Annotated in this window: 56 protein-coding genes, 1 pseudogene and 1 riboswitch (2 of these 58 only partly in view); of the genes and pseudogenes, 33 read left to right on the plus strand and 24 right to left on the minus strand. The window is 70.2% G+C overall.

What is annotated here, in order from left to right:
• The 6 genes from folE to dacB form a co-directional block, all read right to left on the minus strand.
• Positions 1-118, minus strand: partial view of a GTP cyclohydrolase I FolE gene (gene folE, locus ABT304_RS05355; protein WP_201451186.1) — the 5' portion only. It extends 521 nt beyond the left edge of the window; only the first 118 of its 639 coding nucleotides appear in the window; the start codon lies at positions 116-118; its stop codon lies beyond the left edge, outside the window.
• Positions 119-128: 10 nt separating this feature from the next.
• Positions 129-2,192, minus strand: a complete 2,064-nt coding sequence (ftsH, locus tag ABT304_RS05360) for an ATP-dependent zinc metalloprotease FtsH (RefSeq protein WP_350713665.1) — start codon at positions 2,190-2,192, stop codon at positions 129-131.
• 151 nt (positions 2,193-2,343) lie between these two features.
• Positions 2,344-2,895, minus strand: coding sequence for a hypoxanthine phosphoribosyltransferase (hpt, locus tag ABT304_RS05365; RefSeq protein WP_350713666.1), 552 nt, complete (start codon positions 2,893-2,895; stop codon positions 2,344-2,346).
• 10 nt (positions 2,896-2,905) lie between these two features.
• On the minus strand, positions 2,906-3,889 hold the full coding sequence (gene tilS, locus ABT304_RS05370) for a tRNA lysidine(34) synthetase TilS (protein WP_350713667.1): 984 nt from the start codon (positions 3,887-3,889) through the stop codon (positions 2,906-2,908).
• On the minus strand, positions 3,886-4,935 hold the full coding sequence (locus ABT304_RS05375; protein ID WP_350713668.1) for an Rv3626c family coenzyme F420 biosynthesis-associated protein: 1,050 nt from the start codon (positions 4,933-4,935) through the stop codon (positions 3,886-3,888). The genes tilS and ABT304_RS05375 overlap by 4 nt, the downstream gene beginning before the upstream one ends.
• A gap of 38 nt (positions 4,936-4,973) precedes the next feature.
• A complete protein-coding gene (gene dacB, locus ABT304_RS05380; protein ID WP_350713669.1) occupies positions 4,974-6,353 on the minus strand; it encodes a D-alanyl-D-alanine carboxypeptidase/D-alanyl-D-alanine endopeptidase in 1,380 nt (459 codons plus the stop codon).
• Between the two features lie 86 nt (positions 6,354-6,439).
• Here dacB and ABT304_RS05385 point away from each other — a divergent pair, with 86 nt between their 5' ends.
• Positions 6,440-6,931, plus strand: coding sequence for an inorganic diphosphatase (locus tag ABT304_RS05385; protein ID WP_160026373.1), 492 nt, complete (start codon positions 6,440-6,442; stop codon positions 6,929-6,931).
• 64 nt (positions 6,932-6,995) lie between these two features.
• Here ABT304_RS05385 and ABT304_RS05390 read toward each other — a convergent pair whose 3' ends face one another.
• From ABT304_RS05390 to ABT304_RS05415, 6 genes are all read right to left on the minus strand, one after another.
• Positions 6,996-7,547 carry an AAA family ATPase gene (locus tag ABT304_RS05390; protein WP_350713670.1) on the minus strand — a complete coding sequence of 184 codons (552 nt, stop codon included), beginning with the start codon at positions 7,545-7,547 and terminating at the stop codon, positions 6,996-6,998.
• Between the two features lie 226 nt (positions 7,548-7,773).
• Complete coding sequence (locus ABT304_RS05395) at positions 7,774-9,687, minus strand: acyl-CoA dehydrogenase family protein (protein ID WP_350713671.1); 1,914 nt, start codon at positions 9,685-9,687, stop codon at positions 7,774-7,776.
• Positions 9,688-9,718: 31 nt separating this feature from the next.
• Complete coding sequence (locus tag ABT304_RS05400) at positions 9,719-10,786, minus strand: phosphatase PAP2 family protein (RefSeq protein WP_160026369.1); 1,068 nt, start codon at positions 10,784-10,786, stop codon at positions 9,719-9,721.
• 11 nt (positions 10,787-10,797) lie between these two features.
• Positions 10,798-11,844, minus strand: a complete 1,047-nt coding sequence (locus ABT304_RS05405) for an ABC transporter ATP-binding protein (protein ID WP_350713672.1) — start codon at positions 11,842-11,844, stop codon at positions 10,798-10,800.
• A gap of 132 nt (positions 11,845-11,976) precedes the next feature.
• A complete protein-coding gene (locus ABT304_RS05410) occupies positions 11,977-13,635 on the minus strand; it encodes an ABC transporter permease (RefSeq protein WP_350713673.1) in 1,659 nt (552 codons plus the stop codon).
• A complete protein-coding gene (locus tag ABT304_RS05415) occupies positions 13,632-14,693 on the minus strand; it encodes a thiamine ABC transporter substrate-binding protein (RefSeq protein ID WP_350713674.1) in 1,062 nt (353 codons plus the stop codon). The genes ABT304_RS05410 and ABT304_RS05415 overlap by 4 nt, the downstream gene beginning before the upstream one ends.
• Positions 14,690-14,798: riboswitch (TPP riboswitch) on the minus strand. It overlaps the preceding gene by 4 nt.
• A 30-nt stretch (positions 14,799-14,828) precedes the next feature.
• Between ABT304_RS05415 and ABT304_RS05420 the strand changes: the two genes are divergently transcribed.
• The gene (locus ABT304_RS05420) at positions 14,829-15,260 is read left to right on the plus strand and encodes a GNAT family N-acetyltransferase (protein ID WP_350713675.1); all 432 of its coding nucleotides are present in this window, start codon (positions 14,829-14,831) and stop codon (positions 15,258-15,260) included.
• Here the strand turns inward: ABT304_RS05420 and ABT304_RS05425 are convergent.
• Genes ABT304_RS05425 through ABT304_RS05435 form a run of 3 tightly spaced genes read right to left on the minus strand, consistent with a single transcriptional unit; the run spans position 15,250 to position 17,065 of the window.
• Positions 15,250-16,302, minus strand: coding sequence for an MBL fold metallo-hydrolase (locus tag ABT304_RS05425; protein WP_350713676.1), 1,053 nt, complete (start codon positions 16,300-16,302; stop codon positions 15,250-15,252). The two genes, ABT304_RS05420 and ABT304_RS05425, sit on opposite strands and share 11 nt — an antisense overlap.
• Positions 16,299-16,712, minus strand: coding sequence for a hypothetical protein (locus tag ABT304_RS05430; RefSeq protein ID WP_160026365.1), 414 nt, complete (start codon positions 16,710-16,712; stop codon positions 16,299-16,301). The genes ABT304_RS05425 and ABT304_RS05430 overlap by 4 nt, the downstream gene beginning before the upstream one ends.
• Positions 16,709-17,065, minus strand: a complete 357-nt coding sequence (locus ABT304_RS05435) for a hypothetical protein (RefSeq protein WP_350713677.1) — start codon at positions 17,063-17,065, stop codon at positions 16,709-16,711. The genes ABT304_RS05430 and ABT304_RS05435 overlap by 4 nt, the downstream gene beginning before the upstream one ends.
• A 16-nt stretch (positions 17,066-17,081) precedes the next feature.
• Here ABT304_RS05435 and ABT304_RS05440 point away from each other — a divergent pair, with 16 nt between their 5' ends.
• Together ABT304_RS05440 and ABT304_RS05445 are read left to right on the plus strand one after the other, a co-directional pair.
• On the plus strand, positions 17,082-17,867 hold the full coding sequence (locus ABT304_RS05440) for a putative protein N(5)-glutamine methyltransferase (protein WP_350713678.1): 786 nt from the start codon (positions 17,082-17,084) through the stop codon (positions 17,865-17,867).
• Positions 17,868-18,063: 196 nt separating this feature from the next.
• On the plus strand, positions 18,064-18,762 hold the full coding sequence (locus tag ABT304_RS05445; RefSeq protein ID WP_350713679.1) for a YwaF family protein: 699 nt from the start codon (positions 18,064-18,066) through the stop codon (positions 18,760-18,762).
• Here the strand turns inward: ABT304_RS05445 and cds1 are convergent.
• Positions 18,726-19,826 carry an L-cysteine desulfhydrase Cds1 gene (cds1, locus tag ABT304_RS05450; RefSeq protein ID WP_350713680.1) on the minus strand — a complete coding sequence of 367 codons (1,101 nt, stop codon included), beginning with the start codon at positions 19,824-19,826 and terminating at the stop codon, positions 18,726-18,728. The genes ABT304_RS05445 and cds1 overlap by 37 nt on opposite strands.
• A 162-nt stretch (positions 19,827-19,988) precedes the next feature.
• Here cds1 and ABT304_RS05455 point away from each other — a divergent pair, with 162 nt between their 5' ends.
• Positions 19,989-21,452: a malate:quinone oxidoreductase gene (locus ABT304_RS05455; protein ID WP_350713681.1), complete on the plus strand. Its 1,464-nt coding sequence runs from the start codon at positions 19,989-19,991 to the stop codon at positions 21,450-21,452.
• A 114-nt stretch (positions 21,453-21,566) separates the two neighbouring features.
• Here ABT304_RS05455 and ABT304_RS05460 read toward each other — a convergent pair whose 3' ends face one another.
• Entirely contained in the window at positions 21,567-22,916 is a 1,350-nt protein-coding gene (locus ABT304_RS05460) for an FAD/NAD(P)-binding protein (RefSeq protein WP_350713682.1), read from the minus strand.
• Positions 22,917-23,025: 109 nt separating this feature from the next.
• Between ABT304_RS05460 and ABT304_RS05465 the strand changes: the two genes are divergently transcribed.
• From ABT304_RS05465 to ABT304_RS05485, 5 genes are all read left to right on the plus strand, one after another.
• The gene (locus tag ABT304_RS05465) at positions 23,026-23,610 is read left to right on the plus strand and encodes an ArsR/SmtB family transcription factor (protein ID WP_350713683.1); all 585 of its coding nucleotides are present in this window, start codon (positions 23,026-23,028) and stop codon (positions 23,608-23,610) included.
• Positions 23,611-23,613: 3 nt separating this feature from the next.
• The gene (locus ABT304_RS05470; RefSeq protein ID WP_350713684.1) at positions 23,614-24,849 is read left to right on the plus strand and encodes an MFS transporter; all 1,236 of its coding nucleotides are present in this window, start codon (positions 23,614-23,616) and stop codon (positions 24,847-24,849) included.
• Positions 24,850-25,057: 208 nt separating this feature from the next.
• Positions 25,058-26,392, plus strand: a complete 1,335-nt coding sequence (locus tag ABT304_RS05475) for an HNH endonuclease signature motif containing protein (protein ID WP_350713685.1) — start codon at positions 25,058-25,060, stop codon at positions 26,390-26,392.
• Between the two features lie 50 nt (positions 26,393-26,442).
• Positions 26,443-26,823, plus strand: a complete 381-nt coding sequence (locus ABT304_RS05480; RefSeq protein WP_350713686.1) for a hypothetical protein — start codon at positions 26,443-26,445, stop codon at positions 26,821-26,823.
• Entirely contained in the window at positions 26,820-27,257 is a 438-nt protein-coding gene (locus tag ABT304_RS05485) for a MarR family winged helix-turn-helix transcriptional regulator (protein ID WP_350713687.1), read from the plus strand. The genes ABT304_RS05480 and ABT304_RS05485 overlap by 4 nt, the downstream gene beginning before the upstream one ends.
• A gap of 37 nt (positions 27,258-27,294) precedes the next feature.
• Here ABT304_RS05485 and ABT304_RS05490 read toward each other — a convergent pair whose 3' ends face one another.
• On the minus strand, positions 27,295-27,672 hold the full coding sequence (locus ABT304_RS05490; RefSeq protein ID WP_350713688.1) for a hypothetical protein: 378 nt from the start codon (positions 27,670-27,672) through the stop codon (positions 27,295-27,297).
• 171 nt (positions 27,673-27,843) lie between these two features.
• Between ABT304_RS05490 and ABT304_RS05495 the strand changes: the two genes are divergently transcribed.
• Positions 27,844-28,842: a hypothetical protein gene (locus ABT304_RS05495; RefSeq protein ID WP_350713689.1), complete on the plus strand. Its 999-nt coding sequence runs from the start codon at positions 27,844-27,846 to the stop codon at positions 28,840-28,842.
• Between the two features lie 12 nt (positions 28,843-28,854).
• Here ABT304_RS05495 and ABT304_RS05500 read toward each other — a convergent pair whose 3' ends face one another.
• Positions 28,855-29,568 carry an HNH endonuclease family protein gene (locus tag ABT304_RS05500; protein ID WP_350713690.1) on the minus strand — a complete coding sequence of 238 codons (714 nt, stop codon included), beginning with the start codon at positions 29,566-29,568 and terminating at the stop codon, positions 28,855-28,857.
• 117 nt (positions 29,569-29,685) lie between these two features.
• Between ABT304_RS05500 and ABT304_RS05505 the strand changes: the two genes are divergently transcribed.
• On the plus strand, positions 29,686-30,501 hold the full coding sequence (locus ABT304_RS05505; protein ID WP_160026351.1) for an S-methyl-5'-thioadenosine phosphorylase: 816 nt from the start codon (positions 29,686-29,688) through the stop codon (positions 30,499-30,501).
• Positions 30,498-31,544: an NAD-dependent epimerase/dehydratase family protein gene (locus ABT304_RS05510; RefSeq protein WP_350713691.1), complete on the plus strand. Its 1,047-nt coding sequence runs from the start codon at positions 30,498-30,500 to the stop codon at positions 31,542-31,544. Before ABT304_RS05505 ends, ABT304_RS05510 begins: the two co-directional genes overlap by 4 nt.
• 143 nt (positions 31,545-31,687) lie before the next feature.
• Here ABT304_RS05510 and ABT304_RS05515 read toward each other — a convergent pair whose 3' ends face one another.
• Positions 31,688-33,019, minus strand: a complete 1,332-nt coding sequence (locus tag ABT304_RS05515) for a hypothetical protein (RefSeq protein WP_350713692.1) — start codon at positions 33,017-33,019, stop codon at positions 31,688-31,690.
• Positions 33,020-33,131: 112 nt separating this feature from the next.
• On the opposite strand from ABT304_RS05515, the gene ABT304_RS05520 reads away from it, so the two are divergent.
• From ABT304_RS05520 to ABT304_RS05550, 7 genes are all read left to right on the plus strand, one after another.
• Entirely contained in the window at positions 33,132-33,824 is a 693-nt protein-coding gene (locus ABT304_RS05520) for a glycosyltransferase family 2 protein (RefSeq protein ID WP_350713693.1), read from the plus strand.
• Complete coding sequence (locus tag ABT304_RS05525; protein WP_350713694.1) at positions 33,821-34,480, plus strand: TIGR04282 family arsenosugar biosynthesis glycosyltransferase; 660 nt, start codon at positions 33,821-33,823, stop codon at positions 34,478-34,480. The genes ABT304_RS05520 and ABT304_RS05525 overlap by 4 nt, the downstream gene beginning before the upstream one ends.
• A complete protein-coding gene (locus tag ABT304_RS05530) occupies positions 34,477-35,169 on the plus strand; it encodes a methyltransferase domain-containing protein (protein ID WP_350713695.1) in 693 nt (230 codons plus the stop codon). Before ABT304_RS05525 ends, ABT304_RS05530 begins: the two co-directional genes overlap by 4 nt.
• On the plus strand, positions 35,166-36,308 hold the full coding sequence (locus ABT304_RS05535) for a molybdopterin-dependent oxidoreductase (protein ID WP_350713696.1): 1,143 nt from the start codon (positions 35,166-35,168) through the stop codon (positions 36,306-36,308). Before ABT304_RS05530 ends, ABT304_RS05535 begins: the two co-directional genes overlap by 4 nt.
• Positions 36,309-36,316: 8 nt before the next feature.
• Entirely contained in the window at positions 36,317-36,745 is a 429-nt protein-coding gene (locus ABT304_RS05540; protein WP_350713697.1) for a hypothetical protein, read from the plus strand.
• Between the two features lie 4 nt (positions 36,746-36,749).
• On the plus strand, positions 36,750-37,436 hold the full coding sequence (locus tag ABT304_RS05545) for a response regulator transcription factor (protein ID WP_350713698.1): 687 nt from the start codon (positions 36,750-36,752) through the stop codon (positions 37,434-37,436).
• A gap of 79 nt (positions 37,437-37,515) precedes the next feature.
• Complete coding sequence (locus ABT304_RS05550; protein ID WP_350713699.1) at positions 37,516-38,667, plus strand: sensor histidine kinase; 1,152 nt, start codon at positions 37,516-37,518, stop codon at positions 38,665-38,667.
• Between the two features lie 10 nt (positions 38,668-38,677).
• Here the strand turns inward: ABT304_RS05550 and ABT304_RS05555 are convergent, their stop codons facing one another.
• Positions 38,678-39,271, minus strand: coding sequence for a PadR family transcriptional regulator (locus tag ABT304_RS05555; protein ID WP_350713700.1), 594 nt, complete (start codon positions 39,269-39,271; stop codon positions 38,678-38,680).
• A gap of 116 nt (positions 39,272-39,387) precedes the next feature.
• Between ABT304_RS05555 and ABT304_RS05560 the strand changes: the two genes are divergently transcribed.
• The 7 genes from ABT304_RS05560 (at position 39,388) to ABT304_RS05590 (ending at position 46,524) form a co-directional block, all read left to right on the plus strand.
• Positions 39,388-40,491, plus strand: coding sequence for an aromatic ring-hydroxylating dioxygenase subunit alpha (locus ABT304_RS05560; RefSeq protein ID WP_350713701.1), 1,104 nt, complete (start codon positions 39,388-39,390; stop codon positions 40,489-40,491).
• Positions 40,492-40,501: 10 nt separating this feature from the next.
• Positions 40,502-41,515 (plus strand): PDR/VanB family oxidoreductase, encoded by a 1,014-nt coding sequence (locus tag ABT304_RS05565; protein WP_350713702.1) that lies wholly within the window; start codon positions 40,502-40,504, stop codon positions 41,513-41,515.
• A gap of 25 nt (positions 41,516-41,540) precedes the next feature.
• Entirely contained in the window at positions 41,541-42,878 is a 1,338-nt protein-coding gene (locus tag ABT304_RS05570; protein WP_350713703.1) for an MFS transporter, read from the plus strand.
• A gap of 102 nt (positions 42,879-42,980) precedes the next feature.
• Complete coding sequence (locus tag ABT304_RS05575; protein ID WP_350713704.1) at positions 42,981-43,658, plus strand: hypothetical protein; 678 nt, start codon at positions 42,981-42,983, stop codon at positions 43,656-43,658.
• A 72-nt stretch (positions 43,659-43,730) separates the two neighbouring features.
• Positions 43,731-44,312: a superoxide dismutase family protein gene (locus tag ABT304_RS05580; RefSeq protein ID WP_350713705.1), complete on the plus strand. Its 582-nt coding sequence runs from the start codon at positions 43,731-43,733 to the stop codon at positions 44,310-44,312.
• A 144-nt stretch (positions 44,313-44,456) separates the two neighbouring features.
• Positions 44,457-44,945, plus strand: coding sequence for a nucleoside deaminase (locus ABT304_RS05585; protein WP_350713706.1), 489 nt, complete (start codon positions 44,457-44,459; stop codon positions 44,943-44,945).
• A gap of 46 nt (positions 44,946-44,991) precedes the next feature.
• A complete protein-coding gene (locus ABT304_RS05590) occupies positions 44,992-46,524 on the plus strand; it encodes a PucR family transcriptional regulator (RefSeq protein WP_350713707.1) in 1,533 nt (510 codons plus the stop codon).
• Between the two features lie 12 nt (positions 46,525-46,536).
• On the opposite strand, the gene ABT304_RS05595 is transcribed toward ABT304_RS05590, so the two are convergent.
• A complete protein-coding gene (locus tag ABT304_RS05595) occupies positions 46,537-47,943 on the minus strand; it encodes an NAD(P)/FAD-dependent oxidoreductase (RefSeq protein WP_350713708.1) in 1,407 nt (468 codons plus the stop codon).
• On the opposite strand from ABT304_RS05595, the gene ABT304_RS05600 reads away from it, so the two are divergent.
• The 4 genes from ABT304_RS05600 to ABT304_RS05615 all read left to right on the plus strand — a co-directional run bounded on the left by ABT304_RS05600 (position 47,936) and on the right by ABT304_RS05615 (position 53,618).
• On the plus strand, positions 47,936-48,541 hold the full coding sequence (locus ABT304_RS05600) for a TetR/AcrR family transcriptional regulator (protein ID WP_160026332.1): 606 nt from the start codon (positions 47,936-47,938) through the stop codon (positions 48,539-48,541). The two genes, ABT304_RS05595 and ABT304_RS05600, sit on opposite strands and share 8 nt — an antisense overlap.
• 98 nt (positions 48,542-48,639) lie before the next feature.
• Positions 48,640-50,232 (plus strand): MDR family MFS transporter, encoded by a 1,593-nt coding sequence (locus ABT304_RS05605; RefSeq protein WP_350713709.1) that lies wholly within the window; start codon positions 48,640-48,642, stop codon positions 50,230-50,232.
• A 92-nt stretch (positions 50,233-50,324) separates the two neighbouring features.
• Positions 50,325-52,718, plus strand: a complete 2,394-nt coding sequence (locus ABT304_RS05610) for a DUF6351 family protein (protein WP_350713710.1) — start codon at positions 50,325-50,327, stop codon at positions 52,716-52,718.
• 42 nt (positions 52,719-52,760) lie between these two features.
• On the plus strand, positions 52,761-53,618 hold the full coding sequence (locus tag ABT304_RS05615) for an alpha/beta hydrolase (RefSeq protein WP_350713711.1): 858 nt from the start codon (positions 52,761-52,763) through the stop codon (positions 53,616-53,618).
• A gap of 20 nt (positions 53,619-53,638) precedes the next feature.
• Here ABT304_RS05615 and ABT304_RS05620 read toward each other — a convergent pair whose 3' ends face one another.
• Entirely contained in the window at positions 53,639-54,373 is a 735-nt protein-coding gene (locus ABT304_RS05620; protein WP_350713712.1) for an SDR family oxidoreductase, read from the minus strand.
• A gap of 195 nt (positions 54,374-54,568) precedes the next feature.
• On the opposite strand from ABT304_RS05620, the gene ABT304_RS05625 reads away from it, so the two are divergent.
• Positions 54,569-55,021 (plus strand): hypothetical protein, encoded by a 453-nt coding sequence (locus ABT304_RS05625; protein ID WP_350713713.1) that lies wholly within the window; start codon positions 54,569-54,571, stop codon positions 55,019-55,021.
• A gap of 66 nt (positions 55,022-55,087) precedes the next feature.
• Here ABT304_RS05625 and ABT304_RS05630 read toward each other — a convergent pair.
• A pseudogene (locus ABT304_RS05630) lies at positions 55,088-55,408 on the minus strand (Scr1 family TA system antitoxin-like transcriptional regulator); the annotation flags it as partial.
• A 370-nt stretch (positions 55,409-55,778) separates the two neighbouring features.
• Between ABT304_RS05630 and ABT304_RS05635 the strand changes: the two are divergent.
• Positions 55,779-56,132: the start of a Fic family protein gene (locus ABT304_RS05635; RefSeq protein WP_350713714.1), read on the plus strand. The gene runs 840 nt beyond the window's last position; only the first 354 of its 1,194 coding nucleotides appear in the window; it begins with the start codon at positions 55,779-55,781; the stop codon falls past the right edge of the window.

Genomic DNA, 56,132 nt, shown 5'->3' on the forward strand with positions numbered 1-56,132 from the left:
TCGCGTAGAGCAGCTCACGCACGGCCGCCTCGGCCCGCTTCTGGTCGAACACCGGTACGTCCGCCACGTCCCGCTCGGGGACATGGACGGGCGCTACGTCATCGAAGTTGTCGGACATGTCTTCAGTATCAGGCGGGCGGGGTGCCCTCGGGCGAGCCGGCCTCGGTCGGCTTGGCGAGGTCGACACCGTTGGCGGACTGGGCCCCGGCCTGGGCGCCGGACTGCTTCCCGGCGGCTCGGATCGCCTTGGCGAGGTTCTCCTTGTCGCGCTCGACGATCCACCGCGGAATCTCGACCGCCGGGCGGTCGGAGGGGCGGCGGGTGTCGGAGCCGGTCCAGGCCGGACGCGGGTCGCGGCGACGCAGCGGCTCGAAGATCTCGGCGACCTCGTGCTTGGAGAGCGTCTCCTTCTCGAGGAGCTGCAGCACCAGGTTGTCGAGGACGTCCCGGTTCTCCTCGAGGATGTCGAAGGCCTCCTGGTGCGCGGTGGCGAGGAGCTTCTTGGTCTCGTCGTCGACGACGGCGGCGACCTCCTCGGAGTAGTTGCGCTGGTGACCGATGTCGCGGCCCAGGAACGGCTCCCCGTTGGACTCACCCAGCTTGATCGCACCGAGGCGCTCGGTCATACCGAACTGGGTGACCATCGCGCGGGCGAGGTTGGTCGCCTTCTCGATGTCGTTGCCGGCACCCGTGGTCGGGTCGTGGAAGATGAGCTCCTCCGCGGCACGGCCACCGAGCATGTAGGAGAGCTTGTTGAGCATCGAGGACCGGGTCTGCGAGTACTGGTCGTCGTCGGGCATGACCAGGTTGTAGCCCAGCGCCTTGCCGCGCGGCAGGATCGTGATCTTCTGGACCACGTCCGGGCCCGGAAGGGCAGCGGCGACCAGCGCGTGGCCACCCTCGTGGTAGGCGGTGATGAGCTTCTCCTGCTCGCTCATCAGACGCGTGCGCTTCTGCGGGCCGGCGATGACTCGGTCGATGGCCTCGTCGAGCGCCTTGTTGGTGATCAGCTTCTGGTCGCTGCGAGCGGTCAGCAGCGCGGCCTCGTTGAGCACGTTGGCCAGGTCGGCACCGGAGAACCCGGGGGTCCGGCGGGCGACCGAGTCGAGGTCGATGTCGCCGGCCAGCGGCTTGCCGCGGGCGTGGACCTGCAGGATCTTCTCGCGACCGGCGAGGTCGGGAGCGTCCACCTGGATCTGGCGGTCGAAGCGGCCCGGGCGCAGCAGCGCCGGGTCGAGCACGTCGGGACGGTTGGTCGCCGCGATCAGGATGACCCCGCCGCGTACGTCGAAGCCGTCCATCTCCACGAGGAGCTGGTTGAGCGTCTGCTCGCGCTCGTCGTGGCCACCGCCCATGCCGGCACCACGGTGACGACCGACGGCGTCGATCTCGTCGATGAAGACGATGGCGGGAGCGTTCTCCTTGGCCTGCTCGAACAGGTCGCGGACACGGCTCGCACCGACACCGACGAACATCTCGACGAAGTCCGAACCGGAGATCGAGTAGAACGGCACGCCGGCCTCGCCCGCGACGGCTCGCGCGAGCAGGGTCTTACCGGTGCCTGGCTGGCCGTAGAGCAGCACGCCCTTGGGGATCTTGGCGCCGACGGCCTGGAACTTCGCGGGCTCCTGCAGGAACTCCTTGATCTCCTGGAGCTCCTCGACCGCCTCGTCAGCACCGGCGACGTCGGCGAACGTCGTCTTGGGCATGTCCTTGGTGATCAGCTTCGCCTTGGACTTGGCGAACTGCATGACCCCGCGACCGCCACCGCCCTGGACCGAGTTCATCAGGAACAGGAACAGGACGATGATCAGCACGAACGGAAGCAGGAAGCTCAGGATCGAGCCGAGCACGGAGGGCTTGGCCACCTCGGAGTTGAACTCCTTGAGGTTGTCACCCTCGGCCTCGGTCTTGCGCACCATCTCGATGAGCGCTTCCTGGTCGCCGTCGACCCACGAGGTGGTGACCTCCGCGCTGCCCTTGCGGGCGTCCTTGGTCAGGGTCGCCTTGATCTCCTGGTCGCCGTCGACGAACGTGATCTCCTTGACCTGGTCGTTCTGGATGTACTCGGTCAGCTCGCTGGTGGTGATCTCGTCACCGCCGTTGCGAGGGGCCAGGTACTGCAGCGCCAGGATCACACCGAGCACTGCCACGATGATCCACAGCCAGGGACCTTTGAATATGCGCTTCACAGGCTTCTTTCAACCGTTTACGGGGTCAGACACGCACGCAGGGCAGCGTGCACGTCATTTAGAACGACGGTACACGCCAAATCGTGCCCACCCCATCTGCACGGTTCCGCTGTTGGCGTAACAGCAGGCGCTCGCCGGCTCTGTTCCAGCCTCAGCTGTAGATGTGCGGCGCGAGGGTCGAGATGTCGCGCAGGTTGCGGTACTTCTCGTTGAAGTCGAGGCCGTAGCCGACCACGAACTCGTCGGGGATGTCCCAGCCGACGTACTTCACGTCGACCGGCATGCTGACCGCCTCGGGCTTGCGGAGCAGGGTGGCGATCTCGATGCTCGCCGGGCCGCGGCTGCTGAGGTTGGAGGTCAGCCAGGTCAGGGTCAGGCCGGAGTCGATGATCTCGTCCACGACGAGCACGTGCTTGCCGGTGACGTCGGTGTCGAGGTCCTTCAGGATCCTCACCACACCGGACGACTTGGTGCCGGAGCCGTAGGAGGAGACGGCCATCCAGTCCATCTCGACGTGGCGGTTCAGGGCGCGCGCGAGGTCGGCCATGATCATCACCGCGCCGCGCAGGACGCCGACGATCAGCAGCTCCTCGCCCTCGTAGTCCTTCTCGATCCGGCGGGCCAGCTCTTCGACCTTGGCCTGGATCTCGTCGTGGGTGAACAGGGTCTTCACGAGGTCGTCGCCGACGTACTCGGTGTCCATGTCCGTCACTCTAAGCGCTCGGTGTGAACGGTCCCGATTCGAAGACGATCCGACCGTCCGTACGCCTCGCGCGCAGGTGTCCTGGAAGGTCGATCCAACGCTGGCCGCGCCAGCCGGTGACCAGCTCGTCGACGGCCTTGACGTGCTCACGGGTCAGCTCCGCCGGCGGGCTGCCGGCGTCGATCGCCGCGATCCGGAGGACTCTGGTGCGGACGGCGGACGGATACCCGGCGAGGGTCTCGACCGGGAGGGATCCGCCGAGCTCGCGGTGCATCGCCTCGGCGATGTCGTCGATGAAGTCGGCGTCCTCGCGCAGCTGCTCGGCCGTTCTCGCCAGGGCCTCGGTGACGCCCGGGCCGAGGTCCTCCTCGAGCGTGGGCAGGACCCGGTGGCGGATGCGCGCGCGGGTGTAGGCGAAGTCGCGGTTGTGCGGGTCCTGCCAGACGTCGAGGCCCTCGATCTGGCAGGCGGTCTCGGTGTCGATCCTGGTCGTCGCCAGGAGCGGACGGCGATAGCGGTCGAAGCTGGCGCGCATCCCGGAGAGGCTGCGCGCGCCCGAGCCCCGGGTCAGGCCCAGCAGCACGGTCTCGGCCTGGTCGTCGCGGGTGTGCCCGAGCAGGATCACGCTCGCGCCGAGGCGCTCGGCGAGCTGGTCGAGGACCGCGTAGCGGGCCTGCCGCGCCGCGGCCTCGGGACCCTCACCGTCGGCCTTGACCTCCACCGTCGCGGTCACGGTCTCGTCGACGCCCATCTCGGCGAGCTGACCCACGACCTTCGCGGCCTGTGCCTGGCTGCCGTCCTGCAGCCCGTGGTCGACGGTCGCGCCGATGATGTGCAGGCCGAGCTTGTGGCCCTCGAAGACCGCGGCCGAGGCCAGCGCCAGCGAGTCCGCTCCCCCGGAGCAGGCCACCATCACCTTCTCGCCCGGCTCGAGCCGCTCGAGCGTCGCGCGGACCGGACGGCGTACCGCTGCGAGGGAGGGGTGCAGGCTCACAGGACCCGGGTCACCCAGGTGTCCGGCTCGACGATCTCGGCCTTCGACGGGAGGTTCTCGGGGCCGGCGAAGACGGCGTTGAACTCGTCCATGCCGACCCGGTCGACCACGTGGCGTACGAACTTCGCGCCGTCGCGGTACTGGGCCATCTTGGCCTCCAGCCCGAGCAGGCGGCGCAGCAGGCGGTCGAGGACGCCGATGCCCTGGCGGCGCTTGTTGAAGGCCTTGCGGATCGTGGTGACGCTCGGGATCACGCCGGGGCCGACGTCGTCCATGACCACGTCGGCGTGGCCCTCGAGCAGCGACATCATCCCGGTGACCCGGTCGATGATCTCCTTCTGCTCGGGCTTGGCGAACGCGTCCACGATGCTGCCGTTGCCCTTGAGCGCCTCGGTGACGCGCTGCAGCCCGCCGTCGAAGAGCGAGGCCGGGTCCATCGCTTCGGAGAGGCCCTCGATCTGGGCGAAGAGGTGGTCGCGCATCCACGAGCTGGCGGTGAACTGGACCCGGTGGGTTTCCTCGTGGAGGCAGACCCACAGCCGGAAGTCGGTCGGGTCCAGGCCGAGCTCGCGCTCGACGTGGACGGCGTTCGGCGCGACCAGCAGCAGCCGGCCCGACGGCCCGTAGAACGGGTCGAACTGGCCGAGGATCTTCGAGGACATGAAACCGAGCAGGCCGCCGACCTCGGCCGCGCTGATCTTGGAGCCGACTGCCTGGGTGAGGGCGCCCGGGGTGCGCTTCGCGGTGATCCGGTCGACGACCGGCGAGATCACGTGGGCGAAGGTGTCGGCGTTGGCCTGGATCCAGCCCCTTCTGTCCACCACCAGGACCGGCGCCGTGTCACGCGGCGCGTCCAGACCGGTGAAGGCGCGTACGAACTCGGTCGCCTTGGCGGCGTCCGCGCGCAGCTCCTCGACGGCGTGCTGGGCCTCGCTGCGCGAGACGATCGGGCCATCTCCACCGACCGTCGCACCGAGGCGTACGGCCAGGTCCCAGTCGACCATGGTCGCTCCGGACGGGGCGGGGTCCTCAGCACGATGGGTCATGCGTACGACCGTAGCCGACCGGACCTATGCAGGCGGCCCTAAGCCGAGCATCGACACGTCGCGACCGCCGTGATCGCGTCGTCGAGGGCGTCGCGTACGTCCAGGGTCTGCTCGGGCTTGAACCCGTCGGCCATGAGTACGACGACGAACGGCGTGCCGCGGGCGTCGATCGCTATGCCGGAGAGCCCGGAGACGCCGGTGAGGGTGCCGGTCTTCGCCCTGACGCGGCCGCGACCCGGCTCGGCGTCGAAGTTGAACCGCCGCGAGAGCGAGCCGACCCAGCCTGCGACCGGAAGGCCGGTCATCGCCGGGGCGAGCTCGGGGCGGTTGGGGCTGGCGGCGGTCTGGAGCGTGCTCACCAGCAGCGTCGGCGGGATCTGGTTCTGCCGGGAGAGGCCGGAGCCGTCGCGGAGGACCAGTCCGGTGGTGTCGATGCCGAGCTCCTTCAGGGTGGCCGTGATCGCCGCGGTGGAGCCGTCGAACGTCGGGGTTCCCGCGGCGAGGCCGACCTGGCGGGCGAGCACCTCGGCGAGCTGGTTGTCGCTGTGCTGCAGGGTGTATTCGACGATCTCGCGCAGGGTGTCGCCCTGACGTACGGCGAGCTGGGTGCCGGCCTTCGTCCCCCGCGCGGGCTTGCCGTTCACCTTGATCCCGTGCTTGACCAGGGCCTTCTTGAACTGCTCGGCGGCCTGCACGGACGGATCTCGGCTGTAGCCGGTCGACTGGGAGCCGCCGTGGTCGACCAGCAGCGCGGTGATCCCACCGACCTCCTCACCCAGATAGGTGCGTCGCCAGGTGGGGCTCAGGGTCGGGCCGCCGAAGAGGGTGTCGTCGAAGGCGAGGGTCACCGACTTGGTGGTGCCGAGCTCCCGCGCCGTCTCCGCAGCGAGCTCGTCGAGGTCGCTGGTGGTGAGAGATGCGTCACCTCCGCCGACGAGGGTGACGGTGCTCCCCTGGAGCGTGGTGCTGGTCTCGAAGCGGCGCTCCGGGCCGTACGCCTCCAGCACCGCCACGCTGGTCAGCACCTTCGTGACGCTCGCCGGGGTCGCGGCCCCGCTGCCGTGGGTCACCAGCGGTGCGCCCTCGAGCGGCGCGATCGCCGCCTTGAGGTGCTTGCCGAGCCGCTTGTCGCCGACCATCTCCCGCATCACCTGCTCCAGCGCGGCCTGATCAGGCTTTCCCGGAGCTCTGGTCTGCTGGCCCGCGACCGCTGCTGGACTGACCGCGGCGATGCTCAGCGCGGCCGGCGGAGGCGTCGGCGCGACGTTGCCGCGCGCATAGCGGACCCACCCCAAGGCGTACGCCGCAGCCGCGACTCCCACCAGCAGCGCGAGCACCAGCGGCAGCACGACCACGAGCTTTCCGCGGCTCTCCTCGGGCTCCTCTGATGGCCACTTCGGCGGGGTGTCGGGCTCCACGGATATCCTCCTCGATGCCGGATCCGACGCAGATCGGTGTCAGACTGTCCGGCATTCCGTTTTTGGGTTTGTCTGGAGGCAGAGAAGTGACGCAGGAGTTCGACGTACTGATCGAGGTCCCCAAGGGATCCCGCAACAAGTACGAGGTGGACCACGAGTCGAACCGGCTTCGACTCGACCGCGTGCTGTTCACCTCCATGATGTACCCCGCAGACTACGGCTACATCGAGGACACCCTCGGTGGGGATGGTGACCCGCTCGACGCGCTGGTGCTCACCCCCTACCCGCTCTTCCCAGGTGTGCTGGTCGAGGCCCGGGCTGTCGCGATGTACGTCATGGAGGACGAGCAGGGCCAGGACGAGAAGGTCCTCTGCGTCCCCTGCGACCCCCGCTTCGACCACATCCAGGACCTCGCGGATGTCGACGAGTGGACGCTCAACGAGATCAAGCACTTCTTCGAGCACTACAAGGACCTCGAGCCCGGCAAGTCCGTCAAGGGCTCCGACTGGGTCGGCAAGGCTGCTGCGGAGTCGGAGATCGCCGCGTCCATCGACCGGTTCAAGAACACCGCTCACTGAGGTTTGTCGCCTGCTGACCGAGGAACTCGGTCCGGGCGCGCGAATGTTGACCGAGGTAACTCGGTCAGCATTCAGCCAGCGCGGCGCGCAAGGAGTCGTACGTCGCGTCCACCTCGCCCGCGACAGTCGGGACGACCTTCGTCGCGGGGCGTTGGGCCACCAGGTCGGCGAGCTTGGCAGCGTACGCACGGAGGTGCTCGTCGCCACCGGACTCCGCCACGATCTCTCTCACGATCGGATGCCAGGGGTCGCTGCCGTCATCGCGTCCGTGAAAACGGCGTAGCGCGTCGCTTTCGACGGTCTCGAGCATGACCTCGACGAACTCGGCGCCGACGTCGTGCGCCGCCCTCTCGAAACGTTGCAGCTCACTGACTCTGGCGAACAGCTGTGGAAGCACGACGTCGCCGGACTCGCTGAGGTAACCACGGATCAGCCCCAGCGCCGCTGGCCGGATCCGTGCACCGGCACCGATGAAGTCCTCTCTCCACCCGCTGACGAAGGTGCGCAACAGATCGATGTCGCAGACCAGCGTGCCGCGGTGGTCGGCCGCGAAGCGCCTGGCGAGCGTCGACTTTCCTACCCCGGGCATTCCGTTGATGAGGATCAGCCTGGCCACGTGGCAAGTCAACCACCCGTCGTTGTTCAGCTGGCGACCCGCATGCGGGACTCGAAGCGGGCCAGCGTCCGCTGCGGAGTGTCCAGGTCGACCCAGATGACGCGCACGCACCCGTAGCCGGTGATCTCTCGGATCTCGTCCTCGCGTCGCTTCTCCTCGAACAGCGCGTCGCTGGGCGACTGGCCGGGCCTGAGCAGCTTTCCGTACTTGACCTTGCCGCCCCGCCTCAGCCGAGCAGGTCCTTCGACCGCAGCAGCTCCTCCGGCACACCGAAGCCGTCGACGAGCAGCCGCGCGTCCGGGCGCAGCTGGCGGCAGAGGCGGTTGACCTCGGCGGTGATGGCCTTGGAGCGCTCGGATGAGAGGCGGCCGTGCTCCATGAACCAGGCGCGGTCGGCCTCGATGACCGAGAGGGCGCTGAGGTCGCAGAGGAGGTCCATCAGGTCGCGTACGGGACCCTCGGGGAGCACCCGGACCTTCTCCCGGAACGCCTCGTGGATCAGCCGCTCGACGTGCGCGTGAGCGACCCCGATGACGTGGTCCTGCACCATCGAGAACACCTCGCCCGGAGAGCGCCCGGCCTTGACCCCGGACTGGAGCCGCCGGGCGACGCCGGCGAGCATGTGCTCCTCACGGAAGCGCAGCATCGCCAGGTGGTAGTCGGAGTCGAGGATGTCCGGCTCGCGCTCCCCGGCGATCGGTACGACGTCGCGGACCCGCTCGAGCAGCTTGTGCACGGCGGTGCGCTCCAGGACCGTCTCGACGGCGAGACCGGCCACGAAGCGTACGAGATCGAGCTGGTCCATCTCCTCGAACTCGCTGGAGTAGCCGGTGAGCAGCCCCTTGGCGACCAGCTGCAGCAGCACCGTGTTGTCGCCCTCGAAGGTCGTGAAGACGTCGGTGTCGGCCTTCAGGGCCGCGAACCGGTTGGCGGCCAGGTAGCCCGCCCCGCCGCATGCCTCGCGGCACTCCTGGATCGTCCGGGTCGCGTGCCAGGTCGCCAGGGCTTTCGTGCCGGCGGCTCGCGACTCGAGCTCGCGCCGGGCGTGCTCGGAGGTCGTCACGCCGGAGAAGACGTCGTGCAGGTCGTCGCGTACGACCTCCTGCGCGAAGCGCAGCGCATAGGTCCGCGCGACCAGCGGCAGCAGGCGCCGCTGATGCTGGCCGTAGTCGAGGAGCAGCGACTCCTCGGCGTCCGCCGACGCCTCGAACTGCCGGCGCCGCAGCGCGTAGCGGACGGCGATCGTCAGCGCGACCTCCGAGGCCCGGATCGCGGCGCCGCCGACCGAGACGCGTCCCTGCACGAGCGTGCCGAGCATGGTGAAGAAGCGCCGTCCGGCCGACTCGATCTCGGAGACGTACTCGCCGGCCTCGGTGACGTCCGCGAAGCGGTTCAGGAGAGACGTACGCGGCACCCGCACGCCCGTGAACCACAGCCGTCCGTTGTCGACGCCGTTGAGCCCCATCTTGGGTCCGTCGTCCGCGATCCTGACCCCGGGCGCGGGCTCCCCGTCGACCCGGATCGGCACCACGAACGCGTGCACCCCGCGCTCCTCGCCGCCGACCACGAGCTGGGCGAAGACGACGGCGAGCTCACCATGGGCCGCGGCGTTACCGATGTAGTCCTTGTACGCGTCCTCCCGGGTCGTCTCGATGACGAACTCCCGCGCATCCGGGTCGTAGGTGGCCACGGTCGCCACCGCGGCCACGTTGGACCCGTGGCCGTGCTCGGTCATCGCGAAGCAGCCGAGCAGGCGCCCGGAGACGATGTCGGCGAGGTAGCGGTCGTGGTGGCGGGCCGTCCCCAGCTGGAGGATGGCCCCGCCGAAGAGCCCGAACTGCACCCCGGACTTCACCAGCAGCGACAGGTCGCCGCCGGCCATCTCCTCGAAGGCGGCGATGGAGGCGCCGACGTCACCGCCCCCGCCGTACTCCTTCGGGAACCCGAGCCCGGTCAGACCGGTCGCGGAGACGTCGAGGAGCACCTCCCGTACGCGTTCGCGATACTCGGGCCGGGACAGTTCCTCGACCTCGTCGAGGAAGTCGGCGCGCTCGATCAGGGACTTGCGTACGTCCTCCCGGACTCCCGCGTATCGCCCGTCGAGAAGTGCGGTCAGTGAGGCTGCATCGATGGCGGTCACACCGCCACCTTAAGCCGAGACGGGTCCCGGATCAGGTCAGCTCGTGGGCGACCTTCGCCTCTCGTTCGGCGATCTCGTCGGACTCCGGGACGAGCCGTCGCACACCCTTGCGCTGGAACTTCTGGCCGGCCGCGAGGCCACCGAAGTAGTAGGCGACGAGCGCGATCATGCAGCCCGCGATGTCGTCGGCGAGGTAGTGCCAGCCGAAGTAGACGGTCGCCACGACGGTGATCCCGAAGTTGATCCAGCCGGCCCAGCGGGCGATCTTGTTGTCGATCGTGGCGTGGATCATCAGCGCCACCAGCAGGGTGATGCCGCAGTGCAGCGAGGCGAAGCCACCGACCGACTGCACCACGTTGGCGTCGACGTCGAAGAGGACGTGCTGCCGGGTGAAGACCAGCGACTCCATGAGTGTGCTCGCCGGTGTCTCGGGCAGGTCGGCGTAGAGATAGGGGTACTGCAGGCCCGGCCCGACCGTCGGCAGGCAGTAGTAGGAGACCGTGCCGAGGATCCAGGCGATGCACTGCGAGGCGACGAACCAGTAGCCGTAGGCCAGGTTGCGCGACCAGACCAGCCACGCGGCGACCGCGAACGGCACCAGCGGCAGGAACCACATGTAGATGTAGGAGAGGAACCAGGCCACCCAGCCGGTGCCGAGGAGGTCGTGGAGCAGGATCGCCGGGTCGGCACCGAAGAGCACCGCCTTGTCGATCAGGTGCAGCTCGTGGTCGAACTCATAGGTCTCCGGCACCACGAACGGCAGGAACGACTTGAGGTTCCGGTAGCAGACGTAGACCAGGTAGAAGCAGACGATGCCCAACGCCACGAGCGTCAGCCGCTCACGGGTCCAGTGGGTGCGGACCCGCTCCTTGAAGATCGGGCCCATGTCCTTCCACTTGAACTTGGACTTCCACAGCGTACGTGGCACGAGGTCGACGAGGAGGGCAGCTCCGACGAGGAGGGGAAGGCGGAGCCAGGACGGTCCGAGGAAGCCCTCCGGGTCGAGCATGCGCTTGTCGACGATCTGCGCGGTAACGACTGCGATCAGGCCGAAGATCAGCGCGCTACTGACGAGGAAGATCTGAGCGCGACGATACATAGCCGCTAAGTTTAAATGGCGGGTGGCTGCTCTGCCGATTCCTGGGCGCACGATTCCTGGGCGCACGATTCGGGGACAACAGATTCCGGAACGGCCAGCCGGTTCGGCTCCACCCGTAGCCTGACCGACTCCCCCGGCGCCGGCGCCGAGTCGGCGACGGCATCGACCTCACCGACCTCGTCGAGACGTACGACGAGCCGGTGCTGCTCCGGCGTGGCCCTGGCCGAGACCACGGTGCCGGTGAGCGGGCCGGCCGGATCGGCGACGAAGGCCGAGCGGCGGAGCGCGACCGCTCCGGCCGGTGCCAGCCCGGCGGCCTTCAGGACCGTGTACGCCGCCGGCCCCTCGAGCACGCGGGCGTACCCCAGGAACAGGGCGGCCCAGGTGTCCGTCGGCCTCGCCCACACCTCCCGCAGGGTCCCCGCCTGCACCAGGTGACCGTCGCGCAGGAGCGCGATCCGATCGGCGACCGCGAAGGCCTCCTCCTGGTCGTGGGTGACCATCAGCGCGGTGGTGCCCGCCTCGTGCAGGATCCGTCGCAGGTCGCCCGCGAGCCGTTCCCGCAGCCCGGCGTCGAGCGCGGAGAGCGGCTCGTCGAGGAGCAGCAGCCGCGGTTCGACGGCGAGCGCACGCGCGAGCGCGACCCGCTGCCGCTCGCCGCCGCTCAGTGTGCCCGGCAGTCGGTCCTGGTAGCCGCCCAGGCCGACGAGCTCGAGCAGGTCGGCGACCCTCCTCGTACGGTCGGCGGCCGGGATCCGGCGCAACCGCATCGCGTAGGCGACGTTGTTCGCGACGCTGAGGTGCGAGAACAGCTGCCCGTCCTGGAACATCAGCGCGAAGCCACGCTTGTGCGTCGGCACCCCGCGCAGCGGGCGCCCGTCCCAGCTGATCTCCCCCGTCGCCGGCTCCAGTCCGGCCACGGCCCGCAGCAGCGTCGACTTCCCCGACCCCGACGGCCCGAGCAGCGCCAGCACCTCGCCGTCCGCCAGCTCCAGGCTGACGTCCGTGACGGCAGCCTTCCCGTCGTACGCCACCGACACCTCACGCAGCGACAGCATCGCAACCTCGATCCTGCCGAGGCGTCAACCCCGTCGGCCGAGGCGTCACGTACGTCGGCCGAGAGGGCACAGCCGTGACGTCTCGGCCGACGCGAGTGACGTCTCGGCCGACGGGGGTGACTTCTCGACGGTTCACAGTGCTCCGATCGAAGGGACGCGGAGACGCTCGACGAGGAGCATCACGACGGCGGTGGCGGCGGCGAGGACGCATGCGGCGGCGAGGGCCATGCCGTAGTTGTCCGAGCCCGGGCGGGACAGCAACCGGAGGATGACGACAGGGAGGGTGGGGCGCTCCTCGCGGACGAGGAAGGAGGTCGCGCCGAACTCCCCCAGCGACGCCGCGAAGGCGAACCCGGAGGAGGCGAGGAGCGGCTTCCAGATGGCGGGTACGTCCACGGTCATGACCGCGCGCAACGGCCCGGCCCCGAGTCCGGCGGCGGCCTGCCGGAGACGGTCGTCGACCGACCCCAGGACCGGCACCAACGTCCTCGCAACCAGGGGCAACGCGACCAGCGCCTGCGCCAGCGGCACCAGCCACGGCTCGTCGCGGAAGTCGAGCGGGTCCGACCCGAGAGTCAGGTAGAGCCCGAGCCCCAGCGTGACGGCGCTGACCCCGAGCGGCACCATGAACAGCCCGTCCAGGACGGAACGTACCCGCCGCTCGGCCACCGAACGGGACCGACGCGTCACCGCGAACGCCACCAGCAGCCCGAGGGTCAGTGCTACCAACGATGCCTGCACCGCGACCGCCAGCGAGGTCATCAGCGCGGTCGTGGCCGGCACCGGCAGCGGAGGGTCGAACCCGGGAGTCTGCAGGGCCGTGTAGTTCCGGAGACTCCACCGGTCATCGTCTCGCAGCGATCCGAGCAGCAGGGCGAGCAGCGGCCCGGCGACCAGCAGGACCAGCACCGACGTCGACAACAGGGCCGGGATGTCGCGCAGCGAGACCCGCCGCCGGCGTACGACGACCCGGGACTGCGCGGGATCCGGGACCGATCGCAGTCGGCCGGCCACGACCAGCAGCCCGATGACGACCACCAGCTGGAGAACCGACAGCACCGCGGCACCGGGAAGGTCGAACAGGGTGAAGGTCAGCTTGTAGATCTCGGTCTCGATGCTGTTGTAGCGCACCCCGCCGAGGGTGAGCACGATCCCGAACGCGGTCGCGCAGAAGAGGAAGACGACCGACGCCGCCGAGACGATCGCGGGACGCAGCGCCGGCAGGGTGATCGTCAACAGGACCCGAGAAGGCGAGGCGCCCAGCGCGGCAGCGGCCTCCCCGGGACGCGGGTCGAGCGACTCCCAGGCCGCCCCGACCGCCCGGATCACCACCGAGGCGTTGAAGAAGACCAGCCCGAGGATGATCGCGGTCGGCGTCCCGTCGAGCCCCAGCCCGGCCAACAGCCCGGCCTCGCCGATGAGCTCACGGAAGGCGACCCCGACGACGACGGTGGGGAGCACGAACGGCACCAGCAGCCCCGCCCGGATGAACCGCTGCATCGGAAAGCTCAGCCGATAGAGCGCGTACGCAGCCGGCAGCCCGAGCGCGACGCTCAGCACCGTCGCCAGCCCCGAGGACCACAGCGTGAACCAGAGCGCCCGCTGGATCTCCGGGCGCCCCACGATCCTGGACACGACCGACGGATCGAAGGATCCCTCGAAGAACAGGCCGCGCTGCACCATCCCGGTGACCGGCAGGACGAAGAAGACCGCCAGCACGGCCACCGGGAGAGCGGCGAGCGCGACCAGGGTCCCGATTCGCCGGATCACAGCACGACGGGTGGAGCTCACTGCGCGATCGTGTCACTCCAGGTCGCCAGCCACGCTTCCCGGTTCTCGTCGATCTCCTCGGGCTCGACGGAGAGCGGCGAGGTGGGCTGCTGGGCGAACTTCGCCCAGTCGGCGGGCAGCTCGACGCCGGAGGAGACGGGGAAGACGTACATGCTCTCCGGCAGTGCCCCCTGCACGCTGTCGGAGAGCATGAAGTCGATCAGCGCCTTGGCGCCCTCGGGGTGGTCGGCGCCCTCGAGCACGCCGGCGTACTCGACCTGTCGGAAGCAGGTGTCCAGCAGCGCCTTGGTCGTCGTCTTGCCGTCCTTGACGGTGAAGGCCGGCGAGGAGTCGTACGACACGACGATCGGTCGCGTCCCCTTGCCGCCGCCCTGGGTGAAGTCGGAGTAGTAGGCCTGGTCCCAGCCGTCGACGACCTTGGTGCCGTTGTCCATCAGCTTGCCCCAGTAGTCGGCCCAGCCGTCCTCGCCGTACTCGGCCACGGTCGCCAGCAGGAACGCCATGCCCGGCGTCGACGTCGCCGCGCCGGGGGTCACGAAGAGATCCTTGTACGCAGGCTCGGCCAGGTCGTCGAGCGTCTCCGGCGGCGTCAGCTTCTTGGCCGCGAACCACTCGGTGTCGATGTTGACGCACACGCTGCCGTTGTCGACCGGGGTGAGGAAGTGCTTCTCGTCGCCCGGGAGGTTGAACTCGTCGACCCCGGCCGGGACCGTCTCCGGCGTGTAGGCCTCCAGCGCGCCCTGGTCGATCGCGCGGCTGGCGAAGGTGTTGTCGACGCCGAAGACCGCGTCACCGTCGGGGTTGCCGGTGTCCATGGCGATCTTGGTGGTCAGCTCGCCACCGTCGCCCGCGTGCCGGATCTCGGCGGTGTAGCCGGTCTTTTCGGTGAACTCGGCCAGCACCTCCTTCGGCAGCGTGAAGCTGTCGTGGGTCAGCAGCACGACGGTCTTGTCGTCGGAGCCGCTCGAGGGCTCGGCGTCCGGCTCGGCAGGGCTGCCCCCGCACGCGGACAGCAGCAGAGCCGAGATAGCAGTGGCAGCGATGGCAGGCGTACGCATGCGCATTTCTGACTCCCTTCGCCGGTATCAACCGGAGCAGGTTCGGAGGGTCTGCGGCGCTGTTCGCCGCACTCTCAGGCCTCCCGGCCTCCCCTGTCTGTTCCCGGCAACACTACTGCTTGCCAGAATCGACCCATGACCGACGTCGCCATCTCGTCCTTCGACGACCTCTCCCCGACGACCGCGTACGCCCTGTGGCGGCTGCGCCAGGACGTCTTCATCGTCGAGCAGGACTGCCCGTACCCCGATCTGGACGGCCGCGACCTCGAGCCCGGAACGCGTCACGTGGTGCTGAGCGACGGCGGCCAGCTCGCCGGCACCGCCCGCATCCTCGACGACGGCGACGTGTGGCGGATCGGCCGCGTCGTCCTCGCCCCCTCCCACCGCGGGAAAGGCCTCTCCGACGTCATCATGAGAGCCGCCATCGAGGCCGTCCCCCACCGCGACATCGTCCTCGACGCTCAGACGCCGCTGGCCGGCTGGTACGCCAAGCTCGGGTTCGTCAAGGACGGCGAGGAGTTCCTCGAGGACGGCATCCCCCACACCCCGATGCGCCTCACCCGCTGACGGGGGCGAACAGCACGCTGGTCTCGGTCTCCTCACGAGTGGCCTGACCGCGGGCGGCCAACAGCTCGAGGTGGGCCTTGGTCTCCATGACCGCGAGGCCGGCGTTGAAGTAGTCGAGTTCGGCGAAGGCACGCTCGTGGCGGGTCCAGCCGAGGTCGTTGGCGACCTCGAGCGCAGAGCGCCTCCCTGCCTGCAGGGACGCCAGCGACTGGGCGAGGCGGGACTCGTGATGGGCCAGGAGCTCGTCGACGCGGGCGTGCGACGACGAGGCGACGGGGCCGTGGGCGGGGAGAAGGCGCAGGTCGGGGAGGGTGCGGACCTTGGTCAGCGACGCCATGAAGTCGCCCAGCGGGTCGATGACCGGCACCGGCTCGAACCCGATCGACGGCGTGATCGTGGGCAGCACGTGGTCGCCGGCGAACAGGACCGAGCCGGCCAGGTCGGCGTAGACGTAGTGGCCCTGGGTGTGACCAGGGGTGTGCACGGCATCGAGGTCGCGGCCGGCCACGTCGAGGCGTACGTCGCCTTCCAACCACCGAGAAGGCATCCGCCAGTGGGACAGATCGGGTGCCGGCGGCGGGTTGGCCGCCCACTTCGCGGCCAGCTCGTGCGCACCGGCGTGGGCGAGCAGCCGATCGGTCGAGACCCAGCCGTCGAGGTCGCCGTTGGTGAGCTCGAGGGTCGGCCGGTCGCCGGCGCCGAGCAGCACGTCCGCGCCGAACTCCTGACCGAGCACCGAGGCGAGCGTGTAGTGGTCACGGTGCACGTGGGTGACGAGGAAGCGCCGGATGTCACCGAACTCGAAGCCGAGCCTCTTCAGGCCGTTCTCCAGCGCAGAGCGGCCCTCGGTGATCGCCCAGCCGCCATCGACCAGCGAGAGCCCGTCGTCTCCCTCGAGGACGTAGATGTTGACCGCCTTGAGCCCGTCCATCGGCAGCGGCAGCGGGATCCGGTGTACGCCGTCGGCGACCGTCCACGCTCCCGGAGCGGACCAGTGCTCCCCCGAGTCAGGCGAGATGGCGGTGGCTGTCGACTGACTCATCGGTCTCCTTCGGGTCGACCTCTCCAGAGCCAGAGCAGACCCAGGATCGGCAACAGGGCGGGAACGAATCCGTATCCGCTCCCGAACTTCGACCATACCGAGTCGTCCGGGAACCAGGACGGCACGGCCAAGGACAGGACACCGACCACGATGACACCGGCCAGCTCGATCCACAGCATGATCTTCGCGAAGCCCGCCGACCCGTTGGCGGCTCGGCGGATCGCGAACCAGCCCGCGACGTACGTCGCCGCGGCCACCACCGAGAGCGAGTAGGCGATCGGGGCCTCGTCGAAGTCGGTGAAGACCTGCACCAGCGACCGGGCGCCCGCGGCGAGCACGAAGATCGCGTAGACGGTCAGCAGCACCAGGTGCGGACCGGAACGAGTCTTGGCAGGTGAGGTCGCGGTCACCGGACCATCATGACGCGTACGGCCACGACGCCCGTCGCCAGGGCCGCCGCCGCGATCACGCCCGAGGACCAGGTCGAGCGGTCCGTACGCATCGTCTGCAGCGCCAGCGGCATCAGGCACACCAGCGCGCCGAGGTAGCCCAGGAAGGTCGACAGCGACTCCGGCTTGCGTCCGCCCGACCAGGCCGCCAGCGCGCCGATCGCGAGCACGACCGCCAGGAGCTCCAGCATCCACGCCACCTGGTCCAGCCACTTCGGCCGGGGCGCCTTCAGCACCACGCCGAGCGCGGCCGCGATCGTCACGAACGCGGCATACCCGGCCACGATAAATCCGATCAGGGTCACGGCGTCCACGTGCCAATCTTCTCCAATGACCTCTGCCTCCCGTGGCCCAGCCCCCGATCCTGGGCTCGTCGCCCGTCTCCGCGCCGCCGGCTGCGTCTTCGCCGAGGACGAGGCCGCGCTGCTCGAGTCCGCCCCGGTCTCCGCCCAGGAGCGGGAGGAGATGGTCGTACGCCGCGTGGCCGGCGAGCCGCTGGAGCTCATCCTGGGCTGGGCAGAGTTCTGCGGGCTCCGGATCCGGGTCGCGCCGGGGGTGTTCGTGCCCCGGCAGCGCTCGGCGCTGATGGTGGACCTCGCCGTAGGGTCGGCCGGGCGAGGCGCGATCCGCAGGGTTCTCGACCTCGGCTGCGGGACCGGAGCGCTGGGCGCCGCCATCGCGGCACGTCTCCCGGACGCGGAGGTCTGGGCCACCGACATCGACCCGGCGGCAGTCGAGTGCGCTCGGCAGAATCTGCCCCCGAGCCAGGTGCTCCTCGGCGACCTCTACGACCCGCTCCCCCACGACCTCGAGCTCGACGTGATCGTGGCCAACGCCCCGTACGTGCCCAGCGACCAGATCCGCAACATGCCGCCCGAGGCGCGCGACCACGAGCACCACGTGGCCCTCGACGGCGGCGCGGACGGACTCGACGTGCAGCGCCGCGTGATCGAGCAGGCTCCGAAGCATCTGGCCCCCGGCGGCGTACTCGTCATCGAGTCCGGCCAGGAGCAGGCGCCGGTCACCGCGAGCCTGATGCGGGAGCAGGGGCTGGTCGCGGAGATCCATCACGACGAGGACCTCTACGCGACCGCGGTGACGGGGACGATGGCCTGAAAGACGATGGCCTGAAAAGCGAGGCGTCCCTCTGATTGCACACCACCCCCGCAGTGTGCATTCAGAGGGACCGCCACCTTGAAAGTTCGTCCACCCCCCACCGGCGGACGACCTTCTCGCCGGTGAAACGGGCCAGCCGCGGAACCATGACGCGAGTTGGGAAGAATTTTTTCGAGAATCCCGTCAGACTTCCGTCATGCAGGCTTACGGTCTGGCGCACCTGGTGCCGTTGTCCCTGCTCACAGCAGGGATCGTGGCCGTCGTCTGGCTGGGCAGGCGGCAGCGGGCCGACCCGGAGCCGTCGAGATTCTCACGAGGGTTCGCGCTCGCGATCCCGCTGACGACGATCCCGCTGCAGGCCCACGAATGGGTCACCGACTTCGATCTCTTCATCGATCTGCCGATCCACCTGTGCGACCTGGCGTGGGTCGCGGCGGCGTTCGCGCTGTGGACCCACCATCCCTACCCGATCGCGCTGACGTGCTTCTGGGGCCTCACGCTGACCACGCAAGGCGTCTTCACCCCGGACGTGATGGACTTCCCGGACGTCAGCTACTTCACCTTCTGGGGCCAGCACCTGATGATCGTGACCGCCGCGGTCTACCTGGTCTTCGGGCTCAAGCTGCTACCCCGGTGGCGCGACTACGGCTGGGCGGTCGCGACCACCGCGGCATGGGCCGCGGTGGCGTACGTCCTCAACCTCGCCCTCGACGCCAACTACGGCTACCTGCGCTACAAGCCGGAGTCGGGCTCGATGCTCGACCTGCTGGGGCCGTGGCCGGTCTACGTCCTCAACGAGATCCTGATCGTCGCCGGCGTGTGGGCGCTGGTCACGCTGGGACTGCGGATCTGGGCCCGTCAGGACGGGTCGACGAGGACGCCGGTGCGCTCGTAGTCGGCGAGAGCCGAGGCGTACGGCGCCAGGTCGATGCCCTTCTCGCTCACCCAGCCGTCGTCGTAGTAGGACGAGCGGTAGCGCTCCCCGGAGTCGCACAGCAGCGAGACGACGCTGCCCTCGGTGCCGGCCTCGGACATCTCGCGTACGACACCCAGCGATGCCCACACGTTGGTGCCCGTCGAGGGGCCGACCGAGCGGCCCATCCGGGCCGAGAGCCAGCGCATCGTCGCGATCGACGCCGCGTCGGGGACCTGGACCATGTCGTCGACGACCCCGCCGACGAAGGACGGCTCGACCCGCGGCCGGCCGATCCCCTCGATGCGCGACGGCATGCCGGTGGCGTAGTCGGAGGTGTCCGTCTCCCAGCCGCCGTAGAAGGCGGAGTTCTCCGGGTCGGCGACCATCAGCTTGGTGGGGTGACGGCGGTAGTGGAGGTAGCGGCCGATCGTCGCCGAGGTGCCGCCGGTGCCGGCCGAGACGACGATCCACGTCGGCACCGGGTGTCGCTCCTGCGACATCTGGTCGAAGATCGACTCGGCGATGTTGTTGTTGCCACGCCAGTCGGTCGCCCGCTCGGCGTAGGTGAACTGGTCCATGTAGTGGCCGCCGCACTCGCGGGCGAGGCGCTCGGCCTCGGCGTACATGTCGGGTGCGCGGTCGACGAAGTGGCAGCGGCCGCCGTGCCACTCGATCAGGCGCACCTTCTCCTCCGAGGTCGAGCGCGGCATGACCGCGACGAACGGCAGCCCGAGGAGCCCGGCGAAGTAGGCCTCCGAGACCGCGGTGGATCCCGAGGAGGCCTCGACCACCGTCGAGCCCTCGTGGAGCCAGCCGTTGCAGACCGCGTAGAGGAACAGCGACCGGGCGAGGCGGTGCTTCAGCGAGCCGGTGGGATGAACCGACTCGTCCTTCAGGTAGAGGTCGACACCGCTGCTCGCACCCTCGCGGACCGGGAGCGGAACGACGTGCAGATGGGTGTCGGCCGAGCGCTGCGCGTCGGCCTCGACGCGGCGTACGGCTTCGTCGATCCAGGCGCGATGAGAGTCAGAGAGGCGAGGCACCGGCCGAGCGTAACTCCACCCTGATCTGTCCCCAGCATGTGCGGTGAGCCACAATGACAGACCGAAACACGATCGGGTCCGGGCAGTGAAGTTGCCCACAAGTTAGACCGATCTAAGGACCCCGATTAACCATTGCGGCCCCAAAAGCGAGACAAAAGACCTGTGGACGAACCTCTTGACGTAGTGCTGATCGGCGGCGGCATCATGAGCGCCACCCTGGGCGTGCTCCTCCAGGAGCTCGAGCCCAGCTGGTCCATCAAGCTGATCGAGCGGCTCGACTCAACCGCCGCCGAGTCCTCCGGCCCATGGAACAACGCCGGCACCGGTCACTCCGCGCTGTGCGAGCTCAACTACAGCCCGCAGAACGCCGACGGCTCGGTCGACATCTCCAAGGCGATCAACGTCAACGAGCAGTTCCAGCTCTCCCGTCAGCTGTGGTCCTTCCTGGTCGAGAACGGCCGCATCCCGAACCCGGACAAGTTCATCCACACCGTGCCGCACATGTCCTTCGTGTGGGGCGCCGAGAACGTCGACTACCTCCGCAAGCGCTACGAGGCGCTCTCGGTCCACCCGCTCTTCAGCGGGATGGAGTTCAGCGAGGACCCCGAGGTCATCAAGGGCTGGGCGCCGCTGCTGCTCGAGGGCCGCTCGGCCAAGGCGCTCGCCGACGAGCCGATCGCGGCCACCTGGACCAACGCCGGCACCGACGTCGACTTCGGCTCGCTCACCTCGATCCTGACCCGCACCCTGGTGGACAAGGGCGCCGACCTGGAGACGGGCTCCGAGGTCACCGACCTGCACCAGACCATGGACGGCTTCTGGCACGTCTACGGCCGCAACGAGACCGGGAAGTACCACCTGCGTTCCCGCTTCGTCTTCGTCGGCGCCGGCGGCTACGCGCTTCCGCTGCTGCAGAAGGCCGCGATCCGGGAGATCCGTGGCTTCGGCGGCTTCCCCGTCTCGGGTGAGTTCCTGCGTACGTCCAAGCCGGAGCTCGTCGCCCAGCACCGCGCCAAGGCCTACGGCAAGGCCGCCGTCGGTGCTCCGCCGATGTCGGTGCCCCACCTCGACACGCGTTATGTCGAGGGCAAGACGCACCTGATGTTCGGTCCGTACGCCGGGTGGAGCCCCCGCTTCCTCAAGACCGGATCGCTCACCGACCTGTTCCTCTCGGTGCGGCCCCACAACCTGCTGCCGATGCTGCGGGCCGGGCTGACCAACATGGATCTCACCGTCTACCTGGTCAAGGAGCTGCTGCGCTCGCCGCGCAAGAAGTTCGACGACCTCCTCGACTTCTTCCCCGCCGCCGACCGCAAGGACTGGGACCGGGTCATCGCCGGCCAGCGGGTGCAGGTCATCCGCCCCGACGGCGTACTCCAGTTCGGCACCGAGGTCATCACCGCCGAGGACGGCACCATCGCCGGCCTGCTCGGCGCCTCCCCGGGAGCCTCGACCGCCCCGGCGATCATGCTCAACGTCCTGCGCCGCTGCTTCCCCGACCGTTGGGACGGCTGGCAGCCCCAGCTCAAGACGATGATCCCGGCCACCGGTCCGGAGCTCAGCGCCGACCCCGAGCTCGCCGCCGAGACCTTCGCGCGCACCGACCGCCAACTCCACCTCGGCTGACCGACCCCAGCCGAAGCGTCACCCGCGTCGGCCGAAGCGTCACTACGGTCGGCCGAGGCGTCAGCACCATGCCCGCTCGGCCGACGTAAGTGACGTCTCGGCCGACGGGAGCGACTACTCGGCGGTGAGGTGGGCGGCTACTGCCGCTGCTTGGCCCCGGATCTCGGGGATGGCGGTGGCCTCGTAGAGCGCGCCCTTGCAGGGCGGGCCGACGGTCAGAAGATTGGGTACGACGCTGCCGTCTGCTCCGATGACGTGGCCGTCCTCGGTGACGTCGATGCCGAGGCGCAGCGGGTCAGGGGCGATCAGGCCGCGCTTCTGGAGCGCGAGCAGGAGCGGGTTGTCGGTGCGGGTGATGTCGGGTGAGGGGCCGGTGCAGTTGATCGCCGCGGTGACCTCGCGGTCGCCGTCGGCCAGGGAGACGACCGGCCGCTCGGCAGAGGTCCGGCAGCCGAGCACTCCGCCGCCGAGGATCTCCAGGCGTCCCTCGGCCCGGTAGGCGTCGAGGAGGGCGGCGATGCGCGGGGCCATGCGGTGCCGACGTACCTCCCACTCGCGAGCGTAGACCTCGCGGAAGCGACGGCGCTCCGGCTCGGGCAGGCGGCGCCAGATCGACTGGGTCGGGCCGCGGAGGCCGTCGATGACGGCACGCCAGTCGACGCCGAGACCGGCCGCGTGCTCGATCTGCTCGCGTACGAGCGAGGCGATGCCGTCGGCGGTCAGCGGGCCGTCGGGGATCGGGGTCACCCAGGAGGTGAACTGGTCGTCGACGTGGGGGTTGGGGACCAGGCCGTGCCGGCTCACCATGATCACCCGGCGCTCCGGGGAGTCGTCGAGGAGCGTGACGGTGGTGTCGACGGCGGTCAGGCCGGTGCCGACGACGAGTACGGTCGCGTCGACGGGCAGGGCGCTGATCCGGGCCACGTCCCAGGGGTCCGACAGGTTCCAGGGCGCCTCGGGCAGTCCGGCCAGCGGCTGGGGTGGCGGGTTGCCGTAGGCGAGGACGACGGCGTCGGCGACATGTCCTTCGTCGTCGCCGGTCAGCACCCGGAAACCGGCGCCGACCGGCTCGACGTCGATGACCGTCTCGCCGACCGTCTCCAGCGTGCCGGTACCGGCCTCCGCCGCGTGAGCGAGCCGGTCGCGCAGATAGCGCGCGTAGTCGCGCCGGGGCAGGAAGTCGATCGGGCCGAGCTCGATGCCGGCCTCGGCCGCCCAGTCGAGCAGGTCGTCACGGTCGTCGGGGAAGCCCGACATGTTGTTGGCCCTGACGTTGAGGAGATGGCGGCCGTCAGTGGTCGAGTAGGCCACTCCGTAGCCGGGCTCTCCGCGCGACTCGAACAGCGTCACCGAAGCACCGCGGCGGAGCAGGTTGATCGCGGTCAGCGTTCCGCTGGCTCCTCCCCCGATGATCGCCACCGTGGTGGTGGGGGTCGGCGTGGCCGGCGCGGCGTCTGTCGTCACCCGGACAGGGTAGCTGCGTTATCCAGGCTTTGTTCACCGGGTTACTCGATTTACAGACGAACCGCAAAAATCTATTTGCAAAGATCTCTTTGCAGTCTACGGTGGACCCATGGCAGCACGTGAGATCGTCCCCGGAGTCGACCAGCTCAAGGCCCTCACCCACCCTGTGCGCGTACGCATGCTCGGGATCCTCCGCGTCGACGGACCGGCGACGGCGACCACGTTGGCCGCCCGGCTCGGCATCAATTCCGGCGCGACGTCCTACCACCTCCGGCAGCTCGCACAGCACGGCTTCATCGAGGACGATGAGAGCCGCGGCAACGCCCGGGAGCGCTGGTGGAGGGCCGCTCACCAGGCGACCGTGACCGGTGACAGCGACGTACCGGACACCCCCGAGGGCCGCGAGACCCTCGACGCCTACCTGCAGACGGTCGTCACCATCTACGCCCAGCGCCTCCAGGAGGCGATCGAGGAGCGGGCGCTTCTCCCCCAGGAGTGGCGCGAGGCCTTCGGTCTCAACGACCGCGTCGTCCGGCTGACACCCGCCCAGGCCTCACGCGTCGAGGAGCAGGTCAACAAGATCATCGACGACCTGGAGGAGGAGCCGGGGGGCGAGGCCGTGATGTTCCAGTTCCACGTCTTCCCGCTGCCGGGTCACGTCAGCACCGAGACGAGAGATGACCAGGAGAGATAGGCCATGAAGCTCCCCCTCTACGGCTGGCTCGCCGCCGAGACCATCTCGCTGGTCGGCACCCGCATCTCGATGCTGGCGCTGCCCTGGTTCGTGCTCGAGACGACCGGCAGTCCCGCCAAGGCCGGTCTGATCGCGCTCTTCGAGATGACACCGCTGGTGCTCAGCAAGATCTTCGGCGGCCCGATCATCGACCGGATCGGCCCGCGCCGGGTCGCGATCGCCTGCGACCTCGGCTCGGCCGTCGTGGTCGGCCTCATCCCCCTGCTGTACGTCGCAGGCCTGCTGCACTTCCCGATCCTGCTCGCGCTCGTCGCCCTCGCCGGCGCGCTGCGCGGCCCCGGTGACTCGGCGAAGTCGTCGATGATCCCGCAGCTGGTCGAGGCGGCCGGGGTGCCGACCGAGCGGGCCACCGGGCTCCACTCGTTCGTCGAGCGCACCGCCTCGATGCTCGGCGCCGCCGCGGCGGGGCTGCTGATCGGCCTGGTCGGCGCGACCGACGCGATCATCATCGACGCCGCCTCGTTCGCCCTCGGTGCTCTGGTGCTTGCCGTGACGACCGCCGGGCTGGCGCGGGCCCGTGGCCCGGAGCCCGAGGAGCACCCCGCACGCCCCACGCCCTACCGGGCTCAGCTCGCCGAGGGCTGGCACTTCCTCCGCCGTGACCGGGTGCTCCTCGGGATCGCGTTCATGGTCGCCCTGACCAACCTGATCGACCTGGCCTGGAGCAGCGTGCTGATGCCGGTATGGGGCCAGCAGCACGCCGGCCCCGAGACGATCGGCCTGCTGTTCGCCACCTTCTCCGGCTTCTCCGCGGTGGGATCGGCCGTGGCCGCGGCGCTCGGTGACCGGATCCGCCGCTACCCGACGTACCTGGTCTGCTTCCTCATCACCGGGATCCCACGGTTCCTGGTGATCGCCTTCGGGGCACCGCTGTGGGTGGTGTTCGTGGTGTTCGCGATCGGCGGGACGAGCAGCGGGTTCATCAACCCGATCCTCGGAGCGATCCAGTTCGAGCGGATCCCTGCCCACGTGCTCGGTCGGGTGATGTCGCTGATCTCGGCCTTCGCGTGGGGGCTGATGCCGCTCGGCGGGCTGCTCGGGGGTGGCTTGGTCTCGGCTTTCGGTCTGACCGTTGCTCTCGTCGTGTGTGGTGTCGCGTACTTCTTGGTCACGATGTTTCCCGCGATCGACCCGACCTGGAAGCAGATCGAGCGGCGTCGGGAGATGGTTGCTGCGTAGGTGCTGTCTTTCGCTGCCGCGCCGTTGGCCGCCGACCCTTTCGGGCTTCGGATTGGGTTGGGAGCCGGCCATTGACAGCGCGGGTTCAGGGGGTCGCGGAAGGGGTGGCGCAACACGCCAAACACGGCTCTCGAGATGGCGCAAATATGCCACTTGAACTGCGAAAACAGCGTTCTCTTCTGGGCATGAAATTGGTAAAATCGGGGGCATGGAAGCACTCCTCGACCCCGACGACACCACCAGCGGCCTGCTGGCTGCGGTGCGTACGTCGCGGGCGGTCGCGGAGCAGGCTGACCGGGACGTGCTGATCGCCGCCGCACGGTTCGCGGCGCTGCATTCCGTCGACTCCGCGGAGGAGTCCGCGCGGCTGGACGGGGACACCTTCGGGGACCGGATGTTGCCCCTGGCCGGGCCCGGGGCACCACTGGTCTCGGAGGCTGCGGCGGTGGAGTTCGCGGCCGTGTGGGGCCGCTCCACCCAGGCGGGGAAGAGGTTTCTCGGGGACGCGGTCGAGCTGCGTTACCGGCTCAAGCACGTCTGGGCGCGGATCCTGGACGGGTCCCTGCTGGCGTGGCGTGCCCGTCGGATCGCCGACCTGACCAGGGACCTCGATGCCGATGCCGCTGCCTGGGTCGACCAGCAGATCGGACCGTATGCCCATCAGGTCGGGACCCGGCAGCTAGAGCGGATGATCACCCAGGCCGCCGCCCTGTTCGAACCCGATGTCGCTGCTGCGGTCGCGGAGTCGGATGCGGTCGAGCACCGTTCGGTCACCATCACCACCACCGAGACCACCCCGTTCGTTGCCACCGGTGCCGAACAAGGCCAAGCCGTGCTCGCGTTGGGGTATCTCGACGGTGTGCTCGACGCCGCGGATGCTCTCGATCTGGAGCAGGCGGTGACGATGATCGCCCGTGGCCTCCTTGGGGAGGATGCGTACGCGACCGCGAGCCTGGACGTACGACGCGCGGCCGCACTCGGGATCCTCGGGCGGGCCTACAACTCCGGCTCCCTCGACGGCGTCCCCGGAACCGCCCGGGTCGTGGAACTGGTCGTCCACACCGACACCCGCGAGCTGGCCGGCACCGGCCTGGTCCGCCTCGCCAACACCCGCGGCCTGGCCACCATTGAACGCCTCGAGCAGTGGGCCACCACCCCGGGCACCGTGATCAAGCCGATCGTCGTGGTCGACCTCACCGAGGACATCGAAGCCGCGGGCTACGTCCCGACCACTCGTCAGCGGCGCCAGGCCGAGCTGCTTCACCACAAGTGCTCGTTCCCGTACTGCGAAGCCCGCGCCGAGCACTGCGACCTCGACCACCGCGTGGCGTACGCAGACGGCGGCCCGACCAGCAGCCGCAACCTCACCCCGCTGTGCCGACAACACCACCGGATGAAGACCCACCACGGCTGGCGCTACCAACGCATCCGAGCAGGCACCTACAGATGGCACAGCCCCCACGGCTACGAGTACCTCGTCACCCCGGTCGGCACCATCGACATCAGCAACGACCTCGACCCACCCCTCACCCTCGCCGCCTGAAGCAGCGTGCCCATGACCAGAGATCCATGCAAATCGCATATAGTTTGGGCATGGAGTCGACCCTTGAGGCAGCCATCAATGAGTGGCACACGAGTGTCAATGACGGGGATACGGAACGGTCGGCACGAGCGGTAGGTGACCCGATCGTCGTCCTGGGTCCGAAGGGCGCTGGCCCGATCACGCCATCGCAGTTCGCGGACTGGGTCGACCGTTCCGGCATCAAGCTGATCCCACGGTCATGGCATCCGATCAGCGACCGCCTGATGGTGGTCGAGGAGGACGCCACCTGGCCGGAGAGCAAGGCACCGACGCGCGTGGCCACGGTCTTCCGTGCTTCTGGCGGGAAGGTGACCGCCGCGCTGCGCCTGCCGGACCTCGAGTCAGCTCTCGAGCTGGCCTACATCTGCCGCGAGATGGCGGCATCAGAATGACCAGCCAAGGCCGCGGCCAGGTCCTGTTCCGCTTCGTACGTCACTGGTCGCGCCGCCCAGCGACGCGAGACACCGGGGTCGACCAAGGGCGACTTGTGCTGGTCACCGAGTCGGTCCAGGATCTCAACCAGCGCGGAGCAGCCGCAACGGTCAATGCGGTCGCGCACGAGATCGGGATCGACCAGAGCGGAGCCTCACGATTGATCAAGAGCGCCACCGCGGCCGGCTATCTGATCATGACGGCGTCCACGACCGATGGCCGCCGACGCGAAGCGTCGCTCACCCCCGCTGGCCGATCCATGCTCGACCAGGCTCATCGCTGGCAGGAGGAGATCTTCGACCAGCTGACCACAGGCTGGAGCGAGAAGAGACGCCGCGACTTCGAGAAGGCGATGACCGAGCTCATGGACCGCTCCTACGCGCTGGACGCGTGATCGCCACCGGCGTCACCGATGTCCAACCCTCCGACAGCTAACAGGCTTCCCGCAGCCGTGGGATCCTCGGGATGCCGCCGAGCCGCTTGTTGTAGCGGACCTGGTCGGAGTATCCCTCCAGGAGAGTCCACAGCGCCTTGTGGGCCGGCCACGGGATGGCCTCGCCGGGGAACGCCCAGCTCGAGCCGAAGCCGATCCAGACCGGGACCCAGTCCTTGGCGCAGTCCCACTCGCCGCGCTTGGACATCAGCAGACGGTGGCGGACCTGGAACGCGAGCCGCTGCCCGTCCTTCACGATCGGAGCCGCGCACACCCGCCACAGCGGCATGTCGAGCGCCATCAGCTCGATCTCGATGTCACCCAGAACGCGCGGGTCCACCAGGACCGTAGCGACGTTCTCATGCGGGCGCCTCATGAACATCACGCTAGCGGCGAGCACCGACAAACGTGGCTGGATCCGCCAGGAGCGAACAGCGCGACCCGATTCGCCACCCCGCCGGACAAGACGTACGCAGCGGGCCTATCATCCCTCCCAATCTCGATCGGGCAGGGAGGCCCGAGTGGAGGATCGAGGAAGGACCCTACGTTGGCACCCCCGAGGCAGCCCAGAACGGGCGAAGAAGCCGAGAAGTACGCCGCGGAGCATCTGCACACCCTCGGCTGGCCCGACGCCGCCCCATCAGGCAGCACCGCAGCCGCCGACGTCGACATCATCGGCGGCCGGCCGGACAACGTCGTGGTCGCACAGGTGGTGCTCACCCGCTCACCAACGGAGGCGCGCAGCGTCTGTGCCGTACGCGGCGCGGGCTACGCCTACGACGCCCGGACGGTCGCGCTGTTCAGCCGCGCGGGCTACACCGTGGACGCGGTCGAGTGGGCCGACCGGGTCCGGGTCGCGCTCTTCGAGTTCGCCGCCGACGGCTCGATCCGGACGCACGGGAAGCACGCGGCCGAGCTGGTCACCACCGCCACGGCCCCGGCGCCGACCTCGACCCTCGGCCGGGCACCCGAGCCGGCCCCCGGGCGTCACATCGACCCCACCCGCACCGGCAGCTTCACCTTCACCTCGAAGATCCCCGCGATCAGGCCCCGCCGGAGGGCCGGCGACAAGCCCGCTCCGGAGGTCGCTGCGGAGGTCGCTGCGGACGTCGCTCCCGACCCGGCACCGAAGGTCGTCGAGAAGATCGCCGGCCCGCTGACCGGCCAGGTCCCCGCCTACACGACCATGAGCATCCCCAAAGCGCCGACCCCGCCGCCGGGCGAGCGCTGGGTCCCGGACGGGCTCGGGCCGATCCTGGACGCGATCGTCCGGGCGTCGCAGCTGCCCGTGGTGCTCGTCCTGGGCTCGGACCAGCGAGCTGAGTGGGTGCGGCAGACCTTCCAGGTCGGCACGATCACGGTCACCGACGAGAGCGTCCTGCCGATGCTGCTCTCGCTGGTGACGGGCCGGGAGTCGCAGTACGCGAGCGGCGAGTCCTATCACAAGGTCGACGGCCTCAAGCCCCAGGGCGAACGGGCGCTGGAGTCCTGGCGGGCGTGGGAGGCGTACGACCGCGCGATGGCCATCTATCGCCGGGCGGTCTGAGTCCCAGGCCGCTCAGCAGTAGCCGAGCATCTCCTCGAGCGCCCGTCGCTCGCTGTCGTCGGCGGCGAGCGACCAGCGCGCCTTGGTCTCGATCCAGCGGGCTGCGTACGCACACTGGAACCCCTTCCGCGGACGCCAGCCCGCCGGGTCGTCGTCGCTCTTGCTCATGTTGGTCGGGCCGTCGACGGCGAGCAGGTTGCCCAGGTCGTTGGCGAAGGCACGGCGCCGGTCCGGGGACCAGCCGCTCGCGCCGGAGCGCCAGGCCTCCGAGAGCGGCACGACGTGGTCGATCTGGATCGCCTGAGCCTGCCGGGGCTCCTTCAGGTCGGTGAAGACCAGGCGTCTGCCGGTGTAGGGGTCGACCCACGTCCCGGCGAGCACGTCGTGGTCGCAGCGCCCCTGCGGCCGGGTCCGCACCTCGACGGCGTCGCGCAGGAGCACGTCGTCGCGCTGGTTGCACCCGTTGCCGTCGCTGTCCGCCCAGCTCCCGCCGAACGATGAGCGCGCGTAGGCAACCAGCCCGTCGGGTCGCCTCGCGACCGTCGCCAGATCCGCGAGATCACCACGAGCCGAGCGCACGTCGACCGGCCCCGCTGAAGGCTCCGCGGTCGCCACCGGCGGCGTACGTCGAATCGCCGGCGCGTCCTCGGGAAGCCACAACGAGACCGCCCAGCCGACGATCGCCAGCAGGACGACCAGCACTCCCAGCGACGTACGTCTCCCCACGCCGTCGCATTGTGCCCGCGACCACCGACATCGATCCGCCGCACCGCAGGTATTACCGAACGATGACGGATGTGCCGAACCCTGTCGCCCGCGGATCAGCGCTGGCAGAGTGAAGCCATGACTGGGCTGGACATGGGACAGGCACCCCGCGCCGAGGTCGGGGTCATCGGCGGGACCGGGCTCTACGAGTTCTTGACCGATGCCGAGGAGGTGGCGGTCGAGACTCCCTACGGTGATCCGTCCGCGCCGGTCACGGTGGGAACGGTCGCCGGGCGGTCGGTGGCCTTCGTGCCCCGCCACGGCCGCGCGCACGAGTACCCGCCGCACGCCATCCCCTACCGCGCCAACCTCTGGGCGCTGAGGTCGCTGGGCGTCACCCAGGTGCTCTCCCCCAGCGCTGTCGGCGGTCTCCGGCCGGACGCCGTCGCCACCGGCGACCTGGTCACCCCCGACCAGCTCGTCGACCGCACCTGGCGCCGGATCCCGAGCTACGTGGAGAGCGGCGCCACCCACGTACCTCTGGCCGATCCCTACTGCGCGCGGATCGCCAAGGCGTACGTCGCCGCCGACCCCTCCGTGAAGGTCGGCGGCACGCTCATCGTGATCGAGGGTCCGCGGTTCTCGACCCGGGCGGAGTCGATCCACCATGCCGCCCAGGGCTGGACGCTGGTCGGGATGACCGGCGCCCCGGAGGCGGCGCTCGCCCGCGAGCTGCGGATGTGTTACGCGCCGTTGTGCCTGGTCACCGACATGGACGCGGGTGCGGCCGAGGGCGAGGGCGTCGACGAGGACGACGTCTACGCGCTCTTCGCGGCCAACCTGGAGCGGATGCGCACCATCCTGGCCGACACGATCGAGGGCCTGCCCGACCCGGCCGGATGCTCGTGCTCGACCTGGGCCGAGGGCAAGACCCTCGCCTACGAGATCCCATGAGGGTCCTGCTCACCGGGTCCGCCGGGTTCATCGGCACCGCGATCGGCCGGGTGCTGGAGGATGCGGGCCACGAGGTCGTACGCGTCGACGTGCTGTTGCCGATGGCCCACGGCGAGGCGGCCGAGGTGCCGCCCGGGACGAACCTCCTCGACGTACGCGACGCCGTCGGCTGGGGCGATCTGCTGGACGGCATCGACGCGGTGTGCCATCAGGCCGCGGTCGTCGGTGCCGGGGTGACCGTGGCCGACCTCCCGCTGTACGCCGCGCACAACGACCTCGGCACTGCAGCGCTCCTGGCCGCGATGAGCGAGCACGGCGTCTCCCGGCTGGTGCTCGCCTCCTCGATGGTCGTCTACGGCGAGGGCCGCTACGTCTGCGCGACCCACGGCGACCGGGTCCCCCCGCCGCGCTCGCGGGCAGCGCTCGACTCCGGCGACTTCGAGAACCACTGCGACCTCTGCGGCGGCGCACTGACCTGGGCGGCGGTCGCCGAGTCCGCCCGGCTCGACCCGCGCAGCTCGTACGCCGCCAGCAAGGTCGCCCAGGAGCACTACGCCTCCGCGTGGGCTCGTCAGGCCGACGCGACCGCGATCGCGCTGCGCTACCACAACGTCTACGGGCCGCACATGCCCGCGGACACGCCCTACTCCGGGGTCGCCGCCATCTTCCGGTCCTCCCTGGAGCGGGGCGAGGCGCCGCAGGTGTTCGAGGACGGCGGCCAGCAGCGCGACTTCGTCCACGTCGACGACGTGGCCCGCGCCAACCTGGCGGCACTGGAGGCGACCTCCGAGCGCCCACGCGGGGAGCTGGCGGCCTACAACGTCGCCTCCGGACACCCGGTCACGATCAGCGAAGTGGCCTCGCTGGTCGCTCGCGGAACACGGACGCAGGTGGAGCCGGTGGTCACCGGGCGCTACCGGATCGGCGACGTACGCCATGTCGTCGCGTCCCCGGAGCTCGCGGAGAAGGAGCTCGGCTTCCGCGCCGAGGTGCTGCCGGAGGTCGGTCTACCGGCCTTCGCCACCGCGCCGCTGCGGTCCTAGCTGATCCCCCCGCTGGTCGAGCCGCCGGAGCCGCTAGGCGAAGGCGTGTCGAGACCAACACAGTCCCCTGTCGCGCTCGATAGGACTGTGTTGGTCTCGACACGCTCGGCCGCAGGCGGCCTCGCGGCTCGACCAGCGGGCAGTCACCAGCTCGTGTAGAGCAGGTGCTGGACGAGCAGCGCGGTGAGGAGCTGCAGGGCCAGGCCGGGCCGTCGCCAGCGCTCGGGCAGCAGGGCGCAGCCGAGGGTGAGCCAGGGCATGAACGGCAGCCAGATCCGCTCCACCTCCGCCCGGCTCATCTGGGAGGCGTCGGCGAGAGCGACCATGATCACCGCGGCCGCGACCAGTACAACGACCACCCGGTCGGCCCGTTCGCGGCGGGCCGCCCAGGTGGCGCCGAGCCCGGCGCCGACGAGCGGCCCGGCGCTGAGCGCGAGCGCGGCCAGGTTCCCCCAGGTCCAGTAGGCGCCCGGCCGCTGGTTCGCCAGTCCGTCCCAGTAGCGGTCGACCAGCACCGGATACGCCTCCCACCAGGCGAAACCGCCGGCGGCGAAGGTGAGGACCACCGCGAGCGCCGATGCCGCCGCGATCGGCAGCACCCACCAGCCCCGACCGAGCCAGAGCACTGCGAGCGCGAGCACGCCGGTGAGCGGGAGGCCGTACGACATCATCACGACGTAGCCGAGGAGCAGGCCGGCGAGGACCGCCCACGGCCAGCCGCGACCGGCCCCGGCCCGGCAGGCGAGGGCGAGACAGCACATCCCCCAGGCGACCGCGACCGCCATCACCGCATCGGCCGACACCGCCAGGAACACCGCGCTCGGAGAGAGGACCAGGTACGGCACCGCCGCCCGTGCCGCCTCCTCGGCGCCGAGGACGCGGACCGTCGTCATGACTCCCAGCGGCAAGGTCGCGGCGAGCGCGACGACGACCAGGCCCGCGGCGAGGTCACCACCGAGGCCGACCTTCACCAGGAGCACGAAGAAGAGCACCATCCCGGGCGGGTGGCCGGCGATGTGCACCGGCCAGTTCCCATCCGGGGCGTCGTAGGGGATCCGGGAGACGTACTCGCGCAGCAGCCCCGGTACGTCGTCGACCGACCTGGCCGTCTCGAGGTACTCCGTCGGGTTCCCCAGCACCCGCGAGATGCCCTCGGGGCCGTCCACCAGCGCCAGCGCCAGCAGCCACACCAGCCCGGCGGCGTACGCGACCAGGAGCAGGCGCCGCCACGGCAGCCGCCTCGCCATCGGATCGGCCCAGCGCAGCGACGCGAGTGCGAGCAGGACCGCGGGGACCGTGCCGAAACCCACCTTGACCTGCGGATATCCGTGGAGCGGAGGGAACGTGCCGTCGTCGAGGTGCACGCGTGGCCACACCTGCCAGTCGAGCAGGGGTGGCACGGCAACGGCCGCCACGATGAGCGCGATCGTGATGACGAGCCCCACCAGGGCGGCGCGGTGAGCTGAGGAGTTCACGACTGCGAGCGTAGGTCCGCGACGGCCCGATGGCCGCCGGCGCACGGGCCCGTCACCGGACCGTAAGATCTGCGGGCCCCATCGGCGGCGGCTCGTTCCTAGAGTCGATCGTATGGCCGAGAACAGCCCCGAGATCAACCCCGGGACCAGCCCAGACATAGACCTTGTGCTGCCCTGCCGCGACGAGGCCGCAGCTCTGCGCGAGCTGCTGCCACGGGTGCCGGCGGGGCTCTCCGTGATCGTCGTCGACAACGGTTCGACCGACGGCACCGCCGACGTCGCCCGCGCGCAGGGGGCGCGGGTGGTGTCGGAGTCGCGGCCGGGGTACGGGGCGGCGGTGCACGCCGGGCTGCTGGCCGCGACCGCTCCCTACGTCGTGGTGATGGACGGCGACGGCTCGTTCGATCCCGAAGCCGCGCTGCCTCTGGTCGAGACGATCAGGCGTGACGAGGCCGACCTCGCGCTGGGCTGCCGCAGGCCGGTGACCCCCGGCGCCCAGCCGTGGCACGCCAGGGTCGGCAACCGGCTGGTCCTGGCCGCGCTGCGGCGTCGCACCGGTCTGCGGGTACGTGACATCGCGCCGCTGCGCGCGGCTCGCCGGGAGGCGCTGCTCGGCCTCGGCGTGGAGGACCGGCGCTCGGGCTATCCGGTCGAGCTCCTCGATCGTGCCGCCCGCGCCGGCTGGCGGGTCCACGAGATCGACGTCGACTACCACCCTCGGACCGCAGGGACCCGCTCGAAGGTCTCCGGCTCCGTGCGGGGCAGCCTGCGGGCGGCGTACGACTTCTGGCGGGTGCTCTCGTGATCGAGCCGACGCTCCTCCTCGTTGCCAAGGCACCGGTGCCCGGGCTGGTGAAGACCCGGCTCGCGGCCGGCGTCGGGGAGACGGCGGCCACCGCCGTCGCGGCGGCCGCGCTGCTCGACACGATCGAGGCCTGCACGCTGGCCGTTGGACCGGACCGATGCCGGCTGGCCCTCTCCGGCGACCTCGCCGAAGCGGTCCGGGCGGACGAGATCCGGACCGCTCTCGCGGGGTGGACTCTCGCCCCGCAACGCGGAGACGGACTCGGCGAGCGACTCGCGAACGCCCACGCCGAGGTCTCCGGACCGGTGGTGCAGATCGGCATGGACACCCCGCAGGTGACCCCGGCCGGACTGCTGGCCGTGGCCGACGGCCTGGAGGCGGCCGATGCCGTGCTCGCTCCGGCCGAGGACGGCGGCTGGTGGACCCTGGCGCTCCGCGACCCGTCGGCGGCCACCGCGCTGCGCGACGTCCCGATGTCCACCCCCCAGACGTACGCAGCCACCCGCTCCGCGCTCGAAGGACTCGGCCTTCGGGTCGCCGCCGGTGAGCGGCTGCGCGACGTCGACCATCTGGCCGACGTCGCTCCGGTCGCTGCAGCCGCCCCGCACACCCGCTTCGCGCGGGTCGCGGCCGAGATCGCGCGGGTCGCTCGATGACCGCGGCGACGGCCGAGTCGGCGTTCGCGCATGCCTTCGCCAGCAAGGAGTGCCGGGTGGTGAGCGTCGACGGCAGGTCCTCGCGGCTTCCTGTCGAGGACTGGACCCGGACGGCTGACGCCTCCGACCTAGCCCTGCTCGCGCACTGCGTCGGACCGACGATCGACCTCGGCTGCGGCCCCGGCCGGATGACCGCCGCTCTGACGGCCCGGGGCCTGCCCTCGCTCGGCGTCGACGTCGTCCAGGAGGCCGTAGCCGAGACCGAGGCCCGAGGCGGCCGCGCGGTCTGTCGCGATCTCTTCGAGCCGTTGCCCGGCGAGGGCTGGTGGACGACCGCTCTCCTCGCCGACGGCAACCTCGGCATCGGCGGCGACCCGCTCGCCCTCCTCGCCCGCGTACGCCGGCTGCTGGTGCCGGGCGGCCGGGTGGTCGCCGAGGTGCACCCGCCCGGGACGCCGAGCGGCCCGCTGCTCGCGGAGCTGGTCTGCCGGTGCGGTGGCTCCTCGACGTTCCCGTGGGCGGTCATCGGCGCCGATGCGATCGGATCGATCGCGGCCGAGGTCGGGCTCGCGGTGAAACGGCTCGAGCCGCTGCCGCACCGCCGAACACAGCCCCGCCGGCCAGTCCCGGCCCCGTTCACCCCAGCCGGCGACCGCTGGGTCGCCGTACTCGTGGAGGAGGCCGCATGAGAATCCCCTCTGAGGACTCCTTCACCTCGCGCCTGCGCAGCGCGGCGGTCGCCGCGCGGGTCGGGCTCTGGCTCGGGATCTGCTTCCTGGTCGCACTCGTGACCGGCCTGATCAGCCACTACGCCCAGCTCGACCATCAGTCGGTGCCGCTGCCTGCCAGCCCGTCGCGGCTCTACCAGCTCACCCAGGGCCTGCACGTCGTCGCCGGCACCGCGGCGATCCCGCTGCTGCTGGTCAAGCTGTGGGTCGTCTTCCCCAAGCTCTTCCAGCCGATGCCGCGGCAGGTCCGCGAGGCGCTGCCGACGGCGCTGGAGCGTGGCTCCATCGCGGTCCTGGTCAGCACCTCGCTGGTCCAGCTCGCCACCGGCCTGCTCAACGTCGCGCAGTGGTATCCGTGGGGCTTCAGCTTCCGCAGCACCCACTACGCGCTCGCGTTCGTCGCCGTCGGAGCGCTGCTGGTCCACATCGCGGTGAAGCTGCCGGTCGTACGCGACGCCCTGGCGGGAGGCGTCGACGACACCTCCCACGACCGGCCGAACGCGGTCGGGCCCGGACCGGTCAGCCGACGCGGCGTGCTCGCCCTGGCCGGCACGTCCGCGGTCGCCGCCGCCGTGCTCTATGCGGCGGGCACCGTCCCCGGCCTCAGCCGGATCGCCGCCCTCTCGCCACGTTCCCGTGAGCACGGCATCCCGATCAACCGCACCGCGCACTCGGCAGGGGTGGTGGCCGAGGCGAGCAGCTCCGCCTACCGGCTCGAGCTCGTCCACGGCACGACGACCCGGTCGCTGACCCGCGACGACCTGGTCGCCATGAAGCAGCGCACCCACACCCTCCCGATCGCCTGCGTCGAGGGCTGGAGCGCCTCCGGCGAGTGGGGCGGCGTACGTCTCCGCGACCTGCTCGACCTGGTCGGCGCCCCGCCGGGGCGCGAGGTGCGGGTCCGGTCCATCCAGACGTTCAGCGCCTCGGCCGACACGGTGCTTCCGCCGAACTTCGCCGATGACGACCGGACCCTGATGGCCCTCATGCTCGACGGAGAGACGCTCTCGATGGACCACGGCTACCCGGTCCGGCTGATCGCGCCCGACCGGCCCGGGGTCATGCAGACCAAATGGGTCTCCCGGATCGAGGTGATCTGATGCGAGGCATGCGCAGAGCGATGATCCTGCTCGGAGCGGTCGGGATGGCGTACGGCGCCTGGCTGCTGGTGAGCCGCCAGGACCTCGGCCAGATCGTCGAGGTCGTCCTCTGGCTCGCGGCGGCGGTCGTGATCCACGACGGGATCCTGGCGCCGGCCGTGCTCGGGCTCGGCTGGCTCGGCGGCCGGCTGCTGCCAAGGGCGGTCGCCCGGGGCGCGGTCACGGTTCTCGTGCTGCTCGGTCCCGCGACCCTGATCGCGATCCCGGTCGTCGGCCGTTTCGGTGCGAAGCCGGACAACCCGACGCTGCTGGACCGCGACTACACCCAGGGACTGCTGGTCTTCGCGGCGCTGTGCGTGTGCGCCGGTGTCGCCGTCGCGCTCGGCGAACTACGCTCACGACAGCCCGTCCGAGCGACCACCGAGGAGGATGAGTAGGCCCATGGCACGCGTGCTCGTGGTCGACGACGACCTCACCGTTCGCGAGGTGCTGGCCTCCTACCTGCGCGCGGGCTCGCACGACGTCGTCGAGGCCGGGGACGGCGAGCAGGCGCTGCGCGCGATGAGCGAGCGGCCCGCGGACATCGTCATCCTCGACCTGATGCTGCCCGGCATCGACGGCCTGGAGGTGTGCCGGCGGCTGCGGCAGGCGGGCGAGGTGCCGATCATCATGCTCACCGCGCTCGGCAGCGAGGCCGACCGGATCATGGGGCTCGAGCTGGGCGCCGACGACTACGTCGGCAAGCCGTTCAGCCCGCGGGAGCTGGTGCTGCGCGTCGACTCGGTGCTCAAGCGCACCGGCCACTCCGGCGAGGGCGGCGTCGTCTCCGACGGCTCTCTGGTGGTCGACGCCGACCGGCGAGTGGCGACCAACGCCGGGACGGAGCTGTCCTTGACCACCCGGGAGTTCGACCTGCTCCGCTACCTGATCGCCCATCCGGGCAAGGCCTTCACCCGGGAGGACCTGCTCGAGCACGTCTGGGGATGGACGATCGGCGACCGCTCGACGGTCACGGTCCACGTACGCCGGCTGCGGGAGAAGATCGAGTCCGACCCGACCCGGCCGGAGCGGCTGGTGACGGTCTGGGGCGTCGGCTACCGCTGGGAGACCGCGGAGGTGAAGGCGTGAGGGAGCGTCAGCGAGCGAACCATCCAAACAACACGCGACCGCGTCCGTATTCTGGCGCTTGCGCTACGGAGGCGGTCGCGTGAAGACCGCCGACGCCGTCCAGATCGCCCTCGTCGCCGCGGGCGCCGGTCTCGCCGTCGGCCTGGTCGGGCTCCTGGTCGCCTGGCTGACGCGGCGCTGGTCGATCCGCTGGCAGCTCACCCTGGCCGCCGCCGTCGCAGTGCTGACGGTCTTCGGCGGCGTCCTCGGCGTCGCCTGGCTCATGTTCCTCTCCGGCCACGACCTGCAGGTCATCACCGTGGTCACCTCGATCGCCGTGGTGGTGGCGATCCTGGTGGCGTTCGTCATCGGCTCCGCGATGGTGCGCTGGTCGGGCGCGGTCCAGCAGCAGGCCCGGGAGATGGCGCTCGGCGGTCGTCAGCAGCCCGCGGAGAGCGGACCGCGAGAGCTCCGCTCGCTGTCGGCCGAGCTCGCCGAGACCCAGCGTCGGCTCGAGGAGGCGAGCGCACGGGAGGCCCGGCTCGAGGAGTCCCGGCGCGAGCTGGTCTCCTGGGTGGCCCACGACCTGCGTACCCCGCTCTCGGGTCTCCGGGCGATGGCCGAGGCGCTCGAGGACGGGATCGCCGCCGACCCGCACCGCTACCACCAGCGCATCCGCGTCGAGGTCGAGCGTCTGGCCCGGCTCGTGGACGACCTCTTCGAGCTCTCCCGGATCCAGGCCGGTGCCCTCACCCTGACACCGGAGCCGGTCCTGCTCGGCGATCTGGTCAGCGAGGCGCTGGCAGGGGCCGATCCGGTCGCCCGCGAGCGGCGGGTCCGGCTCGGCGGCCAGGTCGAGGACGGTCTCGAGATCACCGCCGACCCGGCCAGCCTGTCCCGCGTCGTCTCAAACCTGCTGATGAACGCCATCCGCCACACCCCCGCCGACGGCACGGTGGAGGTGCGCTGCCAGATGGCCCCCGGAGACGTACGCAGCGTCGACCTCAGCGTCAGCGACGGCTGTGGCGGCCTGGATCCGGGCGACATGGAGAGGGTCTTCGATCTCGGCTGGCAGGGCAGCTCCGCCCGCACCCCGGCCGTGCCCGAGGGCGCCGACGGCACCAGCGCTCAGGGCGCAGGGTTCGGCCTCGCCATCGTCAAAGGCCTCGTCGACGCACACCGCGGCCGGGTCTGGGTGGAGAACCTTCCGGCCGCGACCGGCTGCCGGTTCCACGTACGCCTGCCGGCATGACCACGCCGGCTCATTCGACGGTCGAGCCCTCCAGCTCGTCGACGAGCACGAGACCGCGCTCGGCCCAGGCGACCGCGGCACGCGCCTGGTCGATCAGGCCGTCGTAGGCGAAGATCTTGTAGCGCACGATCCGGTCCCACTGGCTCGCGTCGTAGTGCTCGAGCCGCCGGGCCAGCGTGGGGTGGCTGCGGTCGACGAGCGTGGCCCGGGTGGCCTCGAGCATCGCCAGGTGCTCGGTCCAGTGGTCGCGGAACTGCTCCAGCTCGGCGCGCGCGGCGCCGGGTTCGGCCCACTCCAGGTAGGCCGCCTTGAGGTAGGCGGGCTCCCGCTGCCGGCGGATCTCGATGGGCGAGTCCATCCACTCCCGGAAGGCCGCGATCCCGGCCTCGGTGACGGCGTACTCCTTCTTGGTGCCCTTCTTGCCCCACGGCACGACCGCCGACTCGAGCAGGCCGTCGCGCTCCATCCGGTTGAGCTCCGGGTAGATCTGCGAGTCGGGGGCGTGCCAGACGTGGGCCACCGACTGGCTGAACTGCTTGGAGACGTCGTAGCCGGTCATCGGGCGTGAGGTGAGCAGCGCGAGCAGCGCGAACCTCAGCGACATCGTGACCCCCTCTTCACGCAGTGATCGTGGCGCGAGCGTACCTGCCTCTTGCCACTAACTATAGAGATAGGTAGTTTGTGACGAGCACAACACCTATCTCCATAGGGAGTTTCCCCATGACCATCCTGGATTCGCCGCCGGTCACCGCCGCCAGCAAGATCTTCAACTTCCCCCGCAACGCCTGGTACGTCGCGGCCTGGGACCACGAGGTGACCGCGAAGCAGCCGCTCGCCCGCACCATCGCCGACCGCCCGCTGGCGCTGTGGCGCAACAGCGACGGCCGCGCCGTCGCCCTGGCCGACGCCTGCTGGCACCGGCTGGCACCGCTGTCGAAGGGCAAGGTGCTCGGCGACGAGATCCAGTGCCCCTACCACGGGCTGCGCTACAACTCGGCCGGCCGCTGCACGAGCATGCCCGCGCAGGAGACGATCAACCCGAGCGCGATCGTCCCGTCCTACCCGGTCGTGGAGCGCCATCGCTACGTGTGGGTCTGGGTGGGCGACCCCGACCTCGCCGATCCCAACACCGTTCCCGACATGGAGCAGATGGACTCCCCGGAGTGGGCCGGCGACGGCGAGACGATCTACGCGCCCTGCAACTACCAGCTGGTGCTCGACAACCTGATGGACCTCACCCACGAGGAGTTCGTGCACAGCTCGAGCATCGGGCAGGAGGAGCTCTCCGAGGCCGAGTTCGAGGTCAGCCACACCGACCGCGGCGTGACCGTGACCCGCTGGATGCGCGACATCGACCCGCCCCCGTTCTGGCTGAAGAACATGCGCGACAAGTTCCCCGGCTTCAGCGGGAAGGTCGACCGCTGGCAGATCATCCACTTCGAGGCCCCCTCGACGATCCGCATCGACGTCGGCGTCGCCAAGGCCGGCACCGGCGCCCCCGAGGGCGACCGCAGCCAGGGCGTCAACGGCTTCGTGATGAACACGATCACCCCCGAGACCGCGCGCACGTCGCACTACTTCTGGGCCTTCATGCGCAACTACCGTCTGGAGAGCCAGACGATCACGACCCAGCTGCGCCAGGGCGTCCATGGCGTCTTCGGCGAGGACGAGGAGATGCTCGCCGCGCAGCAGCGTGCGATCGACGCCAACCCGGAGCACGAGTTCTACAGCCTCAACATCGACGCCGGCGGGATGTGGGTACGCCGGATCCTGGACCGCATGCTGCAGGCGGAGGGTCTCCCCGCCGCAGCAGCTGCGAAGTGAGGCGGCCGCCATGGCAGTGAACACCCAGACCTGGTGGCAGCAGGGCCGTGTGGTCGAGACCGATGACCTCGCCGAAGGCGTACGCCGCATCGTGCTCTGCCCCGACCGCCCCGTTCACGCCGCGCCCGGCACCCACGTCGACCTCCGGCTCGACCTCGACGGGCATGTCCGCAAGCGGTCCTACTCGGTCGTACGCTCCGAGGACGGCGGCCGCCGGCTCGCCCTCGGCGTCCAGCTGGCGCCGGCGTCCCGCGGCGGATCGCGCCACATGCACGGCCTCCGCGTCGGGGACGTCGTCGAGATGACCGGTCCGGTCCAGAGCTTCCCGCTCGGGGTCGGCGCCGACCGCTACGTGCTGGTCGCCGGCGGCATCGGCATCACCGCGCTGGTGGCGATGGCCGACACCCTGCGCCGCCGCGGCGCCGACTACACGCTCGTCCTCGCCGGCCGGCGGCGCGCGGTCATGGCCCACCTCGACGAGCTCGTCGAGGTGCACGGCGATCGCGTGCGGGTGTTCGTCGACGACGAGGACGTACGCCTCGACGTGGAGGCGCTGGTCGGCGAGATCGCCGGAACCCCGGCGGCGGCGCGGACCGAGATGTACATGTGCGGGCCGATCCGGCTGATGGACGCGATCCGCCGCGCCTGGGTGGCCCATGAGCTGCCCGAGCCCAACCTGCGGTTCGAGACCTTCGGCAGCAGCGGCGCCTGGGCGGCGGAGGACTTCGTCGTGCACCTCCCCCAGCTCGACCGCTCGGTCCGCGTCGGCAAGGACAGCTCGATGCTCGACGCGCTCGAGGACGCCGGCGTCGACGTGATGTGGGACTGCCGCAAGGGCGAGTGCGGGATCTGCCAGGTCAAGGTCCTCGACGTCAGCGGCCGGATCGACCACCGAGACGTCTTCCTGAGCCAGCAGCAGAAGGAGACGTACGCGTCCTTGTGCCTCTGCGTCGCTCGCGCCGCCCGCGGCGAGTCGGGGTCGGGCTCGGCCGACCCCGCTTCCGTGACCCTCCACCTTCCGTGAAACCCCACCCCGAAAGAGACCCGAGATGAACCTTCGTGCGCGCATCGACGCCGCCGCGATGACTCCCTACCAGTGGATGGTCGTCGCCCTCTGCGTCCTGCTGAACTGTCTGGACGGATTCGACGTGATGGCGATGGCCTTCACCGCCTCCTCGCTGACTGAGGAGTTCGCGCTGAGCGGCTCGCAGCTCGGCGTGCTGCTGAGTGCCGGGCTCGTCGGCATGGCGGTCGGCTCGCTGGCGCTGGCTCCCGTCGCCGACGTCATCGGCCGTCGTCCGCTGATCCTGATCAGCGTCGGTCTGGCGACCCTCGGCATGCTGCTCTCCGCGGTCGCCCCGTCCGCTGTCCTGCTCGGCCTCGCCCGCGTCGTCACCGGCCTCGGCGTCGGCGGCATCCTGGCGAGCACCAACGTGATCGCGAGCGAGTACGCCTCGGCCCGCTGGCGCGGTCTGGCGATCGGCCTCTACACGGCGGGATACGGCATCGGCGCCACCCTGGGCGGCGTCGCCGCGCGCGGCATGCTGGCCGACCTCGGCTGGCGCAGCGTCTTCGTCGCCGGCGGCGTCGCGACCGGGATCGCGCTGATTCTCCTCGTGGCGCTGCTGCCCGAGTCGGTCGACTTCCTGGTCCAGCGCCGCCCGCGCCAGGCCGTCGAGCGGATCAACCGGATCCTCGGACGGCTCGGTCAGCCCGCGATCACCTCGGACGCTCTGGAGGCCGCGCCGCGGCCGACGACCCGGCACCGCAGCGGCAACCCCGGTGTCCTGCTGGGTGCTGACCTGCGCCGTTCGACCCTGCTCATCTGGGTGGCGTTCCTGGCCACGATGTTCGGCTTCTACTTCGTCAACAGCTGGACCCCGCAGCTGCTGGTGACCTCCGGAATGTCCGAGGCGGACGCGGTCACCGCCGGCATGATGCTGGCGCTGGGCGGCACCGCCGGGTCGGTCCTCTACGGTCTCGTCGCCTCGCGGCTGGACAGCCGCCTGGTGCTGATCGGCTTCACGGTGCTGTCGGCGCTGACGATGGTCGTCTTCATCACCAGCACGGCCCTGCTCACCGTCGCGCTCATCATCGGCGTGCTCGTCGGGGCGCTCATCAACGGCTGCATCGCAGGCCTCTACACGATCACCCCGGCCGTCTACGGCACCGAGATCCGCAGCACCGGCATGGGCTGGGCGATCGGCATCGGCCGCATCGGGGCGATCCTGTCGCCGATGCTCGCCGGGCGCCTGCTCGACGCCTCGTGGACCCCGGTCAACCTGTACGTCGGCGCTGCCGTCGTGGTCGCGATCTCCGCCGTCGCGCTGCTCTTCCTGCGGACCGGGCAGGCCGCTCGGACCGTACCCGACATGGCCTCGGCCTAGGCGCGGAGATTCGGCCCGTCCCGGCTGCAACCGGGACGGGCCGTGGACCGTCTAGATCGGCAGGACGCCCGCTCGGGGCGTACGACCGACGAGGAGTCCACCATGTCCACATCCCGCATCCAGCTCCGTGCCGCGCTCGCGGCGACCGCCGTGGTCGGTCTGCTCGGCCTCGCCGGGTGCGGGAGCGACCCCGCCCCCTCGGCCGGGTCACCCTCCGCCGCCCCGTCCTCTTCCGCCCCGTCCTCGGCTCCGTCCTCGGAACCGTCCGCGACTCCGACACCGACGCCGGCCCCGTCCGAGGTCCCGGTCACGGCCACTCCGACGCCGAACCTCGACTGGGGCGGCCCGCTGGCGCCCGGGGCCTTCGGGAAGATCAAGGCCGACGGCAACGTACGTTCTCTCGTGCAGCAGGGCTGGATGACCCGCGACACCGCGCGCGAGGAGATCTGCGAGGGCAGGCACTGGAAGTGGGCCGACCAGGTCGGCGACGGCGTCGATGTCATCTACGACCAGCAGGGCGAGATCGCCTCCTTCGGGATGAGCAAGCCCGTCCTGGAGACCGCTCGCGGCGTCACGATCGGCGACTCCCTGCTGGTCCTCAAGGACATCTACGGGACCGGCTCCCAGGGGAACAACGACTACGGCCAGACGACCTGGCTCGTCCAGGAAGGCGACCGCTGGATCGGCTTCCTGCTCTCCGGCAACACCCGCGACGCGAAGATCGAGTTCATCGAGGTCTCCGTCGGCCGCCAGCCCGGACTGCTCCGCGACGGCTGCTGATCCCTCACGCCGGTCTCCTCCACCGCGGCGTACGGTGGAGGAGACCGGATCCCGTTCTCGTGGAGGTATCCGTTGTCCCGTCGCGCAACGGCTGCCGCCCTCGCCGCCTGTGCCCTGCTGGCTCTCGCCGCCTGCGGAGAGGAGGCAGACCCCGACGACCGCAACGAGGTGAGCGCGAAGCTCGCCGACCCCGACGGGAAGAAGGTCGGGACCGTCGAGATCGAGGAGGACGACGGAGCCACCCAGATCAACATCCGGGTGAGCGGCCTGTCGGCCGGCTACCACGGCTTTCACGTGCACACGACCGGCAAGTGCGAGGCCGACAGCACTGCGCCGGACGACCCGTCGAAGACCGGCGACTTCCTCTCCGCGGGCGGCCACCTCAACCCCGACGACAGCGCCCACGGCGAGCACCTCGGTGACCTGCCCTCGCTCCTCGTGCAGGAGGACGGCACCGCAACCCTGGAGTTCACCGGCCCCTTCACGCTCGAGGACCTCCGGGACGCGGACGGCAGCGCGGTCATGATCCACGCCGGCCCGGACAACTACGCCAACGTCCCGGAGAGGTACGCCCCCGAGGGCCCGGACGAGGACACCACCAAGACCGGCGACGCCGGCGACCGCATCGCCTGCGCCGTGATCAAGGCCAGCTAACCCCTCTTCGCCGAGTCGGCGCGTTCTAACGAGCCGACTCGGCACAAATCTTGGTCAGGACGAGCCGACTCGGTGGGCCGGCCGCAACCGACGATCGCCGGGAAATGGAACGACATACAGCGCCGCTCGCCGCAGACTGGAACGGTGACCACCGATCTCACCCAGACTGACATGGCCCACCTGCGACGCTGCCTGGAGCTGGCGGCGGAGGCGCTGGCGGACGGCGACGGACCGTTCGGGTCCGTCCTTGCCGACAGCACCGGCACGCCGCTCCAAGAGGGTCGCAACCGCGAGCACTCGACCGGCGACCCGACCGCACACCCGGAGATCGAGCTCGCCCGCTGGGCGGCGCTGCACCTCGACCCGGCGATCCGGGCCGGCGCGACGGTCTACACCTCGGGCGAGCACTGCCCGATGTGCTCGGCCGCGCACGGCTGGTCGGGAGTCGGACGGGTCGTCTACATCGCCTCCTCCGCGCAGCTGACGCAGTGGCGGGCCGACTGGGGAGCGGCGGAGTCGCCGGTCCGGGCGCTGCCGATCCAGGAGGTCGCGCCGGCGGTCGATGTCGTCGGCCCCGTCCCCGAGCTGGTCGACGAGATCCGCAAGCTCCATGAGGCGGCAGCTCGGGCCTGACCACCGGTCGGGGCCGCACCTCGCGTCCTCGTGGCACAGTGATCGAGTGATCACCGCAGCAGACTTGGCGCAGGCGGTCGCTCCTGCGTTCGCGGAGCTGTCCCAGGCCGGAGAGCCGACCCGGCCCGTGCTCGGCGTGGAGCTCGTCGAGGCCGACGGACCGATCCAGGTCGAGCGCGGCGACGTGGTCCTGGCTGTGGGCGTACGCACGCTGGACGACGCTCTGGAGGTCGTCGGCAAGGCACGCGACGCGGCGGCGCTCGTGCTCCGGCGTTCGTGGGCCGACCGCGACGAGGTGCGTCGCCGCTGCGCCGACCACGGGCTGCCGCTGCTGGCGATCCCGGACGAGGCGCCGTGGTCGCCGGTGATGGCGATGCTGAGGAAGACGCTCGAGGCCGCGCAGACCGGGCGGAGCCCGGAACCGGCCGACGACCTCTACTCCGACCTGTTCGACATGGCCGACAAGGTGGGTGCGTTGCTCGGGGCCCCGGTGACGGTCGAGGACGCCGCCTCCCGCGTGCTGGCCTACTCCACCGGTCAGGAGGACGTCGACCAGGCGCGGATGTCGACCATCGTGGGCCGCCGGGTGCCGCGCGAGGTGCGCAACCATTTCCGCTCGGTCGGCGTCTTCCGACACCTCGCCCGCTCCGACGAGCCGCTCTTCGTGCCAGCGGCGAACCCGGGCACCCGGCCTCGATACGTCATCCCGGTGCGCGCGGGCGGCGAGTGGCTCGGATCGATCTGGGCCGTGGTGGACGAGCCACCCCGAACAACACGATCGGGCGAGCTGCGAGCCGCCGTCGACGTGATCGCCCTCTACCTGCTGCGCCTGCGTGCCCAGACCGAGCTGCACCGTCAGACACAGCTAGACCACGTCCGCACCGCGCTGCGCGGCGACACCACGGACCGACCCGACTGGCTCGGTCCGGAGCCGTGGCGGGTGGCTGCGCTCATCGGCCCGGAGGGCCTGGGCATCGAGGCGCGTGCCGAGCTGTGGGTGATCCTGGCGCGTCGGCACGGCTGGCGCCAGCCGGTCGTGGTCGACCTCGACGGGCTCCTGTACGCGGTGCTGTCCGACTCGTCCGGCCCCGGTTCGACCGCCTGGTTCACCGACCTGGTCCGCGCCGAGTCAGGACACAGCCCCACGGTCGGGCTGCGGCTCGGCTCCGCCGTGGAGACGCTCGCCGAGCTGATCCGGTCCCGGACCGAGGCGGCCGAGCTGTCCACCGTCGAGCTCACCGGCCGACGCCGGGCGGTGGCCGCGGTCGAGGACTGCTGGCCCGAGCTGGTGCTGGCTCGAGCCTTGGCGGGGTTGGCCGGGATGCCGCTGGTCTCTCCGGTCGCCAGGCTCACTGCTCCCGAGGCCGACGCCACGCTGCTCGCGACGCTCGAGGCTGTCGTCGACCACTGGGGCGAGGTCGGCCGAGCGGCGCGGGTGCTGGGGGTGCACCCCAACACCGTGCGCTACCGCCTGGCCCGACTCTCCGAGGCCTGTCCGCTCGACCTCGACGACCCCGCCCAGCGCCTGGCCGTACGCCTCGAGCTGGCGCGTGCCCGTGCCGACGCTGCGAACGGGTGACGCCGTCGGCCCCTACCGCAGCGGGTCGACCGGGCGCAGCTCGTCGGGGCGTACGCCGGTGGCAATCTGCTCTGCGAGCAGCCGGCCGGTGACCGGGCCCAAGGTGATCCCCCACATGCCGTGGCCGCCGGCGACGAAGACCTTCGGGTCGCGCGTGGCCCCGACGAGCGGGAGCCCGTCGGACGTACACGGCCTGGCACCGACCCACTCGTCCTCGCGCTGGTCCAGGTGGACGCCCTTGAGGAGCGTTCTGGCCTCGGTCACCAGGGCCTGGATCCGCCGCGGGTCCATCGGCGCGTCGACGTCGCGGAACTCCATCATCCCCGCGATCCGCAGCCGGTCGCCGACCGGCGTGCAGGCCACCCGCTGGGTCGGGAAGTAGACCGGGCCCCGCGGCTGGTCGTCGACCTTGACCGTGAACGAGTATCCCCGTCCGGCCTGCACGATGCGCCGGACGCCGTAGTCGCGGGCGAGCCGGTTGAGGCGGGCGCCGGTGGCCAGCACAGCGGCGTCGTACCGCTCCCCGGCGACCTCGACGCCCGAGCCCGAGGAGGCCACATCCTCCGCGTCGTGGCCCGCCAGGATCCGGCCTCCGCGAGCGCGAACGGAGGCGGCGATGGACTCCACGTACGCCGCGGGGTCGATGAAGCGCTGGTCGCGGATCCGGATCGCGGTGGCGATGCCGTCGGCGAGCGCGGGCTCGTCGGCGCGAGCGGTCTCACCGTCGACGAGATCGAAGTTGATCTCCTGGCCGCTGGCCCGGATGTGCTCGAACTCCTCGAGCAGCGCCTTGCTGTCCTCCGCGGTCCGGAACGCGGCGGTAAACGGCTCGGCGAGCTTCGTCCTCGCCGTCACGCCGCCGCGCTCGAGGTCGTCGAAGGCCGCGAGCGCCCCGTTGTTGAGCGGGATCAGAGCCGCCATCGCGCGCTGCCACCGCGGGTGGGTGCAGTTGCGGCCGAACTGCGCCAGGAAGCGGAGCAGACGCGGGTTGGCGGTCGGCGGGATGTACACCGGGGAGGAGGGGCTGAGCACGGCCCGAAAGCCATAGGCCAGCACCGAGGGCTCCGGGAGGGGCACGGCCATGCTGGGCGTCAACCACCCTGCGTTGCCCCAGCTCGAGCCCGCGGCGACGTCGTCGCGGTCGAGGACGGTGACCTCGACACCGGCCTCCTGGAGGAACCATGCGGTGGACAACCCCACCATGCCTGCGCCGACCACGACGACGCGCTCGGGACGTGAGTGCCTGCTGGAGTTCATGGCTCCATCGTCGGCCGCCACGCGCGGCTGCTCGTTGGCCGTCGCCCACAAGTTCAGGGGCTGCGGCTGTGCTCCCTCCACAACGGCACCCTGTTGTCCCCGCCACACCTTTCTTGCATTGACTGCAACTTGCACCCACTGCAAGAATAGCCCTGTGCCCACCTCTGCCCCTCCTTCGAACGCCCGCGAGCGTCAGAAGCGGGAGCGTCGGCTGGCGCTGATCGAGGCTGCTCAGCGACTGGTCGGCGAGCGTGGTCTCGATGACGTCACCGTGGAGGAGATCAGCGCCGCGGCGGGGTTGTCGACGCGTACGTTCTTCAACTACTTCGACTCCAAGGACGACGCGGTCCTCGGCATCCAGGAGATCGACCTGGACGCCGAGGTGCGCGCGCAGTTCGTCTCCGGTGGGCCGTCGGGGCGGCTGATGACCGACCTGGAGGCGCTGGTGGCGGGGTTCCTCAGGAATGCCGCTCCCAACATCGAGCAGGGCGAGCGGGCGATGCGGCTGATGGTCTCCGAACCCCGCCTCGTCCAGCGACACATCGCCTGGCACCAGCGCGTCATCGGCGAGCTCGAGCAGCTGCTCGCCGAGCGGCGTACGGCACGGCCCTCCCCTGTCGACGACGACACGATCGGGATGGTCGCCGGGCTGCTGATGCGATCGAGCGCGCTCGCCTGGGCGCGGTCGGGCTACGAGGGCGATGCGGTGGCGCATCTGCCCGAGGCCGTCGCCCAGCTACGCCTGCTCCTCGACGACTAGCCGCACCTCTCTCGGGACTTCTCACGTCACACGGGACCCGTGTGTCACCACCTCTTCAACTCCTGCCTGTTCAACTCCCGCCTGGAAGGTCCAACCCCATGAGTCATACGGTCGCGCCCGACGCGCCCGACAAGCCGTTGGTCGTGCTGACGCCGCGTACGATCTGGCTGATCTTCGGTGCCCTGATGGCCTCGATGTTCCTCTCGTCCCTCGACCAGACGATCGTGAGCACGGCGATGCCGACGATCGTCGGCGAGCTCGACGGGGTCGAGCACCAGGGGTGGGTGATCACCTCCTACATCATGGCGATCGCGATCGTGATGCCGCTGTACGGGAAGTTCGGTGACCTGTGGGGTCGCCGCTGGCCGTTCCTGGTCGCCGTCGCCCTGTTCACCCTCGGCTCGCTCTTCGGCGGGATGGCGCAGACCTTCCCCGAGCTGGTCGCCGCCCGCGGTCTCCAGGGGCTCGGCGGTGGCGGCCTGATGATCCTGTCCCAGGCGATCATCGCCGACATCGTGCCGGCCTCCGAGCGCGGTAAGTACATGGGCCCGATGGGCGCCCTCTTCGGTATCTCCGCCGTCATCGGGCCGCTCCTCGGCGGCTGGCTCACCGACGGCCCGGGCTGGCGCTGGACCTTCTGGATCAACGTACCGGTCGGCATCATCGCGTTCGCCGTGGCCTGGTTCGCCCTGCGGCTGCCCTCGCACCGCTCCGGCCGCCCGGTCGACTGGCTGGGGATCATGTTCATGGTGCTCTCCACCTGCGGCATCGTGCTGCTGACGTCGTGGGAGTCGCTCGGCCACGACGGCTACGACTGGTCGTCGCCGCAGCTGCTCGCGCTGCTCATCGGCACCCTGGCCTCGGTGGCCGCCTTCATCCTCACCGAGACCCTCGCGCCCGAGCCGCTGATCCCGCTGCGCCTCTTCAAGAACCCCACGTTCACGGTGACCACGCTGATCGGCCTGGTCCTCGGGATGGGCATGTTCTCGGCGATGGCGATGCTGCCGACGTTCCTGCAGATGTCGACCGGTGCCTCGATCACCAGCTCCGGGCTGCTGATGCTGCCGATGATGGCCGGCCTGATGCTGACCGCGATCGGCTCGGGCATCGCGATCTCGAAGACGGGCCGCTACAAGATCTTCCCGATCGTCGGTCTGCTCATCACCGCGGCCGGGATCGCCTGGATGACCACGATCACCGGCGACATGTCGATGGTCGTCTTCGGGCTGATGATCTTCGTGCTCGGCGCCGGGATGGGCCTGGTCATGCAGACCATCGTGCTCGCCGTCCAGAACGCCGTCGACCCGCACGAGCTCGGCACCGCGACCTCGGCGAACAACTTCTTCCGCGAGATCGGTGCGACGGTCGGTACGGCGCTGTTCACGACCGTGTTCACCACGCGGCTGTCCGACAACTTCGGTGGCCTGGCCGAGAAGATGGCCTCCTCGGGGATGATGCCCGCCGACGGCGCCGGGTTCTCCGGTGGGAGCCTCACCCCGGCTGCTGTCGAGCAGCTGCCCGAGCCGCTCCACACCTGGGTCGTCGACGCCTTCACCGAGGCGCTCGCACCGGCGTTCTGGTATCTCGTGCCGCTGATCCTCCTCGGCTTCGCGCTCGCGCTGTTCCTCAAGGAGGTCAAGCTCTCCGACGAGGCCGGCATGGTCGCTCGCGGGGAGGCAGTCGCAGGCTGAGGCTTCCTTGACGGTCGCCGTGGCAGGGGGCATTCTCCTGTCACGGCGACCGTCCGCTCGAGGGACGTGCGCAGCTCTCGGAAAGGCATGCCATGCCCGCTCGCGCCCTGCCCCTCTCGATCGCGACGGTGTCCGCCCTCGTCGCGAGCATGCTGCTCGGTGTGGCACCGGCTTCGGCGGCTTCGGCCGGGGACGTCGTCCTGGAGACTCTCTCCAACCGGGCCGATCTGGTCTCCGACGGCAGCGCGCTGGTGCGTGTCGCCCTGCCGAAGGGCGCCTACCCGGACGACCTGAAGGTGTCGTTGGAGGACCGCGACGTCACCGGCGCCTTCGCGGAGCGGCCCAACGGCGAGATCGAGGGTGTCGTACGCGGCCTGCGGGTCGGGACCAACGAGCTGACCGCGCGCCTGCCTGACGGTCGCGGCGCCTGGCTCACGATCACCAACCACCCGCGCGGCGGACCGGTCCTCTCCGGACCTCAGCTGCAGCCGTGGCGCTGCCAGCCGACCGCGACGGACGCGCAGTGCAACCAGGAGCCGACCATCAGCTGGCTCTACAAATCGACAAATCCACTGCTCGACGGGCTCCAGCCCTACGATCCGGCGAATCCGCCCCGCGACGTCGCCACCACGACCACCGACGAGGGCGTGACGGTGCCGTTCGTCGTACGTGTGGAGACCGGCTACCAGAACCGCGACCAGTACCGGATCGCCGTGCTCTGGCAGCCCGGCAAGCGGTGGCAGCGCTGGCGTCCGCAGCAGCAGTGGAACAACAAGCTGTTCATCCCGCACGGCGGCAGCTGCGGGGTCGACCACGAGGTCGGAACCGCGCCGACCAAGGACTACTCCGGCACCTTCGACCTGGGCGTCCCGCTCGTCGCCGACGCACTGGGCGACAGCCCGACCGTCGCCCTCGGCCGCGGCTTCGCGATGCTCTCGACGGCGCTGGCCAACACCGGCCACAACTGCACCGTCACCAGCGCGGCCGAGTCGCTGATGATGGCCAAGGAACACCTGGTCGAGACGTACGGCGACCTGCGCTACACGATCGGCAGCGGCTGCTCCGGCGGCTCGATCGCGCAGCAGACGATCGCGAACGCCTACCCCGGGATCTACCAGGGTCTGGTCGTGACCTGCTCCTACCCCGACTCGCTCTCGCCGGGCCTGCAGTTCTCCGACTACCACCTGCTCCGCAAGTACTTCGAGAGCTCCGAGCGGCTCACCGACGGCAAGTTCTGGAACCCGCTGCAGTGGGCGGCGGTCGAGGGCCACCTGCTGCCGCTCAACGCGGTCGCCGCCGACGAGGGCCTGTTCAAGCAGGCGGTCATGCCGACGCACCCGTGCGCCGGGGTCAGCGACCAGGAGCGCTACGACGCGGAGAGCAACCCCGGCGGCGTACGCTGCTCGATCATCGACGGCGCGATCAACATCTTCGGCCCGCGGCCGGAGAGCGTGTGGACGCCCCAGGAGAAGCAGATCGGGCGAGGCTTCGCGGGCTCGCCGCTGGACAACACCGGTGTGCAGTACGGCCTCGAGGCGCTGCGCTCCGGGGCGATCACCCCGGAGCAGTTCGTCGACGTCAACGAGAAGATCGGCGGGCTCGACATCGACGTCCAGCCGCGGGCACAGCGCTCGATCGCGGATCCGACGGCGCTCACCAACGCCTACCGCAGCGGGATGGTCAACACCGCCAGCAACCTGGCCGAGGTGGCGATCATCGACCACCGCGGGCCCGACCCGGGCATCGCGCACGACGCCCGCTGGTCGTGGGCGATGCGCGACCGGCTGACCCGGGAACAGGGGCACGCCGACAACCAGGTGATCTGGTACGGCGTGACACCCCTCATCGGCGACCCGAGCTACTCCAAGGAGGCGCTGCTCGCGATGGACCGCTGGCTGGCCTCCGTCGAGGCGGACGAGCGTGACGTACCGCTGGCGGACAAGATCGTCCAGGACCGTCCCGGCGACCTGCACGACCGGTGCACCCAGGCCCAGGGAGTCTCCAGCGAGGACGGCCTGTTCCTGCCGGTCGCCGACCCGCTCGTGGACGACCTGACCGGCGGCGCGCTCGACGGCCTGAACCCCGCCCTCAACCCGGTCCTGGACCCCGCGCTCAACCTGGTCGTCGACCCGGTCTCGGACCTGGTGTGCGGGCTCGGACCGGTCAGCGACCTGGTCAAGACCGACTTCGCGACACCGCGGATCGTGGCCGGCGACAACAACCACTCCGACAACGCCAAGTGCCGGCTCAAGCCGCTGCGTCGCACCGACGACTACGGCGCCTTCGGCCTCACCGACGCCCAGTGGAAGCGGCTGGAGGCCACCTTCCCCAGTGGGGTCTGCGACTACAGCAAACCAGGTGTGGGCTTCACCAGGACCGTGCCGTGGCTGACCTACCAGCGAGCCGACGGCTCGGTCGTCCACGGAGGTACGCCGATGGGCACGGCGCCGCAGTCGGCGCCGTTCGGTGGCGCGGCCGACGAGTAAAAGGCCAGCCGTCATCGCCGGCTCGCCGCTAAGGTCTCGCCCATGCCTTCCCCGGAGCCGACCTTCGTCCTCGTCCACGGCGCCTTCGCCAACTCGTTCTCGTTCGCACCGCTGCAGGCGGAGCTGGCGCTGCGCGGGTTCCGCTCCCTCGCGGTCGATCTCCCCGGCCACGGCTTCGAGGCGACGTTCCCGGCGGCCTACCAAGCACCCCAGGACCTCGCCGAGCTCGCCTCGGCTCCGGGTGGCATCAAGGGCGTCACCCTCGCCGACAACGTGGCTCGCCTCGTCTCGGTGCTCGAGCGGGCCAAGGAGCACGGCCCGGTGATCGTCGTCGCGCACAGCCGCGGCGGGATCACCCTGACCGCGACCGCCAACGCCCGCCCGGACCTGATCGACTCGATGGTCTACGTCTCGGCCTGGGCCCCGGTGGAGCTCGATGCGGTTGCGTACAACGCCGAGCCGGAGATGGCCTCCTTCGACGCCTCCGCGCTGATCGGCGCGGCCGCCGCGAACCCCGCTGACGTCGGCCTGCTGCGCTGCAACTTCCGCACCGCCTCCCCCGAGGTCCTCGCCGGCCTCAAGCACGCCTTCATGGCCGACGGCACCGACGACGAGTTCCGTACGTTCCTCAACACCTTCCAGCCCGACGAGAACCTCGACGCGGGTGGCCCTGAGGACCGCGCCCAGGTGTCGACATGGGGAACGGTGCCCCGTGCCTTCGTACGCCTCAGCGAGGACGTCAGCATGCCGACGGCGATGCAGGACCGGCTGATCCGCGAGGGCGACGCCCTCACCCCGGACAACCCGTACGCCGTCCACACCCTGACGTCGAGCCACCTCGGCTGGCTCGTCCACCCGGCGCCGGCCGCCGACCTCCTCGCGGAGATCGCGGCCGGCTGACGAGGCCGCTCAGAGCGCACTCACCACGGCACGGGTCCGTTGGCGTCGACGAACGTCCCTGACGGGGCGTCGTCGGGCAGGGTCGCCGCACGGACGATCACCTCGGCGGCCTGGTCCGCCGTGGTGGGCGCGTTGTCCCGGTTGATCGGGGTCAGGTCGGTCTGCACGAATCCCGGGCACACCGAGGTCACCTTGACGGGAGTCTCGGTGAGCGCCTTCGCCAGCGCGATGGTCACGTTGTTCAGCGCGGCCTTCGACGACTGGTAGGCGGGCACGACCATCCCGTAGTAGGGAGACTCCGGGTTGGTCTGGTCGGCCAGTGAGGCCATCGTGGTCGTCACGTTCACGATCCGCCCCGCCTCGCTCTTCCGGATGAGCGGCAGGAACGCCTCGAGGACGGCGACCGCGCCGATCAGGTTGGTCTCGTAGGTGAGCCGGAACATCTCGAGGTCGACGACCTCGGCCGGGTCGGGGTTGGTGGCCTCCGGAAGGACGCCGGCGTTGTTGACCAGAACGTCGAGGTGCCCGTACGTCGCGGCGACATGATCAGCAGCGCCCTGCACGCTGTCGCGGTCGGTGACGTCCAGTTGGAGTGCCGACGCCGAGTGGCCGTCGCGGTTCAGCCGTTCGACTTCGGCCTCGAGGTCCTCGGGACGGCGGGCGGTCAGGATGACGTGGCTGCCGCTCCGGGCCAGCTGGCGTGCCGTGGCCTGGCCGATACCGCGGCTGGCTCCGGTGACAAGGGCGACCTTCATGTGCTTCCCATCGTTTGAGTTGGTTGTGTCATGAACCATCCAACGGGTCTCGGGCGGCGGTTTCCGGCGGTAATCAGACGTCGCACGGCACGGCAGTCCACGAACTAGGTCCAGGACTCTTGACCCAGTAATCCGGGCCAGGCATCCTCCTGCTGCTGTTGGCGCGATCGCTCCTCGCTACGGCAGCATGAGCCCATGAAGAGTGATGGGAACCCCGACACCCTCGAGTTCTACGTGACGACCGGGTACGGCAACGACGGCTGCCTCAAGGTCTACATGTCGCCGTCGATCGCAGATGAGGTCCGCGCCCTCTTCGACGAGCACGGTCTTGCCCACAGCAGGAGCGGTGAGTACTCGCAGGGGAACGAGCTGATCATCGCGTCCGTTGAGGTGATCCAGACCGCCGGCGGGCTCACGGCGCTCGGGTACATCATCAGGACCCTGGTCCACCGCCACGACGGGAAGAAGTTCCGGTTCGACCGAAACGCCGGGACGGTCGATGCCGAGGGCTACTCGGAGGAGGAAGTCACGCGCCTCCTCGAGAAGACCGCCCAGATGCAGGCCAAGGTGGACGCGCAGTGGCAGAAGGAACTCGACGCGCTCAAGGCGCGGGAAGCTGCCACCGACGACCAGCAGCCCGATCAGTAGCCGCCGGTCAGGCGGCGTGGACGTCCCTCGCGATGGCCAAGCAGCGCTCGGCCCCCTCGGCACCGGTCAGCGCGACCGACGTGAGGACCTCGGCCCAGCGCTCGTACTGAGCCACCTCCACCGGGTCCGCAATCTCCAGATCACCCCGGCGGCCTCGACCGTGACGACCTGGTCACGCTGATACCAGCCGTGCCCGACCACCACCGGGATCTCGCTGAGCGGAATCACGCCGACCGTCGCCTTCGCGCTCGTCGCCAGGCCGGCGATGTGCTCTAACTGCGCACGCATCACCGCATGGCCACCGATCCGAGCATCTAGGGACGCCTCGGCGATCAAGACCGTAACCTCGCGGCCGGGGTCGTACAGGATCGGACCCCGCCGCCGGGCCGGGTCGGCGGTTCGACCCTTCCTGGAGGCCGGACCCGTCCGGTGGCACTTCTATCTCAACCCGGGGTCGGTCGACGCGGAGAAGGCGACCCGAGTCGGCGGGATCCTGTATCACGGCCCCGATAGGTGGGTTGCCGCCCCGCCCTCGCGGAACCCGTCGATGGGCCGCATGAGGTGGAATGTCCACCCGATGCTGACCCAGTGGCGAACCTACCGTCCTACCAGCGTCCTTGAGTCGTTCGGGATCGTCTGACCTACTATCCGGGCTGATTCGACCCACCACCCCCGGCGTGGGACCGATCGCCGGGACAGAGTAACGGACACTTCAATGGGACATTTTTCCTAGGCATAATCTGCTAGCGTGCGAAGTATGACCGCCAACTGGACTGAGCGCGCCTACCTGGAGACCCACCCGTGGATCAACTTCAGCCTCAACATCGTCGAGTTCTCCCATGCCACCTGGCTCCTGTTCGGCGAGGCCGAATCCAAGTGCAGCCATGTCGCGGGTGTCCCGCTGCGGCCAGAAGTCGCGCGGAAGCTTCACACCGTCTACCTGAGCAAGGGTATTCACGGCACCACGGCGATTGAAGGAAACACCCTCTCGGTCGAAGAGGTCGCGGCGAGGGTCGAAGGCGACCTGCCGCTGCCGCCATCACGGGAGTACCTGGGCCGTGAGATCGACAACATCGTCGACGCCTGCAACGACATCGCCAACGACGTCGTC

Source organism: Nocardioides sp. NPDC000445, from assembly GCF_040300245.1.
In the GTDB taxonomy this organism is placed as follows: domain Bacteria; phylum Actinomycetota; class Actinomycetes; order Propionibacteriales; family Nocardioidaceae; genus Nocardioides.

What these genes read in the sequence shown, in the direction of transcription:
- ABT304_RS05565 (WP_350713702.1), top strand. Translation starts at nt 40,502, where the DNA reads ATGGCAGTGAACACCCAGACCTGGTGGCAGCAGGGCCGTGTGGTCGAG.
- ABT304_RS05540 (WP_350713697.1), top strand. Translation starts at nt 36,317, where the DNA reads ATGCGCAGAGCGATGATCCTGCTCGGAGCGGTCGGGATGGCGTACGGC.
- ABT304_RS05470 (WP_350713684.1), top strand. Translation starts at nt 23,614, where the DNA reads ATGAAGCTCCCCCTCTACGGCTGGCTCGCCGCCGAGACCATCTCGCTG.
- ABT304_RS05480 (WP_350713686.1), top strand. Translation starts at nt 26,443, where the DNA reads ATGGAGTCGACCCTTGAGGCAGCCATCAATGAGTGGCACACGAGTGTC.
- ABT304_RS05620 (WP_350713712.1), bottom strand. Translation starts at nt 54,373, where the DNA reads ATGAAGGTCGCCCTTGTCACCGGAGCCAGCCGCGGTATCGGCCAGGCC.
- hpt (WP_350713666.1), bottom strand. Translation starts at nt 2,895, where the DNA reads ATGGACACCGAGTACGTCGGCGACGACCTCGTGAAGACCCTGTTCACC.
- ABT304_RS05535 (WP_350713696.1), top strand. Translation starts at nt 35,166, where the DNA reads ATGAGAATCCCCTCTGAGGACTCCTTCACCTCGCGCCTGCGCAGCGCG.
- ABT304_RS05485 (WP_350713687.1), top strand. Translation starts at nt 26,820, where the DNA reads ATGACCAGCCAAGGCCGCGGCCAGGTCCTGTTCCGCTTCGTACGTCAC.
- ABT304_RS05610 (WP_350713710.1), top strand. Translation starts at nt 50,325, where the DNA reads ATGCCCGCTCGCGCCCTGCCCCTCTCGATCGCGACGGTGTCCGCCCTC.
- ABT304_RS05530 (WP_350713695.1), top strand. Translation starts at nt 34,477, where the DNA reads ATGACCGCGGCGACGGCCGAGTCGGCGTTCGCGCATGCCTTCGCCAGC.
- ABT304_RS05510 (WP_350713691.1), top strand. Translation starts at nt 30,498, where the DNA reads ATGAGGGTCCTGCTCACCGGGTCCGCCGGGTTCATCGGCACCGCGATC.
- ABT304_RS05400 (WP_160026369.1), bottom strand. Translation starts at nt 10,786, where the DNA reads ATGTATCGTCGCGCTCAGATCTTCCTCGTCAGTAGCGCGCTGATCTTC.
- ABT304_RS05575 (WP_350713704.1), top strand. Translation starts at nt 42,981, where the DNA reads ATGTCCACATCCCGCATCCAGCTCCGTGCCGCGCTCGCGGCGACCGCC.
- ABT304_RS05490 (WP_350713688.1), bottom strand. Translation starts at nt 27,672, where the DNA reads ATGAGGCGCCCGCATGAGAACGTCGCTACGGTCCTGGTGGACCCGCGC.
- ABT304_RS05520 (WP_350713693.1), top strand. Translation starts at nt 33,132, where the DNA reads ATGGCCGAGAACAGCCCCGAGATCAACCCCGGGACCAGCCCAGACATA.
- ABT304_RS05605 (WP_350713709.1), top strand. Translation starts at nt 48,640, where the DNA reads ATGAGTCATACGGTCGCGCCCGACGCGCCCGACAAGCCGTTGGTCGTG.
- ABT304_RS05465 (WP_350713683.1), top strand. Translation starts at nt 23,026, where the DNA reads ATGGCAGCACGTGAGATCGTCCCCGGAGTCGACCAGCTCAAGGCCCTC.
- ABT304_RS05545 (WP_350713698.1), top strand. Translation starts at nt 36,750, where the DNA reads ATGGCACGCGTGCTCGTGGTCGACGACGACCTCACCGTTCGCGAGGTG.
- ABT304_RS05420 (WP_350713675.1), top strand. Translation starts at nt 14,829, where the DNA reads ATGACCGACGTCGCCATCTCGTCCTTCGACGACCTCTCCCCGACGACC.
- ABT304_RS05405 (WP_350713672.1), bottom strand. Translation starts at nt 11,844, where the DNA reads ATGCTGTCGCTGCGTGAGGTGTCGGTGGCGTACGACGGGAAGGCTGCC.
- ABT304_RS05415 (WP_350713674.1), bottom strand. Translation starts at nt 14,693, where the DNA reads ATGCGTACGCCTGCCATCGCTGCCACTGCTATCTCGGCTCTGCTGCTG.
- ABT304_RS05445 (WP_350713679.1), top strand. Translation starts at nt 18,064, where the DNA reads ATGCAGGCTTACGGTCTGGCGCACCTGGTGCCGTTGTCCCTGCTCACA.
- ABT304_RS05615 (WP_350713711.1), top strand. Translation starts at nt 52,761, where the DNA reads ATGCCTTCCCCGGAGCCGACCTTCGTCCTCGTCCACGGCGCCTTCGCC.
- ABT304_RS05440 (WP_350713678.1), top strand. Translation starts at nt 17,082, where the DNA reads ATGACCTCTGCCTCCCGTGGCCCAGCCCCCGATCCTGGGCTCGTCGCC.
- ABT304_RS05570 (WP_350713703.1), top strand. Translation starts at nt 41,541, where the DNA reads ATGAACCTTCGTGCGCGCATCGACGCCGCCGCGATGACTCCCTACCAG.
- ABT304_RS05475 (WP_350713685.1), top strand. Translation starts at nt 25,058, where the DNA reads ATGGAAGCACTCCTCGACCCCGACGACACCACCAGCGGCCTGCTGGCT.
- ABT304_RS05375 (WP_350713668.1), bottom strand. Translation starts at nt 4,935, where the DNA reads ATGACCCATCGTGCTGAGGACCCCGCCCCGTCCGGAGCGACCATGGTC.
- ABT304_RS05555 (WP_350713700.1), bottom strand. Translation starts at nt 39,271, where the DNA reads ATGTCGCTGAGGTTCGCGCTGCTCGCGCTGCTCACCTCACGCCCGATG.
- ABT304_RS05560 (WP_350713701.1), top strand. Translation starts at nt 39,388, where the DNA reads ATGACCATCCTGGATTCGCCGCCGGTCACCGCCGCCAGCAAGATCTTC.
- ABT304_RS05425 (WP_350713676.1), bottom strand. Translation starts at nt 16,302, where the DNA reads ATGAGTCAGTCGACAGCCACCGCCATCTCGCCTGACTCGGGGGAGCAC.
- ABT304_RS05505 (WP_160026351.1), top strand. Translation starts at nt 29,686, where the DNA reads ATGACTGGGCTGGACATGGGACAGGCACCCCGCGCCGAGGTCGGGGTC.
- ABT304_RS05625 (WP_350713713.1), top strand. Translation starts at nt 54,569, where the DNA reads ATGAAGAGTGATGGGAACCCCGACACCCTCGAGTTCTACGTGACGACC.